This is a genomic window from Sphingomonas faeni (assembly GCF_024273235.1).
Taxonomy (GTDB): Bacteria; Pseudomonadota; Alphaproteobacteria; order Sphingomonadales; family Sphingomonadaceae; genus Sphingomonas; species Sphingomonas faeni_A.
The window spans coordinates 56095-110692 of sequence record NZ_JANBVH010000010.1 but is presented as its reverse complement, the minus strand read 5'-3'; the positions used below and the strand labels follow the sequence as shown (position 1 = coordinate 110692).

62 protein-coding genes (2 of these 62 running past the window's edge) are annotated in these 54598 nt (G+C 66.8%); 47 read left to right on the top strand and 15 right to left on the bottom strand.

The window, feature by feature from the left end; all coding sequences use genetic code 11:
* The 9 genes from NLI89_RS07625 to NLI89_RS07585 all read left to right on the top strand — a co-directional run.
* Positions 1-46, top strand: the final stretch of a protein-coding gene (locus NLI89_RS07625; RefSeq protein WP_254686478.1) for an intermembrane phospholipid transport protein YdbH family protein. It extends 3113 nt beyond the left edge of the window; only the last 46 of its 3159 coding nucleotides appear in the window; the start codon falls outside the window, past its left edge; its stop codon occupies positions 44-46.
* Positions 47-93: 47 nt separating this feature from the next.
* Entirely contained in the window at positions 94-270 is a 177-nt protein-coding gene (locus NLI89_RS07620; protein WP_128455299.1) for a YnbE family lipoprotein, read from the top strand.
* A gap of 1 nt (position 271) precedes the next feature.
* Positions 272-649 carry a YdbL family protein gene (locus NLI89_RS07615; RefSeq protein ID WP_187504810.1) on the top strand — a complete coding sequence of 126 codons (378 nt, stop codon included), beginning with the start codon at positions 272-274 and terminating at the stop codon, positions 647-649.
* A 652-nt stretch (positions 650-1301) separates the two neighbouring features.
* Positions 1302-1622, top strand: coding sequence for an AtpZ/AtpI family protein (locus NLI89_RS07610; RefSeq protein ID WP_254686477.1), 321 nt, complete (start codon positions 1302-1304; stop codon positions 1620-1622).
* A gap of 70 nt (positions 1623-1692) precedes the next feature.
* Positions 1693-2451: a F0F1 ATP synthase subunit A gene (locus tag NLI89_RS07605; RefSeq protein ID WP_060527334.1), complete on the top strand. Its 759-nt coding sequence runs from the start codon at positions 1693-1695 to the stop codon at positions 2449-2451.
* Between the two features lie 39 nt (positions 2452-2490).
* Positions 2491-2718 carry a F0F1 ATP synthase subunit C gene (locus tag NLI89_RS07600; protein WP_055873230.1) on the top strand — a complete coding sequence of 76 codons (228 nt, stop codon included), beginning with the start codon at positions 2491-2493 and terminating at the stop codon, positions 2716-2718.
* Positions 2719-2775: 57 nt separating this feature from the next.
* Entirely contained in the window at positions 2776-3270 is a 495-nt protein-coding gene (locus NLI89_RS07595) for a F0F1 ATP synthase subunit B family protein (RefSeq protein WP_254686476.1), read from the top strand.
* Between the two features lie 37 nt (positions 3271-3307).
* Positions 3308-3880 (top strand): F0F1 ATP synthase subunit B family protein, encoded by a 573-nt coding sequence (locus NLI89_RS07590; RefSeq protein ID WP_439144492.1) that lies wholly within the window; start codon positions 3308-3310, stop codon positions 3878-3880.
* Between the two features lie 199 nt (positions 3881-4079).
* On the top strand, positions 4080-4400 hold the full coding sequence (locus NLI89_RS07585; protein ID WP_254686474.1) for a DMT family transporter: 321 nt from the start codon (positions 4080-4082) through the stop codon (positions 4398-4400).
* A gap of 45 nt (positions 4401-4445) precedes the next feature.
* Here the strand turns inward: NLI89_RS07585 and NLI89_RS07575 are convergent, their stop codons facing one another.
* The gene (locus NLI89_RS07575; protein ID WP_302675660.1) at positions 4446-5921 is read right to left on the bottom strand and encodes a helix-turn-helix transcriptional regulator; all 1476 of its coding nucleotides are present in this window, start codon (positions 5919-5921) and stop codon (positions 4446-4448) included.
* Positions 5922-6092: 171 nt separating this feature from the next.
* Here NLI89_RS07575 and NLI89_RS07570 point away from each other — a divergent pair, with 171 nt between their 5' ends.
* From NLI89_RS07570 to NLI89_RS07555, 4 genes are all read left to right on the top strand, one after another.
* Positions 6093-6362: a GlsB/YeaQ/YmgE family stress response membrane protein gene (locus NLI89_RS07570; protein WP_254686473.1), complete on the top strand. Its 270-nt coding sequence runs from the start codon at positions 6093-6095 to the stop codon at positions 6360-6362.
* A 74-nt stretch (positions 6363-6436) separates the two neighbouring features.
* On the top strand, positions 6437-6748 hold the full coding sequence (locus tag NLI89_RS07565; RefSeq protein WP_254686472.1) for a hypothetical protein: 312 nt from the start codon (positions 6437-6439) through the stop codon (positions 6746-6748).
* Positions 6749-6789: 41 nt separating this feature from the next.
* The gene (locus NLI89_RS07560; protein ID WP_254686471.1) at positions 6790-7425 is read left to right on the top strand and encodes a hypothetical protein; all 636 of its coding nucleotides are present in this window, start codon (positions 6790-6792) and stop codon (positions 7423-7425) included.
* Between the two features lie 163 nt (positions 7426-7588).
* Complete coding sequence (locus tag NLI89_RS07555) at positions 7589-8923, top strand: chloride channel protein (protein ID WP_254686470.1); 1335 nt, start codon at positions 7589-7591, stop codon at positions 8921-8923.
* Between the two features lie 38 nt (positions 8924-8961).
* Here NLI89_RS07555 and trmB read toward each other — a convergent pair whose 3' ends face one another.
* Positions 8962-9642 (bottom strand): tRNA (guanine(46)-N(7))-methyltransferase TrmB, encoded by a 681-nt coding sequence (gene trmB, locus NLI89_RS07550; protein WP_254686469.1) that lies wholly within the window; start codon positions 9640-9642, stop codon positions 8962-8964.
* A 65-nt stretch (positions 9643-9707) separates the two neighbouring features.
* Here trmB and NLI89_RS07545 point away from each other — a divergent pair, with 65 nt between their 5' ends.
* The 4 genes from NLI89_RS07545 to NLI89_RS07530 all read left to right on the top strand — a co-directional run bounded on the left by NLI89_RS07545 (position 9708) and on the right by NLI89_RS07530 (position 12778).
* Positions 9708-10565 carry a formate/nitrite transporter family protein gene (locus NLI89_RS07545; protein ID WP_254686468.1) on the top strand — a complete coding sequence of 286 codons (858 nt, stop codon included), beginning with the start codon at positions 9708-9710 and terminating at the stop codon, positions 10563-10565.
* On the top strand, positions 10565-11194 hold the full coding sequence (locus NLI89_RS07540) for a phosphatase PAP2 family protein (RefSeq protein ID WP_254686467.1): 630 nt from the start codon (positions 10565-10567) through the stop codon (positions 11192-11194). Before NLI89_RS07545 ends, NLI89_RS07540 begins: the two co-directional genes overlap by 1 nt.
* 94 nt (positions 11195-11288) lie before the next feature.
* Positions 11289-11573, top strand: coding sequence for a hypothetical protein (locus tag NLI89_RS07535; RefSeq protein WP_254686466.1), 285 nt, complete (start codon positions 11289-11291; stop codon positions 11571-11573).
* A 128-nt stretch (positions 11574-11701) separates the two neighbouring features.
* Entirely contained in the window at positions 11702-12778 is a 1077-nt protein-coding gene (locus NLI89_RS07530; protein ID WP_254686465.1) for an AI-2E family transporter, read from the top strand.
* A 149-nt stretch (positions 12779-12927) separates the two neighbouring features.
* Here NLI89_RS07530 and metK read toward each other — a convergent pair whose 3' ends face one another.
* Both metK and lnt read right to left on the bottom strand, forming a co-directional pair.
* A complete protein-coding gene (gene metK, locus NLI89_RS07525) occupies positions 12928-14145 on the bottom strand; it encodes a methionine adenosyltransferase (RefSeq protein ID WP_254686464.1) in 1218 nt (405 codons plus the stop codon).
* A gap of 58 nt (positions 14146-14203) precedes the next feature.
* Positions 14204-15763: an apolipoprotein N-acyltransferase gene (lnt, locus tag NLI89_RS07520; protein ID WP_254686463.1), complete on the bottom strand. Its 1560-nt coding sequence runs from the start codon at positions 15761-15763 to the stop codon at positions 14204-14206.
* Between the two features lie 179 nt (positions 15764-15942).
* Here lnt and NLI89_RS07515 point away from each other — a divergent pair, with 179 nt between their 5' ends.
* Genes NLI89_RS07515 through NLI89_RS07505 form a run of 3 tightly spaced genes read left to right on the top strand, consistent with a single transcriptional unit; the run spans position 15943 to position 17055 of the window.
* Complete coding sequence (locus NLI89_RS07515; protein WP_254686462.1) at positions 15943-16275, top strand: hypothetical protein; 333 nt, start codon at positions 15943-15945, stop codon at positions 16273-16275.
* A gap of 48 nt (positions 16276-16323) precedes the next feature.
* Positions 16324-16743, top strand: a complete 420-nt coding sequence (locus NLI89_RS07510) for a VOC family protein (protein ID WP_254686461.1) — start codon at positions 16324-16326, stop codon at positions 16741-16743.
* 9 nt (positions 16744-16752) lie between these two features.
* Entirely contained in the window at positions 16753-17055 is a 303-nt protein-coding gene (locus NLI89_RS07505; RefSeq protein WP_056411856.1) for a polyhydroxyalkanoic acid system family protein, read from the top strand.
* Between the two features lie 2 nt (positions 17056-17057).
* Here NLI89_RS07505 and NLI89_RS07500 read toward each other — a convergent pair whose 3' ends face one another.
* The 4 genes from NLI89_RS07500 to pyk all read right to left on the bottom strand — a co-directional run bounded on the left by NLI89_RS07500 (position 17058) and on the right by pyk (position 22188).
* Positions 17058-17576 carry a biliverdin-producing heme oxygenase gene (locus NLI89_RS07500; protein WP_254686460.1) on the bottom strand — a complete coding sequence of 173 codons (519 nt, stop codon included), beginning with the start codon at positions 17574-17576 and terminating at the stop codon, positions 17058-17060.
* Positions 17573-17761, bottom strand: coding sequence for a YbdD/YjiX family protein (locus NLI89_RS07495; protein WP_254686459.1), 189 nt, complete (start codon positions 17759-17761; stop codon positions 17573-17575). The genes NLI89_RS07500 and NLI89_RS07495 overlap by 4 nt, the downstream gene beginning before the upstream one ends.
* Complete coding sequence (locus NLI89_RS07490) at positions 17758-19812, bottom strand: carbon starvation CstA family protein (RefSeq protein ID WP_254686458.1); 2055 nt, start codon at positions 19810-19812, stop codon at positions 17758-17760. The genes NLI89_RS07495 and NLI89_RS07490 overlap by 4 nt, the downstream gene beginning before the upstream one ends.
* Positions 19813-20724: 912 nt before the next feature.
* Positions 20725-22188, bottom strand: coding sequence for a pyruvate kinase (gene pyk / locus NLI89_RS07485; protein ID WP_254686457.1), 1464 nt, complete (start codon positions 22186-22188; stop codon positions 20725-20727).
* A gap of 83 nt (positions 22189-22271) precedes the next feature.
* On the opposite strand from pyk, the gene NLI89_RS07480 reads away from it, so the two are divergent.
* A complete protein-coding gene (locus NLI89_RS07480; RefSeq protein ID WP_254686456.1) occupies positions 22272-22586 on the top strand; it encodes a DUF1244 domain-containing protein in 315 nt (104 codons plus the stop codon).
* 182 nt (positions 22587-22768) lie between these two features.
* Positions 22769-23011, top strand: a complete 243-nt coding sequence (locus tag NLI89_RS07475) for a DUF2312 domain-containing protein (RefSeq protein ID WP_197942503.1) — start codon at positions 22769-22771, stop codon at positions 23009-23011.
* Between the two features lie 248 nt (positions 23012-23259).
* Here the strand turns inward: NLI89_RS07475 and NLI89_RS07470 are convergent, their stop codons facing one another.
* The gene (locus NLI89_RS07470) at positions 23260-23577 is read right to left on the bottom strand and encodes a GIY-YIG nuclease family protein (protein ID WP_254686455.1); all 318 of its coding nucleotides are present in this window, start codon (positions 23575-23577) and stop codon (positions 23260-23262) included.
* 149 nt (positions 23578-23726) lie between these two features.
* Positions 23727-25190: an ATP-binding protein gene (locus tag NLI89_RS07465; RefSeq protein WP_254686454.1), complete on the bottom strand. Its 1464-nt coding sequence runs from the start codon at positions 25188-25190 to the stop codon at positions 23727-23729.
* Between the two features lie 266 nt (positions 25191-25456).
* On the opposite strand from NLI89_RS07465, the gene NLI89_RS07460 reads away from it, so the two are divergent.
* From NLI89_RS07460 to ruvA, 5 genes are all read left to right on the top strand, one after another.
* Positions 25457-26026 carry a DUF1003 domain-containing protein gene (locus NLI89_RS07460; protein WP_254686453.1) on the top strand — a complete coding sequence of 190 codons (570 nt, stop codon included), beginning with the start codon at positions 25457-25459 and terminating at the stop codon, positions 26024-26026.
* A 30-nt stretch (positions 26027-26056) separates the two neighbouring features.
* The gene (locus tag NLI89_RS07455; RefSeq protein ID WP_254686452.1) at positions 26057-26800 is read left to right on the top strand and encodes a YebC/PmpR family DNA-binding transcriptional regulator; all 744 of its coding nucleotides are present in this window, start codon (positions 26057-26059) and stop codon (positions 26798-26800) included.
* Positions 26801-26980: 180 nt separating this feature from the next.
* Positions 26981-27487: a crossover junction endodeoxyribonuclease RuvC gene (gene ruvC, locus NLI89_RS07450; RefSeq protein ID WP_254686451.1), complete on the top strand. Its 507-nt coding sequence runs from the start codon at positions 26981-26983 to the stop codon at positions 27485-27487.
* 229 nt (positions 27488-27716) lie between these two features.
* Complete coding sequence (locus NLI89_RS07445) at positions 27717-28706, top strand: hypothetical protein (protein ID WP_254686450.1); 990 nt, start codon at positions 27717-27719, stop codon at positions 28704-28706.
* An 82-nt stretch (positions 28707-28788) separates the two neighbouring features.
* Positions 28789-29388 (top strand): Holliday junction branch migration protein RuvA, encoded by a 600-nt coding sequence (ruvA, locus tag NLI89_RS07440; RefSeq protein WP_254686449.1) that lies wholly within the window; start codon positions 28789-28791, stop codon positions 29386-29388.
* Positions 29389-29557: 169 nt separating this feature from the next.
* Here the strand turns inward: ruvA and NLI89_RS07435 are convergent, their stop codons facing one another.
* A complete protein-coding gene (locus tag NLI89_RS07435) occupies positions 29558-30469 on the bottom strand; it encodes a 2-hydroxyacid dehydrogenase (protein ID WP_254686448.1) in 912 nt (303 codons plus the stop codon).
* 53 nt (positions 30470-30522) lie between these two features.
* Here NLI89_RS07435 and ruvB point away from each other — a divergent pair, with 53 nt between their 5' ends.
* The 7 genes from ruvB to NLI89_RS07400 all read left to right on the top strand — a co-directional run bounded on the left by ruvB (position 30523) and on the right by NLI89_RS07400 (position 39913).
* On the top strand, positions 30523-31548 hold the full coding sequence (ruvB, locus tag NLI89_RS07430) for a Holliday junction branch migration DNA helicase RuvB (protein WP_120299517.1): 1026 nt from the start codon (positions 30523-30525) through the stop codon (positions 31546-31548).
* 254 nt (positions 31549-31802) lie between these two features.
* On the top strand, positions 31803-34076 hold the full coding sequence (ptsP, locus tag NLI89_RS07425) for a phosphoenolpyruvate--protein phosphotransferase (RefSeq protein WP_254686447.1): 2274 nt from the start codon (positions 31803-31805) through the stop codon (positions 34074-34076).
* A 70-nt stretch (positions 34077-34146) separates the two neighbouring features.
* Complete coding sequence (locus tag NLI89_RS07420) at positions 34147-35148, top strand: RodZ domain-containing protein (protein WP_254686446.1); 1002 nt, start codon at positions 34147-34149, stop codon at positions 35146-35148.
* Between the two features lie 96 nt (positions 35149-35244).
* Complete coding sequence (locus NLI89_RS07415; RefSeq protein ID WP_254686445.1) at positions 35245-36201, top strand: tetratricopeptide repeat protein; 957 nt, start codon at positions 35245-35247, stop codon at positions 36199-36201.
* Positions 36202-36380: 179 nt separating this feature from the next.
* Complete coding sequence (gene tilS / locus NLI89_RS07410; RefSeq protein WP_254686444.1) at positions 36381-37361, top strand: tRNA lysidine(34) synthetase TilS; 981 nt, start codon at positions 36381-36383, stop codon at positions 37359-37361.
* Positions 37362-37483: 122 nt separating this feature from the next.
* Positions 37484-39472: an ATP-dependent zinc metalloprotease FtsH gene (gene ftsH / locus NLI89_RS07405; protein ID WP_302675657.1), complete on the top strand. Its 1989-nt coding sequence runs from the start codon at positions 37484-37486 to the stop codon at positions 39470-39472.
* A 63-nt stretch (positions 39473-39535) separates the two neighbouring features.
* The gene (locus NLI89_RS07400) at positions 39536-39913 is read left to right on the top strand and encodes a hypothetical protein (RefSeq protein WP_254686443.1); all 378 of its coding nucleotides are present in this window, start codon (positions 39536-39538) and stop codon (positions 39911-39913) included.
* Positions 39914-40859: 946 nt separating this feature from the next.
* Here the strand turns inward: NLI89_RS07400 and NLI89_RS07395 are convergent.
* Positions 40860-41966 carry a DUF3667 domain-containing protein gene (locus tag NLI89_RS07395; RefSeq protein WP_254686442.1) on the bottom strand — a complete coding sequence of 369 codons (1107 nt, stop codon included), beginning with the start codon at positions 41964-41966 and terminating at the stop codon, positions 40860-40862.
* Between the two features lie 77 nt (positions 41967-42043).
* On the opposite strand from NLI89_RS07395, the gene NLI89_RS07390 reads away from it, so the two are divergent.
* The 12 genes from NLI89_RS07390 (at position 42044) to NLI89_RS07335 (ending at position 50979) form a co-directional block, all read left to right on the top strand.
* On the top strand, positions 42044-43306 hold the full coding sequence (locus tag NLI89_RS07390) for a glutamate-5-semialdehyde dehydrogenase (RefSeq protein WP_254686441.1): 1263 nt from the start codon (positions 42044-42046) through the stop codon (positions 43304-43306).
* 49 nt (positions 43307-43355) lie between these two features.
* Positions 43356-43592, top strand: coding sequence for a CopG family ribbon-helix-helix protein (locus NLI89_RS07385; RefSeq protein WP_254686440.1), 237 nt, complete (start codon positions 43356-43358; stop codon positions 43590-43592).
* A complete protein-coding gene (locus NLI89_RS07380) occupies positions 43589-43876 on the top strand; it encodes a type II toxin-antitoxin system RelE/ParE family toxin (RefSeq protein WP_254686439.1) in 288 nt (95 codons plus the stop codon). The genes NLI89_RS07385 and NLI89_RS07380 overlap by 4 nt, the downstream gene beginning before the upstream one ends.
* Complete coding sequence (locus NLI89_RS07375) at positions 43873-44487, top strand: nicotinate-nucleotide adenylyltransferase (RefSeq protein ID WP_254686438.1); 615 nt, start codon at positions 43873-43875, stop codon at positions 44485-44487. The genes NLI89_RS07380 and NLI89_RS07375 overlap by 4 nt, the downstream gene beginning before the upstream one ends.
* A 1-nt stretch (position 44488) precedes the next feature.
* Entirely contained in the window at positions 44489-44896 is a 408-nt protein-coding gene (gene rsfS, locus NLI89_RS07370) for a ribosome silencing factor (RefSeq protein WP_254686437.1), read from the top strand.
* A 19-nt stretch (positions 44897-44915) separates the two neighbouring features.
* Positions 44916-45338, top strand: a complete 423-nt coding sequence (locus NLI89_RS07365; protein WP_254686436.1) for a 23S rRNA (pseudouridine(1915)-N(3))-methyltransferase RlmH — start codon at positions 44916-44918, stop codon at positions 45336-45338.
* Positions 45339-45341: 3 nt separating this feature from the next.
* Entirely contained in the window at positions 45342-46514 is a 1173-nt protein-coding gene (locus NLI89_RS07360) for a murein hydrolase activator EnvC family protein (RefSeq protein ID WP_254686435.1), read from the top strand.
* Between the two features lie 474 nt (positions 46515-46988).
* Complete coding sequence (locus NLI89_RS07355) at positions 46989-48356, top strand: S41 family peptidase (RefSeq protein WP_439144489.1); 1368 nt, start codon at positions 46989-46991, stop codon at positions 48354-48356.
* Between the two features lie 20 nt (positions 48357-48376).
* Positions 48377-48859, top strand: a complete 483-nt coding sequence (locus NLI89_RS07350; protein ID WP_254686433.1) for a disulfide bond formation protein B — start codon at positions 48377-48379, stop codon at positions 48857-48859.
* Positions 48856-49389 (top strand): demethoxyubiquinone hydroxylase family protein, encoded by a 534-nt coding sequence (locus NLI89_RS07345; RefSeq protein ID WP_254686432.1) that lies wholly within the window; start codon positions 48856-48858, stop codon positions 49387-49389. Before NLI89_RS07350 ends, NLI89_RS07345 begins: the two co-directional genes overlap by 4 nt.
* 73 nt (positions 49390-49462) lie before the next feature.
* Positions 49463-49987, top strand: a complete 525-nt coding sequence (locus NLI89_RS07340) for a hypothetical protein (protein ID WP_254686431.1) — start codon at positions 49463-49465, stop codon at positions 49985-49987.
* Between the two features lie 290 nt (positions 49988-50277).
* Positions 50278-50979, top strand: coding sequence for a DJ-1/PfpI family protein (locus NLI89_RS07335; protein WP_254686430.1), 702 nt, complete (start codon positions 50278-50280; stop codon positions 50977-50979).
* Here NLI89_RS07335 and NLI89_RS07330 read toward each other — a convergent pair.
* Positions 50976-51608: a DedA family protein gene (locus tag NLI89_RS07330; RefSeq protein WP_254686429.1), complete on the bottom strand. Its 633-nt coding sequence runs from the start codon at positions 51606-51608 to the stop codon at positions 50976-50978. The two genes, NLI89_RS07335 and NLI89_RS07330, sit on opposite strands and share 4 nt — an antisense overlap.
* Before the next feature lie 80 nt (positions 51609-51688).
* On the opposite strand from NLI89_RS07330, the gene NLI89_RS07325 reads away from it, so the two are divergent.
* A complete protein-coding gene (locus NLI89_RS07325; RefSeq protein ID WP_254686428.1) occupies positions 51689-52486 on the top strand; it encodes an aldo/keto reductase in 798 nt (265 codons plus the stop codon).
* A 128-nt stretch (positions 52487-52614) separates the two neighbouring features.
* On the opposite strand, the gene NLI89_RS07320 is transcribed toward NLI89_RS07325, so the two are convergent.
* Complete coding sequence (locus tag NLI89_RS07320) at positions 52615-54012, bottom strand: UdgX family uracil-DNA binding protein (protein ID WP_254686427.1); 1398 nt, start codon at positions 54010-54012, stop codon at positions 52615-52617.
* A 139-nt stretch (positions 54013-54151) separates the two neighbouring features.
* Positions 54152-54598, bottom strand: the final stretch of a protein-coding gene (locus NLI89_RS07315) for a putative DNA modification/repair radical SAM protein (protein WP_254686426.1). The gene runs 798 nt beyond the window's last position; 447 of the gene's 1245 nt are visible here — the last part of the coding sequence; its start codon lies beyond the right edge, outside the window; it ends in the stop codon at positions 54152-54154.

The following is a 54598-nucleotide window of genomic DNA, read 5'->3' as shown; positions in this document are numbered from 1 at the left end:
GAAACCTCCAACCATTCAGCCCACGGAAAGCAGTATCGTGCCATGACCGAAACAGGATTGAAGAAGCTGGAGCAAAGGCCGATCTTGCAGGTGATGAGGACGATCGCTTTTCTGGTGACGACCGCCGCCGCCCTGCCGGGCTGCATCAGCGTGTCGGCCCCCGACAAGCCGATCGAGATCAACCTCAACATCAATGTGACGCAGGAAGTGGTCTATCGTCTCGATGGCGAGGCGAAGTCGCTGATCCAGCAGAATCCGGGGATATTCTAAGATGAAAAAGGTCATTGTCATGATTGCCGCCGCCGCGGTTCTCGGCGGCCTTTCGGTGGCGGCGTCCGCGCAGCGCGATCCGGCCTATGCCGCGGCGCGTGCCGGCGGCGAGGTTGGCGAGCAGCCCGACGGGTATCTGGGTCTGGTCGGCGCGGCGAGCGCGGACCTTCGCGCGCTGGTCAACAACATCAATATCCAGCGCAAGTCGGCATATACGCAAAAGGCGCAGGCGAGCGGCGCGACGGTCGAGCAGCTGGCGTTCACCAGCGGCTGCAACCTGATTGCCGCGACCAACCCCGGCGAGAAGTACAAGACGCCCAACGGGGTGTGGAAGACGCGTACGGCCGGGGCACCGGAGCGCGATTCGCGCTGCGTTTGAGCTCCCGTCATGCCGGGCTCGTTCCGGCATCCACGGTTCCGCGGACTCGATAGTCGTGACTGTGCGGAACCGTGGACCCCGGAACAAGCCCGGGGTGACGAAGACGGGAGCGTCCGCCGCCCCTCACCGTCACCCCAGCGAAAGCTGGGGTCTCGTGCGGCAAGGGTGCGCTCCATTACGGGGATACCCCAGCTTTCGCTGGGGTGACGGAATTGGGAGCGGGTGACGGCTGGGAGCGGGTGACGGCTGGGGGTGGGTAGGCTGCTTGGGATCCGTGACACCAGCCAACCGGCCGACCCACCCCCGACCCCTCCCTTCCAGGGAGGGGGGAAGAAGTCGGCTTTCGCCGGAATGACGAAGAGCGTGGCCATAGCGACGGTCCGTTCAAAAATCCTCCCCCGCAAGGGGGAGGTGGCTGGCTCTTGCCAGACGGAGGGGGCGGCAGGCGAAACGATCGCTCCGTGTCCGCCCCCTCCGTCACCTGCGGCGACACCTCCCCCTGGCGGGGGAGGATCGAACGGCCCCCATTGATGACGCCCGTGTCACACCGGTTGACTTGCACCCCCCCCTTTTCTAAACGGACCGCGCCTTGGCGGGATCGCTCGTCGCTGCTTGCTTCCTCCCCGATGCGAAATCAGGTGGAGGAACGTGCGTGGCGGAGATCGAACCCGGACAGGACCCCCAGGGTGTTGACGATCCGCGACTTTCCGCGCTCGATGAGCGATTGAGAGAGGTCAAGGCTCGGGAAACACTGAAAAAGGGGCAGAAGGGGGCGGACGCCGAGCGGGGTTACTCGCAAGGCAATCGCGTCATTTCCGCCCTGATCGGGAGTCTCGTCGGCAGTGCGCTGATCGGATGGTTGATTGACCATTGGTTCGGCACTGGCCCTTGGGGACTGATCGTGCTGCTGTTCCTTGGGATAGCGGTCGCGTTCAGGCAGATCATTCGAATTTCAGGCGAACGCCCGGAGTAACCGGGCGTTTGTCGTATCAAGACGGCAGGGATTCCACGTGGCGGCAGAACAGGGCGGCAAGATCGATCCGATGCACCAGTTCCTGATCGAGCCGGCGTTCGGCTCGCACTGGATCGTAGGGGGCTATGACCTGTCGTTCACCAACTCCGCATTGTGGATGGTGGTGACGCTGGTCGCGCTTTGGGCGTTCATGATCGGTGGCATGAAGCGCGAGCTCGTGCCCGGTCGCTGGCAGATGGCGGTCGAGGGCTTCACCGGCTTCATCTCGGGCATGCTCGAGCAGAATGTCGGCCCCGGCGGCAAGCGCTTCGTGCCCTATGTCTTCTCGCTGTTCATGTTCATCCTGTTCGCGAACATCATCGGCCTGCTGCCGTTCGGCATCGTCCCCGGCGTGCATCCGTTCACCGTGACCAGCCATATGACCGTCACCGGCGTGCTGGCGCTGATCAGCTTCGCGATCGTGCTGCTCGTCGGCTTCGGCAAGCACGGCTTCCACTTCTTCTCGCTGTTCGTGCCGAGCGGCACGCCGGCGCTGATGATCCCGCTGATCTTCGTGGTCGAGCTGATGTCGTTCCTGGTACGTCCGTTCTCGCTCGGCCTGCGACTGTTCGTGGCGATGACCGCGGGCCATATCCTGCTCAAGGTGCTGGCCGCGTTCGTGATCAACGGTCTGAACCTCGGCGGGATGTATATTGGCCTGGTGACCGCGCCGAGCATGCTGCTGATGATCGGCATCACGCTGCTCGAGCTGCTGGTCGCCGCGATCCAGGCCTATGTGTTCGCGTTGCTGACGTCGGTCTATCTGAACGACGCCGTCAATCTTCACTAAGTTTTCCATTACCTAACTGATTTTCAAAGGGAATTTACCATGGACGCACAAGCAGCAAAGATGATCGGTGCCGGCCTCGCAGCGATCGGCATGGGCCTCGCAGCCCTCGGCGTGGGCAACGTGTTCGCACAGTTCCTCGCCGGCGCTCTGCGCAACCCGGGCGCAGCCGACAGCCAGCAGGGCCGTCTGTTCATCGGTTTCGCAGCAGCCGAGCTTCTCGGTCTGCTCGCCTTCGTCACCATGATCATCCTGGTGTTCGTCGCCTAACCACTCGGTGATTTGGCCGGGCAACCGCGCCCGGCCGGATTAACGCAGGACAGACCAATGCCCCAGATTGCCCAGATAGCCGCCACCTACGCCTCGCAGATCTTCTGGCTGCTCCTCACCTTCGGCATCCTGTATTTCGGGATCGGCAAGGGAATGGTGCCAAAGATCGTGTCCAATGTGGACTCGCGCGAAGGCAAGATCGCCGGCGATCTGGCGGCGGCGGTCGCTGCCCGTGCGCAGGCCGATACGGTGCAGGCGAACTGGCAGGCCGAAATGGACGCGGCGCGTACCGCGGCGCAGGCCGAAACCGCTGCCGCTGCGAAGCGTGCGGCGACGGCGTTCGAGCAGCAGGTCCATGCGGCCGACGTCGAACTCGCCGAGCGTCTGGGTCATCACGATCTGGCGGTCGCGAACGCGAAGGCCGAGGCACTCGCGAACCTTCAGGGTGTCGCCGCCGAGGCAGCACAGCAATTGGCCGCCAAGGTCGCCGGGCTCCAGGTCAGCCTGGACGCGGCGAGCGACGCGGTACGCAGGACGACGGCGCATGGCTAATCCAGATTCGGCCGCAAAGGTCATCCACGAAGAGGGCATGGCGCCCGAGGGTGCGATCGACAACCAGGGTATCCAGGGCCACACGACCGCGCCCGGTGGCGTCGAGCATGTCGCCGATCCGACCGCGCTCGGCCTGACCTCGACCGGCTGGGTCGCGGTGGCGATGATCGTCGTGATCCTGCTGATGATCTGGAAGAAGGTTCCAGGGATGATCGGCAAGATGCTTGACACGCGCATCGCCGGCATCCGCACGCAGCTCGACGAAGCCAAGGCGCTGCGCGCCGAAGCCGAGGCGATCCGCACCGAATACGAGGCGAAGGCCAAGACCGCGCACGTCGAAGCCGAAGCGATGAAGGCCCACGCGCATCACGAAGCCGCGGCGATCATCGCCAAGGCGAAGGCTGGCGCCGAGGACCTGATGGCCCGTCGGGCAAAGATGGCCGAGGACAAGATCGCCGCCGCCGAACGCGCCGCGATCGCCGAAGTCCGCGCGCGGGCCGCGGATGCTGCGGCCAAGGCTGCCGGTATCCTGATCGCCGAGCACCACGACGCCGCCGCCGACCGCGCGATGGTCGATCGCTCGATCTCGGGCCTCGCCCGCCTGAACTAAGCGCCGCTGACGCATGATACTGTTCCCCCGCGAAGGCGGGGGTCCAGGGTTGCGGGCGTTATCCTATGAGATCCTGGACCCCCGCCTCCGCGGGGGAACGGTAAAGCGCTTGGTGCGCTAAAGCCCATCAAATCGACGGCCGTCTCTTCCCGGGTTTCCGGCGGCCGAGTCTCCAATCTGAGCCCGTTGGAGAACACTCATGTCCTGGCTCATCCTCGCGGTCGCCGTCGTCACCGAAATCTGCTGGGCGCTCAGCCTAAAATGGGCGGCCACGATCGCCACGTGGCAGGCCTCCAGCGTCCCGATCGTCCTCAGCTTCGTCAACATGGGCCTGCTCGCGCTCGCGATGCGCGGCCTCCCCGCCGGCACCGCCTACGCGATCTGGACCGGTGCGGGCGCGATCGGCGTCATCATTGGCGGCGTGATCCTGTTCGGCGACAAGGTCAGCGGCATCCAGGCCTGCTTCATGGCGCTCACCGTAGCCGGGATCGTCGGCACGAAGATCTTCGCGCAAGCCTGACGCTGAACGCGCTTCGGTCGATCTTTCGCGCGCAACTCGCCGGCTTCAGGCGCCGACCCCACGCTCATGCGCCCAAACCACCGCGGCGCTGCGGCGGTTGACGCCGATCTTGGCGTAGAGCCGCGCGACATGGTTGCGCACCGTGTTGCGCGACAGATCGAGCCGGTCCGCGATCGCCGCGTCGTCCAGATCCTGGCAGATCAGCTCGAGCACCTCGCGCTCGCGCTTGCTGAGGTCGGCCACCGGCGCGCTCGCACCTGCGTTGGTCCGCGGGTTCCGTAGCGTGGCCAGCTTGTCCATGATCGATCGGCTGAGCCAGTTGGCATCCTTCATCACCGCGTCGATCGCCTCGACCAGTTCGAGTTCGCCGCGCCTGCGGGCGGAGATGTCCTGGTACAGCCACAGCACGCACGGATCGCCGTCGATGCTGACGCGCTCGGCGGAGACCAGGCAGTCGAGCGGCTCGCCGTTCCGGTGGAGCAACTGGACGTCGAGCCCGCGAAACCCGCCCTTATCGCGGATCTCGGTCTCCAGCCCCTGCCGCTGCGCCGCGTCGTTCCACAGTTGGAGATCGTCCGCGACCCGGTCGATCACCGCGTCCTCCGCATACCCGGTCAGCGCCTTGAACGCCGCATTGACCTGGACGATGCGGTTGTCCTCGCCCCGCGTCACGACCATCGCGACCGGCGCCATCTCGAATACCGAGGCGAAGTGCCGCTCGCTCGCCTTCAGCGCATGCTCGGCACGACGCCTGGGTTCGAGGTCGGCGAAGGTGAACAGCACGCAGTCCTGGTTGGCGACCTCGATCGGCTGGCCGGCGAGGATGACCAGCGTCGTATCGCCGTTCGCCAGCGGCAGCTCGGCTTCGAGTTGCGGCACCGTCTGGCCGTTAACGACTCGGTCCTTGACGAACGCCTTGCGCTCGACCTGTGCGAGAAAGTCGAGATCGAACAGCGTCTTGCCGATGATCTGCTCGTGGCCATAGCCAGACAGGTCGAGAAAGCCCTGGTTGACGAGCACATAGCGCTGGTCGGAGACACGAATGATCAGCGCCGGCGCGGGGTTCGCGTGGAACATCGCCTCGAACCGGTCCTCGGCATCGAACCGTTCGGACACGTCGTTGATGACCAGCCCCAGGCAATCGGGTTCGCCGCCATCCTCGTCCATGACGATGTCGCGCACCTGGTGCACCCAGCGCGGCTCGTCGGCATCGACCGGCGCGACCTCGACGATCAGGTCGGGGAAACTCTCGCCCCCGAGCAGCCGCATCAGCGGATATTCGCGCCGCGGCAAGGTACGCCGGTTGCGGTAGCGCAGCCGGAACCGCGTGGCATAATCGTCCGCGGTCTCGCCCAGATCCTCGACCGCGCGAACGCCGTGCATCTTGAGCGCGGCGGGGTTGGCGCTGAGGATGATCCCGGTCGGATCCATCAGGATCACGCCCTCCAACAGCCCGGTCATGAGCTGTTCCAGATGGTGCAGGGTGGGCGCGTGCAGTGACTTGCCGGAGGTTTTCGTCATGCGCGTTCAGCGCCGGACCAAGGCCTCCGGTTCCGCAAGCGCTGGCATAAAATACCAATACCCCCGGTACTTGTGCACCAATCCCAAAATCCGTGAGGCGCGCCGGAACTGAACGGAATGCGCACCATGTCGGTTGATGCTCCAGTACCATTATCCACCAGGAGCCATATCATGAACCTCATCATCCTTCTTGTCGTCGGCGGACTCATCGGCTGGGTCGCCAGCATGATCATGCGGACCGACGCGCAGCAGGGCGTTGTCCTCAACGTCGTCGTCGGCATCGTCGGTGCATTGCTCGCCGGCTTCCTGATCACCCCGCTGATCGGTGGCGCATCGATCATGGACGGCGCGCTCAACATCCAGTCGATCCTGATCTCGCTGGTCGGCGCGGTGATCCTGCTCGCGATCGTCAACATGTTTCGCCGCGGCTCGGTTCGCTGAGCGGACGGGGAGGCGGCGCGATACTCGTGCCGCCTCCCGCATGACGACCAAGACCAGAAACGCAGGAGAGTATCATGACCGTTCGAACCCTCATGGCCTGTGGTGCGATGCTGCTCGCCTCCAGCGCCGTCGCGCAGACCGCGACGCACACTGGCGCGCACAATCCCGCCGTGAAGAGTACCACCGCCGCGCCTGTCGCCGCGCCCGCCAACGGTGCCAACTCCTTCACCCAGGATCAGGCCCGCGGACGGTTGACCAAGGCCGGCTATCGCAACGTCTCGGCGCTGACCAAGGACAAGGATGGCGTTTGGCGGGGGACGGGGATCCGCGCCGGCAAGACGGTCCGTGTCGGGCTGGATTACAAGGGCAACGTCACGGCGCGTTGAACCCGACCATTACGGCCAGCCCGATCATTAGGAGAGAGACGATGACCAAGACCCTTACCCGCCTGTACGACGACTATGCCGATGCGACCGCGGCGCTGCACGACCTGGAGCGCCTGGGCGTACCGCACGACTCGATCAGCATCGTCGCCAACAACGCCGATGGGGCGCATGGCGACGGCACCACGACTCTCGGTGACGTCAACGACCACGGCGACGTCAGCCGCGGCGTATCGACCGGCGCGGCGGTCGGCGGCGTCGGCGGGCTGCTCGCCGGGCTCGGCCTGCTGGCGATTCCCGGCCTCGGCCCCATCGTCGCCGCGGGCTGGCTCGCCTCGACCGTGGTCGGCGCCGGGATCGGTGCCGCAGGGGGTGCCGCGACCGGCACGATCGTCGGCGCACTCAAGGACGCCGGTCACAGCGATGACGAGGCGCATGTCTATTCGGAAGGCGTCCGCCGCGGCGGCACGCTGCTCAGCGCGCGCGTCGACGATGCGCTGGCGATCGATGCCGAAGCCGTGCTCGACCGCAACCGCTCGGTCGATACGAAGGCCCGTGGCGCGGCATACCGCCAGGACGGCTGGAACGGCTTCGACGAAGCGGCCCCCTTGTACACGCGGGACGAAGTGGCGACCGAACGGAACCGCTACCGGTCCACGACCGACACGACGGCCTACTGAGAACCGGCAAATATCGTGGCGGCCTGTTTCCCGACAGGCCGCCATTTTGCTGCCGTCCAAACAGAGTATGGCGGCCGCGATCGGATCCGGGAAACCGCTCCAGTCTGCCGCTAGCCAGCCGCTCTGGGGTGACGCCGGGGCCAGTGTCCTCTAGGTCGGCGCCATGGCTGGGCTTTTCGATCGTATGATGCCGGCGAAGCGCTGGACTTCGTCGCGCTATCGCGCCCTGCTGCGCGCGCGCGGGCCACGCTCGGTCCAGTTCCGGACCCGCGCCGCGATCCTGACCGGCGCGATCCTGATCGGGGTCGTCGCGACGATGTTCGCCGAAGCGGCGGACTGGGCGGCGTCGGTCTTCGCCGGCTACGCACGGACCTGGCACTGGCTGCCGCTGCTGACGACACCGCTCATTTTCATGGCGCTGGTCTGGCTGACCCGCCGATATGCGCCCTTCGCGCGAGGGTCCGGGATCCCGCAAGTGATCGCCGCGCAGGCCGACCCCAACGAAGCGACCCGCACGCTGATCTCGCCCCGGACCGTTATCGCCAAGGCGGTGTTGACGATCGGCGCCGTGCTGGGCGGCGCATCGGTCGGACGCGAAGGACCGACCGTACAGCTCGCCGCCGCGGTAATGGGCGCGACGCACCGCCTGGTTCGTGTTCCGCTAAGGGGGGGCGTGCTGATCGCCGGTGGCGCGGCAGGCGTCGCTGCGGCGTTCAATACGCCGCTTGCCGGGTTGCTGTTCGCGATCGAGGAACTGGCATCCGCCTACGAGCAGCGCGTGACGTTGCTGGTGCTCGCCGCCATCGTCATCGCCGGGATGGTCGCGCAGTCGGTGCAGGGCGACTACATCTATTTTGGCGCGATCGGCGCGCACATGCCGTTGCTGTCGGCGTTGCTGGCGGCGCCGGTCGCGGGGATCGCCGGCGGCATGGCGGGCGGCCTGTTCTCGCGCACGCTGCTGGCGATGGCGCTCGGCCGCAACCGCGTGACCAGCTGGACCCGCGCGAACCCGGTGAAGTTCGCGGGCGCATGCGGCGTCGTCGTCGCGGTGCTCGGCGTGTTCACGGGCCTGACCTGGGGCACCGGCTATTCCGCCGCGCGGGCGATGATCGTCGGCGTCGATGCGCCGCTGTGGTTCGGTCCCGCCAAGTTCGTCGCGACCGCGGCGACCGCGATCGCTGGGTTGCCCGGCGGGATCTTCGCGCCGTCGCTCGCGGTCGGTGCTGGCGTCGGCAACCTGCTCCGCGAAGTCTTTCCCGGCGAACCCGCGAGTGCGATCGTGATCCTCGGCATGGTCGCCTATTTCGCCGGAGTCGTCCGCGCGCCACTCACCGCGGTGATCATCCTGTCGGAGACGACCGCCAGCCGGGGGCTGATGCTGCCGATGTTCGCCACCGCCTTCATCGCCGACGCCGCCAGCCAGTGGGTGTGCCGTGAAAAGCTCTACCACGGCCTGTCGACGACGTTCGCGATGCCGGGCGTCTCCAAGAGCAACTAGCGCCGCTGACGCCCCGACAGGCCGGGCAATTCGACGCGTCAGACCCGCAGATAGCGGTAATACCACACCTCGTGGCCCTGCCGCCGCGCCTTGCGCTCGTATCGTGTCTCGGGCCAGTCGTCGGGGCGGGTCAGGAAGTCGTGCGGCGTCTTTGCCTGCCATTCGAAGTCGCGGCGCGCGTTCATGATCATCATCGACCAGCGACAATAAGTGGGGTCGTCGGTGCCGAGCCGGAATTCCGCGCCGGGTTTCAGCTTGGCGGCGATCGTGTCGAGTGGACCGTGATTGACCATGCGGCGCTTGGCGTGGCGCGCCTTCCGCCACGGATCGGGGTGCAGCAGATACAGCCGATCGAGGCTCGCGTCGGGCAGGCGCTCGATCACCTCCAGCGCATCGCCCATGTGTAGCCGCACGTTGGTCAGTTCGCCGTCGCGGATATGCGCGAGCGCGCCGACCACGCCGTTGAGGAATGGCTCGCAACCGATGAAGCCGACGTTCGGGCTCATGGCGGCTTGCCCAGCCAGATGCTCGCCCGCGCCGAAGCCGATCTCGACGTGCAGCGGGCGGTCATCGCCGAACAGCGTCATTGCGTCGATCGGGCCCTCTTCCGGCACGGACAGATCGGCGAGCGTTTCCTCGACGAGCGCGGCTTGGCCGAGGCGCAGCTTGTGGCCCTGGCGACGGCCATAGAGGCGGCGGATAACAGAAGGATCGTTCATCGCCGCGTGCCCTAGCGGTGCGGGGCGCCGGAGCAAAGTCCCCCGACAGCCGTTGCATGTCCGTAATGGCCCAACCACACCCCTCCGCATCGCCCGATTCTCCCGAATCAAAAGAGGACGACATCGACGCGCTGAAGGCCGCCGATGCCAAGGACCTCCACCAAGCCGTGCGCGAGGAGGGTGAGGACGAACTCGACCGACCGATCTCGTCGCTGTTCTTCTCCGGGCTCGCGGCCGGCATGGCGATCGCCAGTTCGCTGATCGCCGAGGGTGCGCTGCACGCGGCGATTCCCGATACGCCGTGGCGATCGGTTGTCGTGTCGCTCGGCTACCCGATCGGGTTTCTCGTCGTGGTCCTCGGCCGGATGCAGCTGTTCACCGAGAGCACGATCACGGCGATGTTGCCATTGGTGACCAAGCCGTCGGGCTGGGCATTGCGGCGTACCTTGCGGCTCTGGAGCGTCGTGCTGGGTGCCAACCTGATCGGGACCGCGCTGGCCGGCGGGATGATCGCGGCGGGCCTGTTGGGCGGCAGCGAGCTTCGCACCGCGATGATCGAGGTGTCGATGGGAATCACCGAACTCTCGCCGGGCGCGACGTTCGTCAACGCGATGCCGGCCGGGTTCATGATCGCGATCCTCGCCTGGTCGCTGCCGAATGCGCGCGAACAGTCGTTCCTCGTGATCTTCGCGGTCACCTATGTGGTCGCGATCGGCGCGTTCAGCCACTCGATCGTCGGATCGGTGGAGGCGTGGCTGCTGCTGTTTGCGGGTAAGGTCGGCGTCGGCGAGGCGATCGGCGGCCTGATGCTGCCGGCGATCCTCGGCAACTTGCTGGGCGGTGCGGGGTTGTTCGCGCTGTTGGCGCATGCACAAGTGCGCGGCGAGATGAGCAGCCACAAACCGGGCCGGGAGACACGTTGATGGGCGATATCGAACAGGCGGCGAAGTCCGTCGAGAAGGCGGATCGCGCCATGACGCACAAGGCGGCCGCGCACCGCGACACGCCGATCGTCAAGGCGACCGGTTTCTTGGCCGAGATCGGCGACCAGCCCCAGCTCGTCGCGACCTCGCTCGGCACGGTCGTGATCGGGCTGGTCGCGCGTCGGCCCGACATGATCCGCGGCGGCGTGCGGATGTTCGCGGCGCATGCAGCGGCCACCTTCGTCAAATCGGCGATCAAGAGTTCGATCGACCGCACGCGCCCCGAAAAGGCGATCGAGGACGGCAAGGCGCGGTTCGAGCCCGGCGACAGCGACGATCACGCGCAGACCTCGTTCCCGTCCGGCCACACCGCCGGTGCGGTCGCGGTCGCGCGGGCGGTATCGCGCGATATCGACGGGGCAGGCGCACCGGCCGCGCTGGTCACCGGCGTAGTCGCGGCGGCGCAACCGCTCAACGGCAAGCATTACCTCTCCGACCTCGTCGTCGGCGCCGCGGTCGGCTGGATCGCGGAGGCGCTCGTCAGCGCGGTATTCGACCGGGTCGCGCCGGTGATCGAAAACGCCGCGGTGGAAAAACTGCCGCTGCTCGACGCTCCCGCTACCGCCTGATTAACCCGGATTTTTTCGTTCGAAGCGGCTGCGCATGGAACCGTTACGAGCCCGTGACGGTTTGCGACCTCGTCATAACAGGGAAGTCCGTATCATGAAGAAACTCGCCATCGCCACGCTGATCGCCGCCATCGCACTCCCGCTCGCGGCGTGCGGCGGCAAGGGCGACGACAAGCTTGGCAGCCAGGTCGAGGCCGCCGGCGAGAACCGCGCCGACGCACTCGAAGCAGCCGCGGACAATCTCGAAGATCGTGCCGAAGCCGTTCGCGACAACGCCGAGCGCCAGTCGGACGCGATTGACGATGCCGACGTGAATGCACAGGCGATGCCGCAGGCGCAGAAGGACGCACTGGTCAACGGCAGCGAAAAGCTCCGCTGATCGTCTAGGCGCACACCGCGCTAGCGTCAGGACCGCCCTTCGGTACACACCGGGGGGCGGTTTTGACGTTTTGAATGGCTAGATTCTAACGGCCCGGCTCGACCGGTCGATACAAGAGGGACACGGCAATGATCGACAGGCGTCGACTGGAAACGGGGGGCTTCATCACCTTTCTGGTGGCGATCACGATTGCCTTATGCGTGGTCGTGTCGTCGTTCGCGGCGGCGCTACTGTGGAGCGCGCTGGCGGCGATCCTGTTCCAGTCGCTGTATCAGTGGCTGCTCAAGCGCTGGCCCGACCGGCGCAATTTCGCCGCGGCGCTGACGCTGCTGATCATCTTCGTCGCGGTAATCGTGCCGACGCTGTTCATCGGCAGCCTGGTGATCGACCAGTCCGCCTCGGTCTATGCCAAGCTGCAAAGCGGGCAGATCAACTTCGGCGCGTATTTCCAGCAGATCCACGACGCGCTGCCCAACCGGATCCAGGGCGCGCTCGACAAGGCCGGGCTCAACAGCTTCGAACAGGCACAGTCGCGCGTGTCGACCATCCTCGGCAACAGCGTCCGCTCGATCGCCGGGCAGGCTCTGTCGATCGGCCGCAATGCGGCTGCGTTCCTGCTGTCGTTCGGCGTCGGGCTGTACGTGACCTTCTTCCTGCTCCGCGATGGCGACAAGGTCGGGCCGGCGATCCGCCGCACGCTGCCGTTCGAGCATTCGGTGGCGGAGAAACTCGTCGACAAATTCGTCGCGGTGGTGCGTGCGACGATCAAGGGATCGGTGATCGTCGGCCTCGTCCAGGGCGCGCTCGGCGGCCTGACGTTCTGGATCGTCGGCGTACCCGCTGCCTTGCTGTGGGGCTTGCTGATGGCGCTGACGTCGCTGCTGCCGGCAGTCGGACCGGCGATCGTGTGGGTGCCGGTCGCGGTGTATTTGCTGGCGACGGGCGCGATCTGGCAGGGTGTGGTGGTGATCGTCTCGGGCGTGGTGGTGATCGGCCTCGCCGACAACATCCTGCGTCCGATCCTGGTCGGCCGCGATACGGGAATCCCGGATTACGTCGTGCTGGTGACGACGCTCGGCGGGATCGAACTCATCGGCCTGAGCGGTATCGTCGTCGGTCCGCTGGTCGCCGCGCTGTTCCTGACCGCGTGGCAGATCCTGACGGAGCAGCGGCACGCCCAGCCGATCGGAAGCCTCGAAGAGTGATCAACTCGTTCTCCTGCGAACGCAGGAGCCCAGGATACCAAGCGCAACGATCGTGACCCTGGACTCCTGCGTTCGCAGGAGAACAAACAAAAAAGCCTCCCGCGGACCGGTCCGCGGGAGGCTCCTTTACAACTTCAAACCCGTCGCTATCAGGCGACCGCAGCCTTCAGCGCATCGACCAGGTCGGTCTTCTCCCAGGTGAACGTGTCACCCTGCGGCTCGCGACCGAAATGCCCGTACGCCGCCGTCTTCTTGTAGATCGGCGCGTTGAGCTTCAGATGCTCGCGGATGCCCTTCGGCGTCAGGCGCACGAGCTGCGGCAGGACAGCCTCGAGCTTGGCTTCCTCGACGGTACCGGTGCCATGCGTGTCGACATAGACCGACAGCGGCTCGGCAATCCCGATCGCATAGCTCAGCTGGATCGTGCAGCGACGCGCAAGCCCCGCCGCAACCACGTTCTTCGCAAGATAGCGCGCGACATAGGCTGCCGAGCGATCGACCTTCGTCGGATCCTTGCCCGAGAACGCACCGCCGCCATGAGGCGCCGCGCCGCCGTACGTGTCGACGATGATCTTGCGCCCGGTAAGACCGGCGTCGCCATCGGGGCCACCGATCTCGAACTGGCCGGTCGGGTTGATGTAGATCTTCGTCTCGTCGGTGATGAAGCCGTCGGGCAGCACGTCCTTGAACACGCCCATCACGTAGTCGCGCAGCACCGCATATTTGGCGGGATCGGCGTTCTCGCCCTTCTCGCAATAACCCGGTGCATGCTGGGTCGAGACGACGAGGGCGGTCGCGCCGACCGGGACTTCGTTCTCGTACGACAGCGTGACTTGGCTCTTCGCGTCGGGCTCGAGGAACGGCGCGGCGCCCGAGTGACGGTCTTCGGCCATCCTGGCTAGGATCTTGTGGCTGTAGTACAGCGTCGCGGGCATCAGGCCGGGGGTCTCGTCGGTCGCGTAGCCGAACATGATGCCCTGGTCGCCGGCGCCCTCGTCCTTGTTGCCGCTCTCGTCCACGCCCATCGCGATGTGCGCGGACTGGCCGTGGAGATTGTTCTCGAAGCGGAACGTCGCCCAGTGGAAGCCCGACTGCGCATAGCCGATTTCCTTGACGGTCGCACGGACGGCGGCCTCGATCTCCTCGAGCACGCCCGGCGCCCACTGGTCGTTCTCGTAAATGCCCTTGCCGCGGATTTCACCGGCGAGGACGACGAGCTGCGTGGTGGTCAGCGTTTCGCAGGCGATCCGGGCCTGCGGGTCCTTGGCGAGGAACAGGTCGACGATCGTGTCGCTGATCTGGTCGGCGACCTTGTCGGGATGGCCTTCGGAGACAGATTCGGAAGTGAAGAGGAAAGACTTGCGCATGCGGGCCTCTTTGCCATGCTCCGGAGGGAGCGTCATATAAGGAAAGCTTTATATGACCCTAGCGCTGGCGACGGCGCAGGGCAACCGCGCTTGCTCGCAAGCGAACGCCTAAAGCGGTGAAGAGCATCAGAGCGGCAACGATCGCTGCCATCGCATTGCCGACGCGAGAGAACAGCGTGGGGGGCAGCGCGGAGGGCATCGGCTGCTCGATCGCACCGGCGGTCTCGTGCGGAACGGTCGCGACGAGGCGGCCATCGGCGGCGATGATCGCGGAGATACCCGTCGGCGTGGCGCGGAGGATCGGCAGCCCTTCCTCGATCGCGCGCATCCGGGCCTGGGCAAGATGCTGCGGCGGACCCCATTTGCCGAACCACGCATCGTTCGACGGATTGAACAGGATGCGGGGGCGGTGTGCACGATCCACGACCTCGCCCGAGAAAATGATCTCGTAGCAGATCTGCATCCCGATCGAACCGAAGCCCGGAAGCGTCAAGTTCGCAGGGCCCTTGCCCGAGGCGAAGTCGATATCGCCGGGTACGAGGCGGGCTAGACCGAGCGGCTTCAACAACCACGGCATCGGCAGATACTCGCCGTAAGGCACGAGGTGCGCCTTGTCGTACCGCCCCCGCAGCCGCGCCTGTGCGTCGAGCGCGAACACTGAATTGGCCGCGCTGGAGATCTCATCCTTGGCGTTGAACTCGAGCGCGGTGCCGCCGATCAGCAGGATGTCGTCGGGGCCCAGCAATCGCGCCATGCGGCGGCGAAGGTAGAGCGGGCTCGACCAGCCATAGGCGTAGAACGGATAGCCATCCTCCACGTAATCGCGGACGACGCCCTCGGGCCAGACGACCAGACGCGGGGTAGCGCCGCCCTGGCCGGACAGTTTCTCCAGCGCGGTGAGCACGCGCTCGCCGTCGGTCTCGCTGCGATCTTCCTGGCCGATGTCGGGCTGCACCACCCGGACCAGCGGCGTGCCGGGCGCTGGCGGCGGCGCATTGGTCCAGAGTGCGGACAGTGCCGCGAGGCTCAGCGCGGGAATGGCGACCGCTGGCAGAGTCCAGCGGCGGACGGCGAGCATCAGCAGCGCGCCCGCGGCGAGGATCGTCACGCCCGACAGCGCATACGTGCCAATCCATGCCGACAGCCGCGCGACGCCGATCGCGGGCAGCCAGACGACGCTCAGCGGGTCCCAGGCGTACCCGGTAAACAGCGTCGCCCGCAGCCACTCGGTCGCGATCCACGCCGCGCCGAGGACCAGCACGAAGGTCGCGTCGGGGCCGCTGGGCCGTCGTGCGATTCTCCAGGCGACGCCGGCCGCCAGCATAGTGAACAGCGCCAGATACAGCGCTAGCCCGACTGCCGCGAAATACCCCAGCACCGGCGGCATCGCGTCCTGGAAGTCGAACGCATGCTGGAACCAGTTGTTGTTGACGGTGAAATGCCCGACCCCGAACACCCACCCGCGCCACAGCGCCCCGCGCAAGGTCGGCGCATCGTGGACGAGCTTCATCCAGACGGCGAACGCGACGAGGGTGAATGGCCAGAGGTCGAGCGGGGCGAAGCCGGTGGCGGCGAGCGCGCCGAGGACGAGGCAGGCGAGGGCGGGGTAGCGGTTCACGGTCGCGCTATGGCTGTGCGCGCAGTCCAAGGCAAACCGTTGCCGTGATCTTCCAGTCCCGGCTGGCGCGACCCAGCGTCTTGGTCATGCGGTGGGCAGAAATCCTGTGTGACTGATAACTCGGGATAGACACGTTGTTGCGAAGGGATAGTCTGCGGCCTCGATACTGGGAGAAGACAATGAAAAGCCGTCGCATATCGCGTATGTCGTTCGCCGTCGTCACAGCACGCGGGCTTTGCTTCGCTGCGTTTTCGCTTGTCGCAATACTGCCGTCGACAGCCACGGCGCAAAATGCTGCTCCGCAGGCGGTTGAGGGCGCAAATAGCAAGCCCGCCGAGGGCGATGATCGAAAAATCTGTCGGAGCGAAGGCAAGTCCGGCACCCATCTCGTCAAAAAGCGATGCATGCTGAAATCCCAATGGGCCGAACTGGATCGCAAGGCCTATTTCAGCAACGAAGAGCGTCGGTTCCAGCAAAACGCTTCGCCGGTCGCGGCGGCCGCGCCGTTCTAAGGCCGGTTAGGGGTGACTGCGATTGGGGTTGAGATCTATAGCGTACCCATGACCCTACGCCCCTTCCACCTCGCCTTCCCCGTCCACGACCTGACCGCCGCCCGCACCTTCTACGGCGCCACGCTAGGCTGTCGCGAAGGCCGGTCCAGCGACCAGTGGATCGACTTCGACCTGTTCGGCCACCAGATCGTCGCCCACCTCGACCCCTCGGCAAAACCCGTCGCGGTCGAGAATGCGGTCGATGGCCACGCCGTCCCCGTGCCGCATTTCGGCGTCGTCCTGACGATGGACGACTGGACCACGCTGTCGGAACGCGTCACCGCCGCGGGCGTAAAGTTCGGGATCGCGCCCTATGTCCGCTTCAAGGGCCAGCCCGGCGAACAGGCGACGATGTTCTTTCTCGATCCCAGCGGCAACGCACTCGAGTTCAAGGCGTTCGCCAACGACGACATGCTTTTCGCGACTTAAGGACTATTCATGGCCAACCCCATCACCGTCGACGTTCCCCATCAGCTCGGCAAGGCGGCGGTCCGCGCGCGGCTGGATGGGGGGATCGACAAGATCAGCGCCAGCATTCCGGGCGGGTCGGTGACCGATCATCGCTGGGACGGCGACACGCTGCACTTCACCATCCAGGCGATGGGCCAGACGATCGCCAGCGCGGTCACGGTGTTCGAGACCAACGTCCATGCGGTCGTCGACCTGCCCGGTATCCTCGGCCTGTTCGCGAGCAAGATCCAGGACATGATCCGCAAGGAAGCGCCGAAGCTGCTGCGCTGAGATCAGGCCGGCGCGCGTCGATACAGCGCGAACGCCGCCCTGGCGCCGACGATAGCCTGCGCGACCCAGGCGTCGTCGGCAGGCTGCCGGTCGATCGCGGCCAGCAACGCGCGCCATTCGCCCGACAGATGTTTCGCGCCCAGATACGCCGAGGGCATGCCTTCGGGCACGGACCGCGACAACATGATGCCGCCGAGCCGCGACCCCTCGACCACATACATCGCGCCCCAGCCGGCCGCCTCGCTCGGCGGCAGGTCGAACGCCATGGGCGTCGGCATCTCCTCCCCCAGCGCGGCGAGATCGGCGGCAAGCGCCGCACCCCGCGATCGAACCGCGGCAAGACCGGGAATGCCGTCCAGCCACGCCTCGACCGCCGGCAACGCCCGGGCATGCGCGATCAGGAACGCGCAGTAATCGTCCGCATCGCTTAGATCATAGCGTCCGAACCCGGCATCGACCGCGTCGTGATCGCTCGCCGTCGCCGCCCGGAGTCGCGCGACGGTCGATGACGCCTCGGTCAACAGCAGCGCCCGCCGCCCTTGCTGCCGTACCGCGCCTCCTGCCGATCGCGGAAGAACGTGCGTTCGTCCATCGGCGGGTGGTCCGGGTGGCGCTCCGCCATGTGCCGGCAATAGGCGGCGTAGGACGGCACGCCGACCATCAGCAGCGCGGTCTCGCGCGCCTTCGCATAGAGCGCGCGGATCATTCCGCGGCCACCAGCTGCGGCGGGACTTCGGTGACCGTGGGCCGGTCGATCTTCAGCGCCGCCAGACAGGTGCGGATGCCGAAGAACACGATCGACAGCACCACCGCCAGGAACAGCGCGCACAGCCCCGCGTCGATCCGGTCGTTGAGTACGATCCGCTGCATCTCCGCCATCGTCTTGGCGGGTGCGAGCAACTCGCCGCGCGCCGCCGCGTCGGCGAACTTCGAGGCGTGCGCGAGGAAGCCGATCTTCGGATCGCTCGCGAACAGCTTCATCAACCCGGCGGTGATCGTGCACAGGCACAGCCATGCAGCGGGCAGGATCGTCACCCACGCGTAACGCTGGCGCTTCATCCGGAACAGCACGACCGTCGCCAGCACCAGCGCGACCGCCGCGAGCATCTGGTTCGAGATGCCGAACAACGGCCACAGCGTATTCACCCCGCCGAGCGGATCGGTGACGCCCTGGTACAGGAAGAAGCCCCAGGCGGTTACGCACAGCGCCGTCGCGATCAGCCCCGGGACGATCGCCGACGCGTTGCGGAACGACGGCACCGCGAGCCCGATCAGGTCCTGCAACATGAACCGCCCGGCGCGCGTCCCCGCATCGACCGCGGTCAGGATGAACAGCGCCTCGAACAGGATCGCGAAATGATACCAGAACGCCTTCATCGCCTGTCCGCCGATCAGGTTGCTGAAGATCTCCGCCATCGCCACCGCCAGCGTCGGCGCGCCGCCTGTCCGGCTGACGATCGTGGTCTCGCCGACGTCCTTCGCGGTTTGCGCGAGCAGCTCGGGGGTGATCGGGAAGCCCATCGCGGTCACCGCGGTCGCAGCGGAGGCGAAGTCGGTGCCGACCACCGCCGCGGGGCTGTTCATCGCGAAATACACGCCGGGATCGAGGATCGACGCGCCGACCAGCGCCATGATCGCGACGAAGCTCTCCATGAGCATCGCGCCATAGCCGATGAACTGCGCGTCGCCCTCACTGGCGATCAGCTTCGGCGTGGTGCCGCTGGCGATCAGCGCATGGAAGCCCGACACCGCGCCGCACGCGATCGTGATGAACAGGAACGGGAAGAGCCCGCCCGACCAGACCGGGCCGCTGCCGTCGATGAACGGAGTGAGCGCCGGCATCTTGAGCGGCGGCGCGACGACCGCGATGCCGATCGCCAGCGCGACGATCGCGCCGATCTTGAGGAAGGTCGACAGGTAATCGCGCGGTGCGAGCAGCAGCCACACCGGCAGGACGGAGGCGACCGCGCCGTATCCGACCATCAGCACGCAGAGCTGGACCGGGGTCAGCGTGAACAGCGGCGCGAGCGTCGGCGAGGCGGCGACGGTGCCGCCATAGACGATCGCCGCGAGCAGCCCGATGACGCCGAGCACGGAGACTTCGCCGACCTTTCCGGGGCGGATCCAGCGGGTGTAGATCCCCATCAGGAACGCCAGCGGGATCGTCGCGGCGACGGTGAACAGGCCCCATGGGCTGCCGGCGAGCGCGCGGACGACGATCAGCGCCAGCACCGCGAGAATGATGACCATGATCGCGAACGCCCCGATCAGCGCGATCACGCCGGGGACCGCGCCCATCTCCATCCGGATCAGCTCGCCGAGCGACCGCCCGTCGCGGCGCATCGAGATGAACAGGATCATGAAATCCTGCACCGCACCCGCCAGCACGACGCCGGCGAGGATCCAGAGCGTGCCGGGGAGGTAGCCCATCTGCGCGGCGAGTACCGGCCCGACGAGCGGGCCCGCACCGGCGATGGCGGCGAAATGGTGGCCGAACAGGACGTTGCGGTCGGTCGCGACATAGTCGAGGCCATCGGCGCGGCGCAGCGCCGGGGTTTGCCGCGACGGGTCGAGCTGCATGACGTGCCGCGCGATGTAGCGTGCGTAGAAGCGGTACGCGATCAGCTGGACGGAGACGGCGGCGGTGACGATCCACAGCGCGTTGACATGCTCGCCCCGCTCGAACGCGACGACCGCGAGCGCGCAGGCGCCTAACAGGGCGAGAGCGCCCCAACCGATCTTCTCGCGTAGTGTCATGTGCGCGCCCTCCCGTACGGTCCGTACCGGCGACATCGCGTATTCGGGAGGCAAGCGCTAGCCTAGATTAAGGGTCGGCTCCGGCTGTGAGCCCCGCCCCGGTGGCGAACTCCACCCCGGTGGCGAACTCCACCCCGGCGGAGGCCGGGGCCCAATTGGAAAGGTTGCCGCAATGGAGTGGGGAGCGTCGCCATTGCCGTCCCCCAATTGGGCCCCGGCCTTCGCCGGGGTGGAGCCAATGTGGGGAACGATACGATCCCGGCGACGGGGCTGGACAGCGTGCTCGGTTGGCATGCTGCAACCTCGGGGGCACCTCGCCTCAACCAGGCACTCACCTCCCTTCCGTCACCCCGGCGGAGGCCGGGGCCCATCGTGCCGCATACTCCACGGACCGAGAGCATGCGGAAGGGTGGATGCCGGAACGAGCCCGGCATGACGGGGGAGGGGTGAGGCTCTTTGATGCATCACGGGGGACGCGGGGCTGGCGCGATGCCGATTTGATCCACATCGAGGGCGTTCTCCCGCGGACGCGGGGGGGGGGCAGCTCAATACCGTTGTATACCGCCATCCTGGACCCCCGCCTTCGCGGGGGAACAGCGTGCGTGCCCGTCGATGTTACGCTCGACCTGTAGCGACGTAATAGCGAGGGACGCGAGAATTTTAGCGAGGGACGCGAGACCGGTTCGATAGCCGGATCGCCCTCCCTGACCGCGCAAGACGCGCAATACCAACCGCACCTTACTTCGCTCCCCTCCCTGGAAGGGAGGGGCTGGGGGTGGGTTGGCTGGTTTGAGCCACTACCGACGGCGTATGTGGAGGCCGACCCACCCCCGACCCCTCCCTTTCAGGGAGGGGGGAAGGATAGGTCGGCGCCTTGGCCTAGCGGCGGGCTTTCACGCCCCCGCGCCAAACTCAAACCTGCGAGTGATGGCCCTTCAGCTCATCGCCGACGATCCGCACCACGTGCAGCACGTTGGTCGACCCCGGCGTCCGGAACGGCACGCCCGCGAGCACGATCACCCGGTCGCCGGCCTTGGCGATCCCGTGCCGCAACGCCATCCGCTTCGACTTCGCGACCATGTCCTCGAACGACTCGACGTCGCGCGTATGCACCGCGTGCGTGCCCCACAGCAGCCCGAGCCGCCGCGCGGTCTCCTGGCTCGGCGTCAGCACCAGCAGCGGCACCGACGGCCGCTCGCGCGCGATCCGCCGCGCCGTCGAGCCCGACGTGGTGAAGCAGATGATCGCCACCGCCGATACCGTCGCGGCGATGTTCTTCGCCGCCTCGGCCAGCGCGTCCGCGGTCGTCGGATCGGGCTTCATCACGGTGAAGTGCATGCGGTCGCCGTGTTCCGGGTCCGCCTCGACCGACACGCCGATCGCATCCATCATCGCCACCGATTCGACCGGCCACGCCCCCGCCGCGCTCTCGGCCGATAGCATGATCGCATCCGCGCCGTCATACACCGCAGTCGCGACGTCGGACACTTCCGCGCGGGTCGGCGACGGCGAGGTGATCATCGATTCGAGCATCTGCGTGGCGACCACGACCGGGCGACCCATCCGGCGCGAGACCTCGACGATGCGCTTCTGCAACGGCGGCACTGCCTGAGGCGGCATTTCCACGCCAAGATCGCCGCGCGCGACCATCACGCCATCACACGCCTCGACGATCTCCTCCAGCCGCTCGATCGCCGCGGGCTTCTCGATCTTCGCCATCAGCGCCGCCTTGCCGCCGATCAGTTTCCGCGCTTCCCACAGATCCTCGGGGCGCTGGACGAACGACAAGGCGATCCAGTCGACGCCTTGGTCGACCGCGAAATCCAGATCGCTGCGATCCTTCTCGGTCAGCGCGGCCATCGGCAGCACGACGTCGGGGACGTTCAGCCCCTTGCTGTTCGACAGCGCACCGCCGACCTCGACCCGAGTCGTGATCTCGCGCGGGCTGTGCGACACCACCCGCAGCACCAGCTTGCCGTCGTCGAGCAGCAGGCGTGCGCCCGGCTCGATCGCCGCGAAGATCTCGTCATGCGGGAGCTCGACGCGCGTTGCGTCGCCCGGCGTCGGGTCGCGGTCGAGCAGGAAGGTCGAGCCGGTTTCGAGCACCGTGCGACCGCCCTCGAACTTGCCGACGCGCAGTTTCGGTCCCTGGAGATCGGCGAGGATGGTCGAGGGGCGACCATATTCCTTCTCCAGCGCGCGAATCGCCTGGATCACGGCGATCTTCGACTGCTGGTCGCCGTGGCTCATGTTGATTCGGAACGCGTCTGCGCCGGTGCGGAACAGCGTCGCGATCATCTCGGGGGTGCTGCTGGCGGGGCCGAGCGTCGCGAGGATACGGACTTTCCGCGAACGGGGTGCGATGGCCATGGTCATGCGTTGCGTTTTCCTGGGGGGAGGTCTTTGCCGCCACGGGCCTTAAACCCTATCTCCGCGGGATCAACCACGGAGCATAGTGAATGACCCCCGATCGCCTCGAAACACTCGACGATGCCGTAGCGGCGCAAGCCTTTCGCCGCCTGGTCCGCCATCTCCGTCACCGCGAGGATGCGCAGAACGTCGACCTGATGGGGCTCGCCGGTTTTTGTCGCAATTGCCTGTCCGACTGGGTCGAGGAGGCTGGCGGCCTGTCGAAGGACGAGGCGCGCGAGACGGTGTACGGGATGCCCTATGCCGAGTGGAAGGCGCACCATCAGGGCGACGCTAGCCCCGAGCAGCTCGAACGGATGAAGGCGAGCGTGGCGAAGAACGCGCCCAAAAACGAGGCCGTCTGATTCAGGCGATTGAGCCGAACACGGTAAACGCCTAGACGCTGGCCCGCACCCAATTCGGCATGATTCAGGACGTCTCCGGACGGCGATCACCGATGCGGGCTTGTATCTTGATTGGCTTTTGGGCCGGCGCGTTGGCGTCGGCGAGTGGGGAATTTTCGATGTCTGACGAACGGCAACACGGCATGGGCGGCGGCGCGGTCGCAGCGGACGAACTGCGCCTGCTGATCGAGCGCGCCGAGCGTCTCGAAGAAGAGAAGAAGGGTATCTCGGACGACATCAAGGACGTGATGGCCGAAGCCAAGGGCCGCGGCTACGACCCCAAGGCGATCCGGAAAATCCTGTCGATCCGGAAGAAGAAGAAGGAAGAATATCAGGAGGAGGAGGCGATCCTCGAAGTGTATCTCCAGGCGCTGGGGATGATCTGAGGTAAGTCGTCATCCTGAGTTTGCCGTCATCCTGAGGTAAGCCGTCATCCTGAGTTTTTGCCGTCATCCCAGCGAAAGCTGGGATCTCCCGCGGCGAGGAGCGTTTCCAAGCCACGCAGCGCCGGTTGTGTGACGAGCGGCGTTCCTCCTCGCCGCAGGAGATCCCAGCTTTCGCTGGGATGACGGGAGGGGGGCAGTGGCTGTTAGAGAGTCGATAACGGCGGCGAGGCCGGCGGGATGACCTCGCCTCAATGCAACTGGTCGTAAAGGTCCAGCCACCCCGGATTGATCGTCGCGATCAGATCGTCTTTCCACGACCGCTTCCAAGCCTTCAGCATCTTCTCGCGAGCGATCGCATCCTGGATCGTCTCGTGCTGCTCGGCGAACACAAGCGTCTTGAGCCCATAGCGCCGACAATATGCCGATCCCGCATCGATCCGATGCTGATGCACGCGTGAAGCCAGGTACGCAGTCACGCCGATGTACAACATGCCAAACGGCTTGTTCGCCATCATGTAGACCCAACCGCCTAGCGCCATGTCGAGCCGCCCCCCAGAACCCGTCATCCCAGACCCGCCCGTCATCCCAGCGAAAGCTGGGATCTCCCGCGGCGAGGAGGAACGTGCTCAGCCCAACATCCCGTACCGCGTGGAACGGGCGCGCTCCTAGCCGCGGAATATCCCAGCTTTCGCTGGGATGACGGAGGAGTCAAATCTTACGCAGCCTCCGCCGGCAACGTCGTCCAGCCGAGGCCGGGGATCGTGATCGAGCGTTTGCCGGCTAGGTCGGTGCGGCAGACGATCAATTCTCGGCTTTCGATGTAGCCGATCAGCCGCTTCACGCGGCCAAGCGAACTTGTGCCGTACGTGGCCGCGATCCTCGCATCCGACGGACACGGTTCGCCCTCACGCGCAGCCCGCGCGACCAGCAGGAATGCGCCAAGCATGTCGTCCGGCAACCCGCTCGCGACGTCCAGCGCGGCAGTCCAAGCCTCGTCGGTCAGGTCGAAGATCCCCGCACGGGCGCAGCTCAAACGCCGCACGAAGCCCGGCAGATCGAGCGGCGGTTTAGCCAGCCCCCCCATCCGGCAGCGCACCTGGAAATCCTGGAACAGCACCGATGGCGGTCGCAACGTCGACTCCGGATCCTCGACGATCGCGCGGAAGACGTCGGCGTAGACCGCCTCGACCTCGTCGTCGGTCTTCTCTGGGGGCGGCGGCGCGGCGGTGCGCGGTTCGGGCGGGCGGGCGATTCCGTCGAGCAGTTCCTCCGCGGGGACGCGACGCGGGCGCGAATCGAACATGAGGCCGAGCTCGGGGGCGTCGACCACCGGCTCGGACAGCAGATCCTGCAAGTCCATCGGCGCGGCGCTGGGGAGGGGGGTGAGCTTCGGGCTGCCGCTACGCGCGGAGGTTGCGACGTCACCGATCTTCACCGTGATCGGCCGCCGCGATACTGCGGGCCCGAGCGCCATGAACGTCCCACGCTGAAGATCGCGAATCGCCTCGGCCTGGCGTCGTTCCATGCCCAGCAGGTCGGCCGCGCGCGCCATGTCGATGTCGAGGAAGGTGCGGCCCATCAGGAAGTTCGACGCCTCCGCCGCGACGTTCTTCGCCAGCTTCGCCAGCCGCTGCGTCGCGATCACGCCGGCGAGCCCGCGTTTGCGACCGCGACACATCAGGTTGGTCATCGCCGCCAGCGACGCGCGGCGCACCTCTTCAGACACTTCGCCGCCGGTCACTGGCGCGAACATCTGCGCTTCGTCGACCACCACCAGCACCGGATACCAATGCTCGCGCGGCGCATCGAACAGCGCGGAGAGGAACGATGCGGCGCAGCGCATCTGGCCCTCGACCTCCAGCCCCTCCAGGCTGAGTACCGCGGACGTCCGGTGTTCGCGCAACCGCGTCGCGATCCGTGCGATCTCGCGCTCGCTATAGTCGCCCGCCTCGATCACGACGTGGCCGTGGGGGCCGGCGAGCGTCACGAAATCGCCCTCCGGATCGATCACGATCTGCTGGACGTGCCCCGCCGATCGCTCGAGCAGGCGGCGCAGCAGATGCGATTTCCCCGAGCCCGAATTGCCCTGCACCAACAGGCGGGTGGCGAGTAGTTCCTCCAGGTCGACGCCGACGGCAGTACCATTGCCGTCGGTGCCCATATTCACGCTAACCGTCATGCCGCGCGTTTGGCAGGTGCGGGCGTGTGGGAGCAAGGAGTCTTTGCGAGGGGCGCGGACATTCGACGCCTCGCGACGATCCTCCCCCGCCAGGGGGAGGTGGCAGGCGCTTGCCTGACGGAGGGGGAGGAAAGGGTAACGTCTGCTCCGTATCCTCCCCCTCCGACGCTTCGCGCCACCTCCCCCTGGCGGGGGAGGATCAGGAAGGTTCGCGCACAGAACTTTGCGCACTGGCATAATCCGTAATCCCGGCTAGGGCGCGGATCATGGCCACGAATCAGTCCCCGCTCGCCGATCTCTCGCAACGCCTCCTCGGCAAGGCGCCGGGCGAGCTTGACGAGGAGGAGCGCCGTGTCCTCGCGGGGATCGAGTCGGGGACCACCGTCAGTCGCGACGCCGCCGACGTCTCGGACGAGCGCGCGACGTTCGGCGAGCGGCTGTCCGACCGGGTCGCGAAGATCGGCGGGTCGTGGGCGTTCATCATCGCCTTCACGCTGGTGCTGATCGGCTGGATGCTGCTGAATTCGGACATCCTCGCGCATTTCGGGCGGGCGTTCGATCCGTATCCCTACATCTTCCTCAACCTGCTGCTGTCGACCGTGGCCGCGATCCAGGCGCCCGTCATCATGATGAGCCAGAACCGGCAATCGGCGAAGGATCGCCTCGCCGCCAGCCTCGACTACGAGACCAATTTGCGCGCCGAACTCGACATCCTGCGCGTGCATCACAAGATCGATCATCTGGTGCTGGCGAGGCTGGATGCGATCGAAGCGAAGATCGACGCCCTTGCGGGCAGGGGGATAGACGGTCTGGCGAAAAGCGCCCCCGGAGCCTAAGAGCGGCGCATCAGGCTATTAGAGGCACCGATGGCAGGCCATTCCAAATACAAGAATATCATGTACCGCAAGGGCGCGCAGGACAAGAAGCGCTCTTCGGCATTCAGCAAGCTCAGCCGGGAAATCACCGTCGCGGCCAAGATGGGGCTGCCCGATGTCGACATGAACCCGCGCCTGCGCGCGGCGGTGAACGCGGCCAAGGCGGCGTCGCTGCCCAAGGAGAACATCCAGCGCTCGATCGACAAGGCTAGCCGCGGCGATGCCGAGAATTACGAAGAGATCCGCTATGAGGGCTTCGGTCCCGGCGGCGTGTCGCTGATCATCGAGGCGCTGACCGACAACCGCAATCGCACCGCGACCAACGTACGCGTTGCGGTCGGCAAGAACGGCGGCAACCTCGGCGCGGGCGGTTCGGTCAGCCACGCGTTCGACCGGGTCGGGCTGATCTCGTATCCGGCGAGCGCGGGCGATGCCGACACCGTGTTCGAAGCGGCGCTCGAAGCGGGTGCCGAGGACGTCACGTCGAGCGAGGACGGCCATGAGGTCTGGACCGCGCAGGGCGACCTGCACGAGGTGGCCAAGGCGTTGGAAGCCAAGCTCGGCGAGGCCGAGGGCGCAAAGCTCGCCTGGCGCCCGCAGGTGATGGTCGCGGTCGGTGCGGACGATGCGGCGACTTTGTTCAAGCTGATCGATGCGCTCGACGAGGACGACGACGTGCAGACCGTCTGGGGCAATTACGAAATCTCGGACGAGATCATGGAGTCGCTGGGTTGAGATGAAGACTGGTTCACGCGAAGGCGCAAAGGCGCGAAGAGATTCGCGTGGGCCAGTGGTCCGCGAAGGCGGAATGTCTGTTTGGTGGCCACGATCACTGATGAGGGTGCCGCTGACGCGACACGGCTGTCGAGTATGCGACACCTTCGCGCCTTTGCGCCTTCGCGTGAACCAATCTGCGTGATCATCCTGGGACTAGACCCCGGCCTTGGCACCACGGGCTGGGGCGTCATCCGCGCCGATGGTAACCGGCTGAGCCATATCGCCAACGGCCAGATCAAGACCGACCCGTCGATGGCGCTCCCCCGCCGCCTGACCGCGCTGTACAATGCGCTGATCGACGTCATCCGCACCGAACGCCCCGACGGCGCAGCGGTCGAGGAAGTGCTCGGCAACACCAACGCGCAATCGACGCTGAAGCTAGGGCAAGCCCGCGGCGTCGTGCTGCTGGCGGCGGCGGGGGCGGGGCTGCATATCGGCGAGTATCACCCGTCGACCGTCAAGAAGGGCGTGGTCGGCACCGGCGGCGCCGACAAGAAGCAGATCCAGGCGATGATGGCGGTGCTGCTGCCCGGCGCCAAGCTCGCGGGGCCAGATGCCGCCGATGCGCTGGCCGTCGCGATCACCCACGCGCATCACGTCGCAAGCGCCGCGGCGCTGTCGCGGCGCACGGGTATCGGCGCCTGACGCGCTCGCCCCCGCAATAGTATCCGGAAGTATCCCAAGCGCCCGCCGATGCTACGGCGGGGCCCGCAAACAAGCATCCTCCGATACGTACTCTGACAAAACCTGGTTCATTTTGAATTAGACTGTTGGAAAATTACCAAACAATTCACCTCGATCAAGTTTCGATAGCCAAGCCTCCATCGCTGTGGCAGCGCCACCGTGCAATTTAGTTTAGATTGAAGGCGCGGCAATGCGGGTGGACCACGTGCGGGGCGGCACGAACGGCAATAATGTTTCTCCCTCGGCATTTGCGATGCCCGAGGGCATGGCGATGCGCTATGATATGCCCGATCCGGCATTGTCCGACTATTTGACCGGGTACGCGATCTACGCGTCGAGCCACCGCACGCCGATGCTCAACTGGTATCTGCCCGCGCCCGCGATGATCTCGGTGCTCGTCGATGCCGGCCCGCTGACCGTGTCGATCGGCAATCATCGGTTCGGTCCGCTCGACCGTGCGAGCTTCTACGGACCGACCAGCCGTGCCTTCCGAACCGAGACGCATGGCGGGATCGCGGTCGGCATCGGCCTGAGCGCGGTCGGCTGGTCGCGGCTGACCGCGCGGTCGGCGGGCGATTTCCACAACCGCGTGGTGCCGCTGAGTGGCGCCCTCGGGCCGGAGCTTTCCGCCCGCCTGATCGAAGGGCTCGATGCGCTCGACGACGATATGATGATCAAGCCGCTGCTCGACGAAGTGTTCGGCGGGCTGTTCGATCAGCCGCATCCGCGCGAGGACCTGATCCGGGCGTTCACCGCGTTGACGGTGACCGACGGCGTGATCGAGATGAAGGACGTCGCCGACCGGCTGGATATCCCGACGCACGAATTGCGCCGGATGGCGACGCGTCACTTCGGCATGCCGCCAAAGCTGTTGCTGCGGCGCGCGCGGTTCCTGCGCTCGTTCATCCGCCTGATCACGGCCGACGGGCTGAACGACTATTCGATGATCGACAGCAGCTATTTCGACGCGTCGCATTTCCTGCGCGATGCCGGCACGTTTCTCGGCACGACCCCGCGCCGCTTCATCGCCTCCGACACGGTGTTCCTGCGGGCGAGCCTGCGCGCGCGGGCGGCGGTGATCGGCGCGCCGACCCAGGCGCTCCACGGTGTCGCGAAACCCGTCCCGACCGTGCCGAACAGATCCTCCGCCGATCCCGATCGGCTCCAGCCGAGCGCGTGAGGAGCGGCGGCGGGCGAGGATCAGCGGCCGTCGCGGTTTTGCCGGGATGACGCCGCGCACCCTTTGTTCTACCGGCTGAACCATGATCGTGCATCTCAAAGGGCGCCTGGATTCCACGGGCATCGACTACGCGGTGATCGACGTCGGCGGAGTCGGCTATCAGGTCGGCGCGTCGGCGCGGACGCTCTCGGCACTCGGGCCGATCGGCGAGGCGTGCACGGTGTTCACCGAGTTGCTCGTCGGCGAGGATTTCCAGCGGCTGGTCGGGTTCTCCAGCGCGGACGAGCGCGACTGGTTCCGGTTGCTGACCGGCGTGCAGGGGGTTGGCGCGCGCGTCGCGCTCGCGATCCTGTCGGCGCTGGAGCCGGTCGACCTGTCGCGTGCGATCGCCAGCGGCGACAAGGCGATGGTCGCGCGCGCCAATGGCGTCGGGCCGAAGCTCGCCCAACGTATCGTCATGGAACTGAAGGACAAGATCGGCGGCATCGCGCTCGGGCTCGGGCCGGCGGTGGTGAATGCCGCACCGGGGGCGTCTGCGGATGCGGTTTCGGCGCTGCTGAACCTCGGGTTCCGGCCGAACGAGGCGAGTGTCGCGGTGGCGGCGGCGGACGAGGAACTGGGGGCAGGGGCCTCGCTCGATGCGCTGGTGCGACTGGCGTTGCGCAAGGCGTCGAAGGCTTAGGGTTCCGGCGATTGCTGTTCTCCTGCGAACGCAGGAGTCCAGGGCCACAATCGTTGTGCCCCGTTACCCTGGGCTCCTGCGTACGCAGGAGAACGATACCGACAGCCACTGACTTTTGTTAGGATGACGGAGTGTGGTTGGGACACTGCCTAACAAAAAATTGGCCGCATCACTCGAGCGGCGTGAGCAGCGCTTTCCCTGCAAAATGCGCGTCGAGGTTCGCAACGACCAGCGCCGCCATCGCGGCCCGGCCATCGACCGTCGCGCTGCCCTGATGCGGTGACAGGACGACCTGATCCATCGTCTTGAGCGCTTCGGGAACGGCAGGTTCGTCGGCAAAGACGTCGAGCCCCGCACCGGCGATCGTTCCCGCCTGAAGCGCTGCCACCAGAGCCGGTTCGTCGATCAGGCTGCCACGCGCGATGTTGACCAGGATGCCGTCCTCGCCGAGCGCTGCGAGAACAGCGGCGTCCACGATTTGCGACGTCGCGTCGCCACCGGGGGCTGAGACGATCAGCACGTCGCACGCTGCCGCGAGCGAGGCTATGTCGGCATGGAACACGCCCGCGAAATCCGGCTTCGTGGAGCGCGCGGTATAATGGAGTTCGCGCGCGAACGGCGCGGCGCGCTTGGCGATGGCCTTGCCGATCCGGCCAAGCCCGAAGATGCCGATCCGTCGCCCGCTGGCGCGTCGAGAGAGGTCGACCTGCCACCCGCCGTCGCGCACTGCACGGTCGTTCGCGACAATCCGTCGCTGCACGGCCAGCATCAGTCCGATCGCGAGGTCTGCGACATCGTCGGTCAGTACGTCGGGCGTCGTCGTCACCGCTATGCCGCGCGCCTTGGTCGCGGCGAGGTCGATACCGTCATACCCGACGCCGTGGATCGCGATGATCTCCAGCGCGGGAAGGCGGTCGAGCAGCGCTTCATCGATCACGCTACTCCCGCCGCCGACGATCGCCCGCGTCGTCGCCAGCGGATCCGTGCGGTGCAGCGTGAAGCGCTCGGCGAGTGCGGCCTCCAGCGCAGGCGATACTCCGGAGAGCAGATACAGGTCGGGCTGCACGGTTTCGTTCGTCATCCCGCACCCATAGCCGCCTTGCCCCCTTCACCGCGAGCGCGCTATCGCGGCGTGTGACCGATACAGACCGCATCCTGACCGCCGCCAAGCGTCCCGAAGACGTCGACGCCGCGCTGCGCCCGAAGACGCTCGACGAATTCGTCGGGCAGAAGGCCGCGCGCGAGAATCTGCGCATCTTCATCCAGGCGGCGAAATCGCGCGGCGATGCGCTGGATCACGTGTTGTTCTTCGGCCCGCCGGGGCTCGGCAAGACGACGCTCGCGCAGATCGTCGCGCGCGAGATGGGGGTGGGGTTCCGTGCCACCTCGGGGCCGGTGATCGCCAAGTCGGGCGATCTCGCCGCGCTGCTGACCAATCTCGAGGATGGCGACGTGCTGTTCATCGACGAGATCCACCGGTTGCAGCCTGCGGTCGAGGAGGTGCTGTATCCCGCGATGGAGGACCGTGCGCTCGACCTGATGATCGGCGAGGGGCCGTCCGCGCGCTCCGTCCGCATCGACCTGCCGCGGTTCACGCTGATCGGCGCCACCACGCGGCAGGGGTTGCTGACGACGCCGCTGCGCGATCGCTTCGGCATCCCGGTGCGCCTGCAATTCTATACGGTCGAGGAACTGGAGCGGGTGGTGACGCGCGCTGCAGGGCTGCTCGGGCTGGGGATCGCCAAGGACGGCGCGATGGAGATCGCGCGCCGGGCCCGCGGGACGCCGCGTATCGCCGGGCGGTTGCTGCGAAGGGTGCGCGATTTCGCCAATGTCGCCGGGCATGAGACGGTCGATGCGCGGGCGGCGGATGCGGCGCTCAACCGGCTGGAGGTCGATTCGCTCGGGCTCGACGCGATGGACCGGCGGTATCTGATGATGATCGCGGATATCTATCGCGGGGGGCCTGTGGGGGTGGAGACGCTGGCGGCGGGGTTGAGCGAGCCGCGTGATACGATCGAGGAGGTGATCGAGCCGTATCTGATCCAACTCGGCCTGATTGCACGGACGGCACGGGGGCGGTTCCTGAACGCGGGGGGGTGGAAACATCTCGGCCTGAACCCACCGGCCGGAAGCCAGGACGGTCTGTTCGACACCTGACTTCTTCTAAATCTTCCCCCCTCCCTGGAAGGGAGGGGCAGGGGGTGGGTCGGCTTCCGCATATTCCAGACGCAGGTGGCTCGAGCAGGCCGACCCACCCCCAACCCCTCCCTTCCAGGGAGGGGGGAAGTGAGGGGGTGTTCGAAGCGCTGGGGACTCATTTGGAGAATCCCCACTCAAAGATCGATCGAACTTCACCCCAACACTGCTTTTGTTGCGTGGCACCCAAGCGTTTCATCTGATAGCCAACCCGAATGCCCCTTTCGGCCGCCGCCTCCGCCCGCGAAATCCTCACCAGCCTTCACGACGTGATGGCGTCGCGCACGTCCGCGCAAGCCAAGCTGAACGCCGTCGTCGGCATCATCGCCACCGCGATCGACAGCGAGGTCTGCTCGATCTACCTGTTGCGCGAAGGGGTGCTCGAACTGTTCGCGACGCGCGGGCTGGATCAGGCGGCCGTCCACGTCACCAAGCTCGCGCTCGGCGAAGGCCTAGTCGGCACGATCGCGGAAGACGTCGAGGTGCTCAACCTCGACGAAGCCGCCAGCCACCCCGATTTCGCCTACAAGCCCGAGACCGGCGAGGACCGCTTCCACAGCTTCGCGGGCGTCCCCATCATCCGTCGCGAGCGATCCGTGGGGGTCCTGGCCGTCCAGCACACCGATCGTCGCAAATATGCGGACGTCGAGATCGAGGCGTTGCAGACGGTGGCGATGGTGCTGTCCGAACTGATCGCCAATGCCGGCCTGATCGACACCACCGGCGGCGGCGCGGACCGGCCGCAGTCGACCGCGGCGATGCGCATCCCCGGCCAGAAGCTGGTCGACGGGATGGGCGCGGGCTTCGCGGTTTATCACCAGCCGCGGATCACCATCGAGCACACCGTCGCCGAGGACACCGACGCCGAGCGGCACCGCGTCTATGCGGCGTTCGACAAGATGCGCGAAGGCATCGACCGGATGACTCGCGAGGCTGAATTCGGTGTCGGCGGCGAGCATGTCGAAGTGCTCCAGACCTACAAGATGTTTGCCTATGACGAGGGCTGGGCGCGGCGCATCAACGAGGCGATCGATTCCGGGCTGACCGCCGAGGCGGCGATCGAGCGCGTCCAGCAACGTACCCGCCAGCGCATGCGCCAGATCGACGATCCGCTGCTCGCCGACCGGATGCACGATCTTGAGGATCTGTCGAACCGGCTGCTCCGTATCGTCTCGGGCCAGATGGGCACCGCGGCGCAACTCGGCCTGCGCCAGGACACGATCCTGATCGCGCGTAATCTCGGGCCTGCCGAACTGCTCGAATACGACAAGCGCCGGCTGAAGGGCGTGATCCTCGAGGAAGGATCGCTCACCGCGCACGTCACGATCGTCGCGCGCGCGATGGGCGTGCCGGTGCTCGGCCGCGTCCGCGATATCCGCCGGCTGGTCGCGGAGGGCGACATGCTGTTGCTCGATAGCGCCGAGAGCAACGTCTTCGCCCGCCCCTCCGCGGCGATGGAGGAAGCGTTCGATGCGCGGCTCGCGATGCGCCAGAAGCGCAAGGCGGCGTTCGCGGCTTTGCGCGACGTGCCGCCGATCACCAAGGACGGCCACCGGCTGACCTTGATGGTGAACGCTGGCCTGCGTGACGACGTCGCCGCGCTCGACGTCACCGGCGCGGACGGGATCGGCCTGTTCCGCACCGAGTTCCAGTTCCTCGTTTCGGCCACTTTGCCGCAGCGCGAGCGCCAGCAGCGGCTCTACCGCGAAGTGCTCGACGCGGCGGGCGAGCGCCCGGTGATCTTCCGCACCGTCGATATCGGTGGCGACAAGGCGCTGCCGTATCTCAACAAGGAAGATTCGGACGAGGAGAACCCGGCCATGGGCTGGCGCGCGCTGCGCCTTGGCCTGGAGCGCGACGGGTTGATGAAGGTGCAGGCGCGTGCGTTGCTGGAGGCCGCCGCCGGCCGCACGCTCAACGTGATGTTCCCGATGGTCAGCGAGCCGTGGGAATTCGACGAGGCGCGCGCGCTGTTCGAGGCGCAGCGGACCTGGCTCGAAGGACGCGGGCGGAAGATGCCGCTGGCGATCCGCTATGGCGCGATGCTCGAGGTGCCGGCGCTTGCGGAAATGCTCGACGTGCTGCTGCCGCGTATCGAGTTCCTGTCGATCGGCACCAACGATCTGACCCAGTTCCTGTTCGCGGCCGATCGCGCCAATCCCAAGCTCGCCGAGCGGTACGACTGGCTCAGCCCGTCGATCCTCCGCTTCATCGCGCGGCTGGTGTCGCCGACCCGCGACGCCAAGGTCGATCTGGCGGTGTGCGGCGAGATGGGCGGACGGCCGCTGGAGGCGATGGCGCTGATCGGCCTCGGGATCGAGCGGTTGTCGATCACCCCCGCCGCGGTCGGCCCGATCAAGGCGATGACGCGCTCGCTCGATCGCGCCGCGCTCACCCGATACATGACAGGACTGCTGGCGGATCCACCCCGCGACATGCGCGGCGCGCTGACCGCATGGGCGACCGAAAACGGTGTCGAAATCGTCTGAAGGCCCGAAACCGGCGGTTCCGGGCCGCGTGCGCGTTGACACGGCTAGGGGCCTCTGAAAGACGGGGGACATGACGGGCAACGCTACGCAGCCCGCTTCGGAGACAAGAATGGACGAGGTCGAAACCGGCCAGAACGCTACGCCCGCTGTACCAGAGCGTGCTGGCGACATTCTTCGCAACAGCCGCGAGTCGCAGGGATTGAGCGTCGCGGATATCGCGGCACGTACGCGCGTGCCGCTGCGCCATCTCGAGGCGATCGAGGCATCCGACTATTCCGCGCTGCCGTCCTCCACCTACGCGGTCGGCTTCAGCCGCGCCTATGCGCGTGCGGTCGGCGTCGACGAGGTGCGGATCGCGCAGCTGGTGCGCGAAGACGTCGCCAAGCTCGGTCGCCGCACGCCCGAATACGAACCCTATGAGATGACCGATCCGTCGCGCGTACCCTCGCGTGGGATCGCGATCGTCGCGCTGGGGATCGCGATCGCGGTGCTGGTGCTGGTCGGCCTCTGGTACGGCACCGACATGTTCCGCGGATCGAGCGAGTCCTCGACCGCGACGCCGGTTGCGCAAACCGCGCCGAACCCTGTCGCGCAGACCGCGCAACCCGTGCCCGCTCCTGCGACGCCCGCGAACGGCCAGGTCACGCTGACCGCCTCGGACGAGGTGTGGATGCGCGTCTACGATGCCGACAACAAGACGCTGTACCTCGGCACCATGAAGCCGGGCGAGAAGTTCGACGTGCCCAAGGACGCGAAGGACCCGATGATCAACATCGGTCGGGCGGACAAGCTGGCGGTGACGCTCAACGGTGCCGCCGCGCCGGCGCTCGGCACCGGCGAGCGCCCGATCAAGGACGTTCGCATCGGGGCACCGGCGATCGCCGCGCGTCTTGCCGGTACGCCCGAGCCGCAGCCCATGCCGACCGCGTCGGCCACGCCGTCCGGAACCAGCGAGCAGGCGCGCGCCAGTCGTCCGCGTACGCCGCGTCGTCAGATGACCGAAACGCAGCGTGCCAATCTGGACGCTGCCGCCAACCCGCCGCCCGCCGCTACGGCAACGCCGACCCCGTGAAAGCCCGCGGGCATCGCCAGCGCCTTAAGGCTGGCGACAGGATGGGTAGTGCAGCTATACCCGGACGATTAACCAATCCACCGGGGGGTGTGGCCCATGCGTAAGTCTATTCTGATCGGCGTCTGCCTCGCGGCCCTGATGCCGACCGCGATCTCCACTGGCGCCCAGGCGCAAAACGTCGAGGGCCGCGTCGGCAAGCTCGAAAGTGAAATGCGCGCGGTCCAGCGGAAGGTCTTCCCCGGTGGTGCGGGCCAGATGCTCCAGCCCGAAGTGCGCGCGCCGCAGAACGAGCAGGGCCCGGGGCCTGGCTCGCCCGCGACCAGTGCGCTCGCCGACGTGAACCAGCGCGTCACGTCGCTGGAGCAGCAGATGACGTCGCTGACGGAGCAGATCGAGCAGAACCAGAACCGCACGCGCCAGTTGCAGGATGCGTTCGACAATTACCGCCGCTCGAACGACGCGCGGATGAAGACGCTCGAAACCGGCCCCGCGCCGATCGCCGGCACTGGTGGCCCGACCGAGCCCGATGATCCCTCGAACGGCGGTCCTTCGAACGCCGGCTCTTCGAACGATGGCCCCTCGCGCCCGACGACGCGCCCCGAGACGGCGTCCCGGCCGACCACTGCACCGACCAAGGTCTCGGTCGAGAAGCCTTCTACCGGCGATCCGGCGGAGGACGAATACATGTATGGCTATCGTCTGTGGGCGGCCAAGCAGTATCCGCAGGCCCAGGCACAGCTGAAGAAGGTCGTCGCCGACTATCCGAAGAGCAAGCGCGCCAGCTATGCGCAGAACCTGCTCGGCCGCGCGTATCTCGACGAGGGCAAGCCGAGCCTCGCGTCGATGGCGTTCTACGACAATTACAAGAAGATGCCCGACGGCGAGCGCGCACCGGACAGCCTGTTGTACCTCGGCCAGGCGCTGACCAAGCTCAACAAGCCGGCCGATGCCTGCAAGGTGTATGACGAGCTGAACGACGTCTATGGGGCGAAGATGGCCTCGGCGATGAAGGGCCAGGTTGCCGCCGGGCGCAGCGCGGCGAAGTGCAAGTAAGCAGGTTCACCGATGACTACCGGCCGCTTTGATGTCCTCCCCTGGAAGGGGAGGTGGCAGCCCATCGGGCTGACGGAGGGGTATTGCGCTATCGAGAGCGGATCACCCCTCCGTCTGGCAAGCGCCAGCCACCTCCCCTTGCAGGGGAGGATCAGCATCCTCGTCACGGCCAACCGCGCATGACCGAAGAAGGCCGCCGCTTCGCCGCCGACTTCGTGCGCCTGGCAAGCGACATCACCAACCCGCTGTTCGCCGTCTCGGGCGGCCCCGACAGCATGGCGATGCTTACCCTCGCGCACGAAGCGCTCCCCCCCGGGTTCACGGTCGCGAGCATCGACCACCGCCTCCGCCCGGAAGCGGTGGAGGAATCCGCGATGGTCGCCGCGCATTGCGCAACGCTCGGCATCCGCCACGCCACGCTCGCCCCCAGCGAACCGATCACCGGCGCCAGTATCCAGGCACAGGCCCGCACCACGCGCTACGCCCTGCTCACCGATCACGCCCGCGCGATCGGGGCAGGGGCGCTCGTCACCGGCCACCACGCCGACGACCAGGCCGAGACCTTCCTGATGCGCGCCGCCCGCGGCTCCGGCCTCGCGGGGCTTGCCGGCGTCCGCGCGCGCACCGAAATCCACGGCGTCGCGGTCATTCGTCCGCTACTCGACTGGCGCCGCGCCGAACTCCGCGCGATCGTCCGCCGTGCCGAAGTGCCGTTCTTCGACGATCCCTCGAACCACGACGACCGCCACGATCGCACCCGCTTCCGCCGGTTGCTCGGCGAGAATGAATGGCTCGGCACGCCCAACCTCGCGCGCGCGGCCGCGGCACTCGCCGAAACCGATACCGACGTCCGTGCGATGGTCGAGTGGATCTGGACCGAACGCGCCAAGGTCGGTGGCGGCGAGGTGAAGCTGGCGGTGGACAAGCTCCCCCGCGAGATCCTCCGCCGCCTCGCCCGCCGCGCGATCGGCACGGTCCGCACCGAGGCGGGCATCGTCGCCCCCGAATGGACCGAGGCCGCGAACATCGAGAAGCTGCTCGACTCGCTGATGGCCGGCAAGCGCACCACGCAGGCCGGGATCATCGCCAGCGTGCGCGGCGACGTCTGGCGCTTCCGCGAGGCACCGCCGCGCCGGGCCCCCGCGTTGGGCCCTGCCTGAACGTCGGGTCCCGCCTGAACCACGTGACGATCCGTTCACACTGATCAACGCAACGCGCGCGTTGTTCCATTGCCATTAACCTGCGCACGCTTATCTTGTGCGGTGAAAGGTATCGTGCACCCATGAGCGACAACGACAACCGCGGTCAGAAGCCCCAGGGCCCCGGAAACGGCGGCCCGGAGAACAACGGCGGCAATCCCTGGATGAAAAGCCTGTTGATCTGGGTCGGCATCCTGCTCGCGCTGGCGCTGTTCGTGACCATGTTCGACGGCCGCACCGCAGCGTCGAGCGGCAACACGATCGCGTATTCGGCGTTCCTCGACAAGGTCGACGAGGGCACCGTCAAGGACGTCAACATCTCGCGCGATATCATCTCGGGGACATTGTCCTCGGGCGAGAAGTTCAAGTCGTACCCGATCCAGGATTCGACGCTCGTGCCCCGCCTGCGCGAGAAGGGCGTCTCGATCAGCGCGAAGCCCGAAGAGGGCCCGTCGATGCTGGCGCTGCTCCTGTATCAGTCGCTGCCGTTCCTGCTGTTCCTCGGCATCGCGTTCTTCGTCCTGAAGCAGATGCAGAAGAATTCGGGCTCCGGCGCGATGGGCTTCGGCAAGAGCCGCGCGAAGATGCTGACGCAGAAGGAAGGCAAGGTCACCTTCCAGGACGTCGCCGGCATCGACGAGGCACGCGAAGAGCTGGAGGAGATCGTCGAGTTCCTCAAGGACCCGACCAAGTTCGCGCGTCTGGGCGGCAAGATCCCCAAGGGCGCCTTGCTGGTCGGTTCGCCCGGTACCGGCAAGACGTTGCTTGCCCGCGCGATCGCGGGTGAGGCCGGCGTGCCGTTCTTCACGATCTCGGGGTCGGACTTCGTCGAGATGTTCGTCGGCGTCGGTGCGAGCCGCGTCCGCGACATGTTCGAGCAGGCCAAGAAGTCCGCACCGTGCATCGTCTTCATCGACGAGATCGACGCGGTCGGTCGCCATCGCGGCGCCGGCCTCGGCAACGGTAATGACGAGCGCGAGCAGACGCTGAACCAGCTGCTGGTCGAGATGGACGGTTTCGAGGCGAACGAAGGCATCATCATCATCGCCGCGACCAATCGTCCCGACGTGCTCGATCCGGCGCTGCTGCGTCCGGGCCGCTTCGATCGCCAGGTCGTCGTGCCGCGGCCGGATATCGAAGGTCGCATCAAGATCCTCGAAGTGCACATGAAGAAGGTGCCACTTGCCCCCGACGTCGATGCGCGCGTCATCGCACGCGGTACGCCGGGCTTCTCGGGCGCCGATCTCGCCAACCTCGTCAACGAGGCGGCGCTACATGCGGCGCGCAAGGGCAAGCGCCTGGTGGCGATGGCCGAGTTCGAGGAAGCCAAGGACAAGGTCATGATGGGCGCAGAGCGTCGCAGCATGGTCATGACCGACGACGAGAAGCGGATGACCGCGTATCACGAAGCCGGCCATGCCGTCGTCGCGATGCACGAGGCTGCGTCGGATCCGATCCACAAGGCGACGATCATTCCGCGCGGTCGTGCGCTGGGCATGGTCATGCGCCTGCCCGAGCGGGATTCGTACAGCTATCACCGCGACAAGATGTACGCGAACCTCGCGGTGTCGATGGGCGGCCGTGTCGCCGAGGAAGTCATCTTCGGCTACGACAAGGTCTCGAGCGGCGCATCGGGCGACATCCAGTACGCCACGGGTCTGGCTCGCGACATGGTCACGCGCTGGGGCATGTCCGACAAGGTCGGCCCGCTCGAATATGGCGAGCCCGAGGGCGAGTCGTTCCTGGGTTACTCGTCGAGCCGTCCGTCGCGCATGTCCAACCAGACCGCGCAGCTGATCGACGACGAGATCAAGCGGATCGTCGAAGGCGGTCTCGACCGCGCCAAGCAGGTGCTGAGCGATCATGTCGACCAGCTTCACACCGTGGCCGGCGCGCTGCTCGAGTTCGAGACGCTGACCGGCGACGAGATCAAGAAGCTGATCGCTGGCGAGGATCTCGATCGTCCGGATCCGGGTGCGAAGGCGTCGACCGTCCCGCGTGCGGGCACGTCGATCCCGAAGACGCGGCGTCCGAACGGTCCGTTCGGTACGCCGACCCCGCTGGGGGCGTGATCCGGTTCACCCGGCAGTAACCTAAGTATCTCTATGGGCGGTCTTTTCCCGGAAAGGCCGCCCATGTCGTATGTTCGCTCCAAGGCGCTGATCGCCGCGCTGACGATCGCTGGTCTGGCGATGCCGGCGAGTGCCGCGATGACGGTCGGCACCTTCCTCGCCCGCGCCAATGCGCTGCGCGACCAGGGCCCGATGGCGCTGATGTCGCCCGACCTGCCTGCGCTGAAGGCAGAGGCGAAAGCCGCGACCAACCAGCTGAAAGCCGAACGCGCCGCCCGCGCCGCCGCCGGCAAGCCTCCGATCGCCTGCGTTCCCGAGGGTGAGTCGGTCGGCATCATGGACATGCTCGACGGTCTGAACGAACTCCCCGCCAGCTACCGGAAACGCCCTCTCAAGGACGGCTACGCCCGGGTCTTGGCCAACCTGTACCCCTGCCGCTGAGCAGGCACGTGTAATCGGGGCTGAGGAGGCCAAGGTCACCACCACGCGGTACCACGCGGTCCGCCGCACTAGCCTTCTCCGTCCTCCGACCCAGGTCTGCCTCCCGGCCCAAGTTCGTCGTCTGGCCAGTTCGTTCTCTGGCCCGAGTTCGTTCTCTGGCCCAAGTTCGTCTTCGGCCGAAGCCCGTATCCTGACACAGGTTCGTCACCCAATCCCGATCCAAACCCGGCCCCCAAGTCCGTCACCCCAGCGAAAGCTGGGGTATCCCCGTTGGCTGGCGACGCCGCCGACACCACGAGATCCCAGCTTTCGCTGGGATGACGGTGAGGGGGAGAGGGCCAGTTTTCGCGGAAAGGGGGCCGGTTTTCGCGGGAATGACGAATTCGGTCACCCGGCCCCCAAGCCCGTCGCCCCAGCGAAAGCTGGGGTATCCCCGTTGGCTGGCGACGCGGCCGACACCATGAGATCCCAGCTTTCGCTGGGATGACGGGGGGAGGGGGCCAGTTTTCGCGGAAATGGGGCCGGTTTTTGCGGGCATGGCGAATTCGGTCACCCGGCCCCCAAGCCCGTCGCCCCAGCTAAAGCTGGGGTATCCCCGTTGGCTGGTGACTTGGCCGACACGATGAGATCCCAGCTTTCGCTGGGATGACGGTGAGGGGGAGAGGGCCAGTTTTCGCGGAAAGAGGGCCGGTTTTTGCGGGAATGGCGAATTCGGTCACCCGGCCCCCAAGCCCGTCGCCCCTGCGAAAGCTGGGGTATCCCCGTTGGCTGGCGGCGCGGCCGACACGATGAGATCCCAGCTTTCTCTGGGATGACGGCCATTGGGGAGGTCCCGATTTTTCGTTCGGATAATGGTCCGGCTAAGGAATGCGCTTGAATAGCGGATCCGTTCTCAAATGACGGGACGACAGGCCTGCCCCCGCCCACGCTCCCGACCCAGCCCGACCTAATCCGTCAACCCGTGCAGCAACAGCAGCACGATAAACGCCAGCAGCACCGTGAACGCGAACGTCAGCAGCGCCACCGTGCGCCACGCCGCCGATCGCTTCCGCAGCGAATACGCCCCGCGAAGCTGCGCGAACATATGCACCGGCGGGATCGCCACCGCGGCCAGCCTTAGCGTCGCGTCGGGCACGCCGACCAGATGCCCGAGGATCAGCGTGATCGTCAGCAGCATCATGAACGCAAGCGAATAGGTCACGAAGATCGCGTGGTCGTACAGATGATGCTTGCGCCGCCACAGGAAGAGCAGCGCCAGGAACGGCACCGACAGCGGGATCAGGCCCCAGCTGTATTTATACGCGCTGGTCTGCAGCTTGTAGATCATCAGGCCGGGATTTTCATTGGCCTTGGCGATGCCGTGGTCGAGCCGCTCCCAGCCGGTCTTGAAGTCCCCCAGGTCGACGACCGGTCCGTGACTGCCGCCGCGCTTCATGTCGGTCGCGACGCCGAGCGCGCGGATCGTCGTGCGCAGCGCCGCCGCGCGTTGGTCGAGTTCGGCGATCGGTGGCCCGGAATACGCTCTATCGCTCGTCGCGGCGGCTTTTTGCGCGTCGATGATGGCGAGCGCGGCGCGCGCCTTGCTGGCCTCACGGGCATAATCGGACGTCGCACCCGGCCGTTCGTCGTTCACGATCGTATCCGCGAGCTCGCCGCCGACCGCGCCGATCGTCGCGAACATCAGGAAGACGGTGAACAGGAACAGCGCGAGCGGCGACACGAACCGGACCCGCTCGCCATTGACGTAGCGCCGCGTGAGCGTGCCGGGATGCAGGATCAAGAGCGGCAACGTCCGCCAGATCTTGCCTTCGAAGTGAAATACGCCGTGCGCGATCTCGTGCCCGATCCCGCCGAGCGAACGGTGGACGTGCGCGGACTGGCCGCAGGCATGGCAGTGTTCGCCGAGCAACCGCGTCCCGCAATTGAGACAGAGCGCGTCGTCCGGACCATGGCCGGCATGCGCACCATAAGCGTCCCCCGCCTTCGGTTCGACCGCGCGTCCGATCAGGGCGCCCGTGGCGATATCCGCCGCTGCTTCGATATCTCCGGTCATGGGTCCCCCTGTAATATCGGTAGCGTAACGAGTTCGCGGCGTTGGCGCGAGGGGCTTCGCATGCTACCGCGCGGGCCATGGCCGACGCAGAAAATCCGACCGAATTGATCGCCGAAATGGGCCGCCGCGCGCGCTCTGCCGCGCTGGTGCTGGCGTCGATGCCGTCTACGCGGAAGGCCGCGGCGCTGGCGTCCGCGGCGGAGTCGATCCGGGCGGCATCGGCGGGAATCGTTGCGGCGAACGCGGAGGACATGGCGCGTGCAGCGGACGCCGGTCTGTCGGGCGCGCTGCTGGATCGGTTGCGGCTCGACGAGGCGCGTGTCGCGGCGATGGCGGACGGGGTCGCGGCGGTGGCGGCGCTCGCCGATCCGGTCGGGCAGGTGATCGACGCCAGCGAGCGTCCGAACGGCTTGAAGCTCTCGCGTGTCCGCGTGCCGATCGGCGTCATCGGCATCATCTACGAGAGCCGCCCGAACGTCACCGCGGACGCCGCGGCGCTGTGCGTGATGGCGGGCAACGCAGCGATCCTGCGCGGCGGGTCCGAAGCGGTGAGGAGCAACCGCGCGATCCATGCGGCGCTGGTCGAGGGCCTGATGGCGGGCGGGGTGCCTGTCGATGCGGTGCAACTCGTGCCGACCACCGATCGCGCGGCCGTCGGCGCGATGCTGAAGGCGGACGGGGTGATCGACCTGATCATCCCCCGCGGCGGCAAGAGCCTCGTCGCCCGCGTCCAGGCCGAAGCGCGCGTTCCCGTCCTCGCGCATCTCGACGGCATCAACCACGTTTATGTCGATGCCTCCGCGGACCCGGCAATGGCCGAGGCGGTGGTGGCCGATGCCAAGATGCGCCGCACCGGCGTCTGCGGTTCGATGGAAACGCTGCTGATCGACCGGGATTACGCCGACGCACCGGCCCTGATCCGAGGTCTCGCAGCAACGGGTTGCGAGGTGCGCGGCGACGGAAGTGCGCGCGCGCTCGTTCCGGAGATCGCCGCTACCGACGCGGCCGACTGGGACACCGAATATCTCGACGCGATCGCCTCGGTCGCGATCGTCGACGGCTTGGACGCGGCGGTCGCGCACATCGCCCGCCACGGCTCGCACCACACCGACGCGATCGTCGCCGAGGATGCTGGCGTCGCCGAACGCTTCCTGACGTCGGTCGACAGCGCGATCGTCCTCTGGAACGCCTCCACCCAGTTCGCCGACGGCGGCGAGTTCGGCCTCGGCGCGGAGATCGGCATCGCCACCGGCCGCCTCCACGCCCGCGGCCCGGTCGCGCTCGAAGGCCTCACCACCTACAAATGGATCGGCCGCGGCACCGGCCAGGTGCGCGGTTGATTGTGAGAGGTGGAAAGCGCATGTTCGCGACATGACGAACGCATCGACCTTGATGATCGCGATCGAGCCAGGCGTTGCCGAGAAACTCGCGACACTGGCGCAACGCCGCGGCGTAGACGCTAGTACCATCGCCGCCGAAGCGATCGCGCGTCGCGTCGACGAAGAACTCGAGTTTCTGGACTTCATTCAAGCGGGCGAGGATTCGATCGCGCGAGGCGATTATCTCACCCAGGAGGAAATGGAAGCCTGGTTTGCGCAACGGCACAAGACCGCCGACGCTGCATGAGGGGCGTAAGATGGTCGCGCGACGCGCAGGCCGATCTTGCGAAGATCGACGACGAATTTGACAAGATCGATCCGAATACCGCGAGCCGGGTTGGCACCTCGGCGATAAACGCAGCCAGATTTCTGGTGGACTACCCGGGCGCGGGGCCAGCGGTGCCAAATACCCGACTGCGTAAATGGCGCGTCGCAGGCACGCCGTACATCTTGCTCTATCGATTGGCGGACGATGATCTGTTCATCGTCCGCGTCATTCACGTCGCGCGTGACCGACAGCAGTTCCTATGATCCATGTCGGCATCCTCGGCGGGTCGTTCAATCCTGCGCATCGCGGCCACCGCGGCATCACGCTATCCGCGGTCGATGCGCTCGCGCTGGACGAGGCGTGGTGGCTGGTGTCCCCCGGCAATCCACTCAAGGACGCCGCGAATGACATGGCGCCGCTCCCCGCACGCCTCGCGTCCGCCCGCGTGATGGCCCGTCGCGCGCCGATCCGGGCTACCGATATCGAGGCACGGCTCCATACCCGCTACACGCTCGACACGATCCGCAAGCTCAAGCGGCGCTACCCCAAAATCCGCTTCATCTGGTTGATGGGCGCTGACAATCTCGCCGACTTCCACCGCTGGAAGAACTGGCGCCAGATCGCCCGCGAGGTTCCGATTGCGGTAATCGCGCGGCCGGGATATGACGGGCGCGCCCTCGCGGCCCCCGCGATGGGTTGGCTGCGGCGCTTCCAACGGCGCACAGACCATGCGAAGAGCTGGACGACGTGGAGATTGCCGGCCCTTGTGCTGTTGCGCTTCCGACCCGACCCGACCTCCGCAACCGGCCTGCGTGCCGAAAATCCCGACTGGGCTCAGCATATTGCTGATCCGGTAATCTTACCCAGGAGCTGACTTGGCCACTTCCCCTACTGCCCCTCGCGCGACCGACCCCGAAGAGGTTGAGGCGCTGCATCGCCTGATCCTCGCGTCGCTCGACGACGACCAGGCGGTCGAGACGATCTCGATCCCGCTCGCGGGCAAGACCAGCATCGCCGATTACATGGTGATCGCCAGCGGTCGTTCGACCCGCCAGGTCGCCTCGATGGCGCAGAAGCTGGCCGAGCGGATCAAGGCCGAGTTCAAGCGCCCGGTGAAGATCGAAGGCCTGCCGACCGCCGACTGGGTGTTGATCGACGCGACCGACGTCATCGTCCACCTGTTCCGCCCCGAAGTCCGCAGCTTCTACAATCTGGAGCGCATGTGGGCATTCGGCGACGCACCGACGCCGCCGCCGGTGCCGACCTTTACCGCCGAAGACTAGACTTCGAGGCGCGGCGGCGGTGCTGCTCCACATCGTCGCCCGTGGTCGGATCGGGCGCTCGTCCGAGGCTGAGCTGGTCGATCGCTATCTGAAGCGGATCGTCTGGCCGACGAAGGTGTCCGAGCTGCCCGACGTCGGCGGCAAGATCCCGCTGGTCGGCGAGCAGACCAAGCGCATCCTGCTCGACGAGAAGGGCGAGACGCTGTCGTCGACGCAGTTCGCGCATAAATTGGAGCGATGGCGCGACGATGGCGTGCGGGAGGCGCGGTTCATGATCGGCGCGGCCGACGGCTTCGACGACGCGGCGCGCGACGAAGCCGACCTGCTCTTCTCGTTCGGCCGCGCGACCTGGCCGCATCTGCTCGCGCGCGCGATGCTCGCCGAACAGCTCTTCCGCGCGACCAGCATCCTTGCCAACCACCCCTATCACCGCGAAGGGTGATGCATGAGGGCAGGGGGCGTCTTGGCGATCGCGGCGCTGTTCGCGGCGGCGGGCGTTACCGCACAGACTGACGCGCCCGAACTGGCGACCGAGCAGCAACGCCTGGTCGCGGCGAAACGCGACGCCGCGATCGCCGCCGCGCGCGCCGCCAAGCTCGCCGCGGCTGCTGCTCAAGAACGCAATGCCGCCGACAAGGCGCGCCGCGAAGAACAGGCGCTCGCCGCCCGTGTGACCGCCGCGGAAGCCAACCTTGCTACCGCGAGCGCACGTGTGACGCTGGTCGAGCGCCTGCTCACCGATCAACGCGCCAGGCTCGGCCGCGCACAGGCCCCAGTCGCGCGGCTGCTTGCGGCGCTGGAGTCGCTCGCCCGTCGCCCGACCATCGTTGCGGTCGCGCAGCCGGGATCGGTCGACGATCTCGTCCATGTTCGGGCGGTACTAGGCAGCGCGCTCCCCGTCGTCCGTCAGCGTACCGAGGCGGTCCGCACCGAGCTCGCCGAGACGCGGCGGTTGCAGGCGAGCGCGACACTCGCCGCCAAGGCGCTTTCCGACGGCCGCGCGCGTCTGGAAAACGACCGCGTCGCGCTGGCCACCCTCGAGGCGCGTCATCGCCAGCGCAGCCAGGCCCTGGGCCGCGGTGCGCTAAGCGAGTCCGACCGCGCGCTGGCGCTCGGTGAACGCGCGCGCGATCTGGTCGACGGGATGGCCGCCACGACCAACGCCAAGGCGACCGCCGCCGCCCTGATCGCGCTTGCCGGCCCGGTCCCGCGCCCGATCGCGCCCGGCACCACGCCACCGCCACCCCCGCGCGGCGTGTACCGCAGCCCGGTAGCGGGCAGGCTCGTCATCGGCTTCGACGAGGTTTCGGACTCCGGCGTCCGGTCGCGCGGCCTGACCTTCGCCACCACCCCGCGCGCGCGCGTCGTCGCCCCCGCCGCGGGGACGATCCGCTACGCGCGTCGTTTCCGCGAGTATGGCGTCATCGTCATCATCGACCACGCCGATGGCTGGACCAGCCTCGTCACCGGCCTCGCCGCAACGTCGGCAAAGCCCGGCGACCGCATCGCGATGGGCGCGCCGCTCGGCATCGCGCCCGGCGAAGACCCGCGCATCACCGTCGAACTCCGGCGCCGGGGGCGGCCGGTCGATGCGGCGTCACTGATAGGGCCGCGCTGATCGGCTGAGCCGGTCAACGCCTGACTTTGTGGTCGAAATCGCCAAATCCACCCCGTCACCCCGGACTGGTTCCGGGGCCCACCGTTCCGCGAACCCAATTCTATCGAGCGTGCGGAACCGTGGATGCCGGAACGAGCCCGGCATGACGTAGCATGGTGGAAGAGACTTGCCGCCGAAACCTGATGGACGCCGCGTTTCGATCCCGCAAGGGGGAGGTGGCTGGCGCTTGCCGGACGGAGGGGGAGGAAGGGGTAACCGCTGTTCCGTGTCCTCCCCCTCCGTCACCTTCGGTGCCACCTCCCCCTGGCGGGGGAGGATCGATGGGGCCCCCGGTCAGCCCCCGTTAACCCTCATCAGTCTTCACTCCGCGCGCGCGTTGCCGCCACCACGTCATTACGCTACGCCGTCACCACTGTACGACACGTCACTTCTCAGGTTGCAGGACCATCGATGCCCCGTCCTATTCGTGCTCCTATGCTTACCGCCACGGCGATCGTCGGCGCGCTGACGCTGATCCCGCTCGCCACCTCGGCGATGGCGGCGGTCGACACCGATACCTATCGCGAGTTCGACCAGTTCCTCGACGTCTTCAACCGCGTGAAGGCGGAATATGTCGACAAGGTCGATGACAAGACGCTGATCAAGGGCGCGATCCAGGGCATGCTCGCCAGCCTCGATCCGCACAGCTCGTATGTCGACGCGCTCGACTACGAAAACCTCCGGATCATGACCGAGGGCAATTACGGCGGTCTCGGCCTGACAGTCCAAATGGAAGACGGCGCGATCAAGGTCGTCTCCCCGCAGGAGGATTCCCCCGCCGCCCGCGCCGGCGTCAAATCCGGCGACTATATAACGCATATCGACGGCAAGCTGATCTACGGCGATTCGCTCGACGAGGCGGTCGGCAAGATGCGCGGCAAGCCCGGCAGCAAGATCACGCTCGGGCTCGTTCGCCCCGGCCGCGACAAGCCGCTCGACGTGACGATGATGCGCGAGATCATCGTCCAGAAGCCGGTGAAGTGGGAAGTCCGCGGCGACGTCGGCTATATCAACATCAATACCTTCAGCGAAAACACCGGTGCCGACACCCGCGCGGCGATCATGGCGATCGACAAGTCGCTCGGGCACCGTCCCTTGGGCTATGTCGTCGACCTTCGCGAAAATGGCGGTGGGCTCCTGACCCAGGCGATCGAGGTCAGCGACGCGTTCCTCGATCACGGCGAGATCGTCTCGCAGCGCGGTCGCGAGAAGACCGATATCGAGCGCTATTACGCGAAGCCCGGCGACGACGCGCACGGCCTGCCGGTCGTCGTTCTCACCGATCCCGGCACCGCGTCCGCCTCCGAGATCGTCGCCGGCGCGCTCCAGGATCACCACCGCGCACTGATCATGGGCGAGCGCAGCTTCGGCAAGGGCTCGGTCCAGACGGTGTTGCAGCTCGGCCCCGAGACCGCGCTCCGCCTCACCACCGCGCGCTATTTCACGCCGTCCGGCCGGTCGGTGCAGGAGGGCGGGATCGAGCCCGACATCAAGGTGCCGCAGCTCACCGATCCCGACTACAAGTCGCGCCCGGTGTTCCGCGAGGCGGATCTGCGCAAGCATCTGATCAACGAGGTGAAGGCCGACAACGCGGTACTCGAGGAGGATACCAAGACCGATCCCCGCTTCTCGCAGACGCCCGACCAGCTGAAGAAACAGGGTATCGACGACTTCCAGCTCTATTATGCGCTGAAGACCGTTGCGCGCCTCGGCGGTCCGGTCCAGGTCGCCGCCGCGACCAAGCCGCGCCCGATCAAGCCCGATCCTACCGCCCCCGACGCAACCAAGGCGCCCACCAATTGAGCGTGCGTCGTGGGCTTGGCATGACCAAGAACGAAGAGATCGCGCGCGCGATCGCGCTGTTGCTGCCGGCATTCCTGCTGCTCGGCGCGCTCGGCTCGCAATATCTCGGCGGGCTGTATCCGTGCGAGATGTGCCATTGGCAGCGCTGGCCGCATTATTCCGCGTTGCTGATTGCCGGCGCGACGTTCTTCGTGCCCGGGCGGTCGTTGCGCGCATCGCTGGTCATCATCGCCGGGCTGTTGATCGGGCTCAGCGGCCTGATCGGCGTCGCGCATGCCGGCGTCGAATATCATTGGTGGAACGGCTTCACCGCCTGCACCACGACCGTCTCGATGGCTGGCACGACCGCGGCGGAGCGTCTCGCCGCGATCATGAATGCGCCGATGGTGCGTTGTGATTCGGCGCAGTGGAAACTGTTCGGCATTTCGCTCGCCGGCTTCAACGCCATCTTTTCTCTGGGAGGTGCGATCACCATATTCGCTCTCATGAGGAAGACGAGATGAGTTGGAAGCCAGGAGACGTCAAGCGAGCGACGGACTCGATGATCCGCGTCGACCAGGCCGGCGAATACGGCGCGATCCGTATCTACGCGGGCCAGTTGGCCGTGCTCGGCGACCGTCACCCGGCGTCGCGCTCGATCCACCACATGGCGCAACAGGAAGAGCGGCACCGCGCGTTCTTCGACCGGATGATCGTCGAGCGGCGCGTGCGCCCCACCGTGTTGCAGCCGATCTGGAAGGTCGCCGGCTTCGCGCTCGGCGCGGTGACCGCGGCGATCAGCCCGCGTGCGGCGATGGCGTGCACTGCGGCGGTCGAGACCGAGATCGACAAACATTACGAGGAACAGCTCGTTCAGCTTGGCGCCAGCGATCCCGAGCTATCGGCAGCGATCCTCGATTTCCAGGCCGAGGAACTCGAACACAAGGCGACCGCGATTGCGGCGGGTGCCGAGGAGACGCCGGGCTACCCGGTATTGAGCGCGGTGATCCGGCTCGGCTGCAAGGTCGCGATCGCGACCGCCAAGCGGATCTAGGCGGACGGAAACGGATCAATGGATACGGCCAAGCGATTATAACAAGCCGAACGAACGCGTGGGAGTGATGCGTATGAAGATGCTTTTTGCGGCGGCCTTGCTCGTCGCCGGCCCCGCCGTCGCACAGACCGCGCAGCCGACCTCTAGTGCCAATACGTCCAATGCCAATACGGGGCCGACCCTTGCGCAGTCGCCCGCCAAGGCCCCCGCGCTGCCCGGCGCGACCGCCAAGCCAAAACCGGTCGTCGCCCCCCCGCAGGTCTCGCGCAACGCGCCGATCAACGGCGTCCTGACGCTGTTCGGCAACGAACGCTGCCCTACCAACCAGAATGGCGAAGAGATCGTCGTCTGCGTCCGCCGCAGCGCCCAGGAGCAGTACCGCGTCCCGAAAGAACTCCGCGAGTTCGTCGTGACACCAGAGAATGCTAGTTGGGCGACCAAGGCCCAGGGCACGCTCGACGCAGGCTCGGGCGTCAACACGATCGGCAGCTGCTCCGCCGTCGGTGCCGGCGGCGCCACCGGATGCTTCGGCCAGCGCGTGCGAGAGTCCCGCCTGGAAAACAAGACCCGCGCCGCCGAAGTCCCTGTCCTCCCATAAAGCCTTCGCGAGACAGCGCCTTTCTTCCCCCCTCCCTGAAAGGGAGGGGCAGGGGGTGGGTCGGTTTCCGCAAGTTCGAACCCCAGTGGCCCAAATTGGCCCACCCACCCCCAACCCCTCCCTTCCAGGGAGGGGAGCACGTTCCGATCCTCTGGCCACCGGCTCGCACACTTCGCTCGCGCGCGCGCCTTGGCCGATGCTGTATTGGCGTGATTTTCACCACGCCTTAGGCTGATCGGGAACGATGTCGCTATTCGCGGCCCTGAGAACCTCCCGCTAGGAATACCGGCATGACCCAATCCCTACGGATCGCCTTCCTGCTGTTCCCGAACGTGACGCAGCTCGACCTGACCGGCCCCGCGCAGGTGCTGTCGCGGCTCGGTAACGCCCGGCTCGATCTCGTGTGGAAGACGCGCGACCCGGTCCCGACGGACGCCGGTTTCTCGATCCTGCCGACCGCGACCTTCGCCGAAATGCCGCATGCCGACATCCTCTGCGTGCCCGGCGGTTTCGGCATCAACGCCGTGATCGCCGACGACGAGGCGATGGCGTGGGTTCAGGCGATCGGCGCAACCGCGACGTGGGTGACGAGCGTCTGTACCGGCTCGCTGATCCTCGGCGCGGCGGGATTGCTCGACGGCTACCGCGCCGGCTGCCATTGGGCGCAGCGCGACATGCTGACTTTGTTCAACGCGATCCCGGTCGACGCGCGCGTCGTGGTCGATCGCAACCGCGTCACGGGGGGCGGCGTTACCGCGGGGATCGACTTCGCGCTGACGCTGACCGCGATGATCCGCGGCGAAGCGCACGCCCGGGCGGTTCAGCTCGGTCTGGAATATGATCCGGCACCACCGTTCGACAGCGGCTCACCCGCGGGCGCGGGTCCGGAGATCGTCGCGGCGTATCAGCGCCGCGTGCACGCGCTAGTCCCTACCCGCGACGACGAGCTGCGCGCGCTGGCGAAGCGCCGCGGCTTTGCCCAAGACGCTTAAGGGTGACGCTTCAGCCCGCGCACCCGGTGCCAGATGTAGAAGGCGACCAGCGCGATCAGGACGATGCCGATCAACAGGTCGGCGCTGTGGAACGCGGCCTTGACGCGCGGATCGCTGTCCCATTTGTCGCCGAGCTTCATGCCGACCCAGGCCAGCCCGAAGCACCACGGCCACGATCCGATGAAGGTGTAGAGGTGGAACGGCACCAGCTTCATCCGCGCGACGCCGGCGGGGAAGGCGATGAACGAGCGGATCACCGGCAGCAGCCGGCCGATCAGCACCGCGGCCGAGCCCCAGCGCGCGAAGAACCGGTCGGCCGCGTCGAGCTCGCCCGGCCCGATCAGGACGAAGCGGCCCCAACGCTCGGCCATCGGTCGGCCGCCGCGCTTGCCGACCTCATAGGCGACGATCGAGCCAAGGTTGCACCCGATCGCGCCGGCGGTGGCGGCGAGATACAGGTCGAATCGCCCGGTCGAGACGAGGTAGCCGGCGAACGGCATGATGATCTCGGACGGCAGCGGGATGCACGCGCTCTCGATCGCCATGAGCAAGGCGATGCCGACATAGCCACCGGACGAGATGACGCCGATCGTGAAGGTGGCGAGGACCGCCAGGATCTTTTCGAACATGGCTCGGTCGATTGCGCGAACCGGGCGCCGAAGGGAAGCCCTAAAGCGGAACTGGTCCGCGCTTCGTTCGCTGGTGCGGCATGACAGATCTCACACTCAACGACGGCCGCGCCATGCCCCAGCTCGGCATGGGCACGTGGCAGATTCCCGACAGCCAGGCCGCGACGATCGTCCACTCCGGGCTCGATATCGGCTTCCGCCTGGTCGACACCGCCGCGATCTACGAGAACGAACGCGGCGTCGGCGATGGCTACAAGGGCTCGGACGCGTTCCTGACGACCAAGCTCTGGAACGACCGGCAGGGCGATGCCGACGCGGCGATGGACGAGAGTCTTGCGCTGCTCGGCGTCGAGTCCGTCGACCTGTATCTGATGCACTGGCCGGTGCCGAAGCAGGACAAGTATGTCGAAGCGTGGAAGGCGATGATCGCGCTGCGCGATGCCGGAAAGGCGAAGTCGATCGGCGTGTCGAACTTCCTGCCGGAGCATATCGACGCGATCGTCGCTGCGACCGGCGTGACGCCTGCGGTCAACCAGATAGAGCTTCACCCGAACTTCCAGCAGCGCGAGCAGCGGAAGTATCACGAGGCGCACGGGATCGTGACGCAGAGCTGGAGCCCGCTGGGGCAGGGCAAGACGCTGTTGCAGGATGAGGCTATCGTCCGGATCGCGGACAAGCATGGGCGCAGCGCCGCGCAGGTGATCCTCGCATGGCATCTGGCGAACGGCTTCTCGGTGATCCCGAAGGCCTCCGACGCCGAGCATCTCGCCGACAATTTCGCGGCGCTGGACCTGACGCTGGACGACGAAGACATGGCCGCGATCGAAGCGCTCGACGATCCGGCGGGTCGCCTCGGCCCCGAACCGAACGCGATGTAATCCTCCCCGGCATGGGGAGGGGGACCGCGACGCATAGCGGTGGGGTGGAGGGGGGCTCCACGAACGGTACGCCCGCGGTGAGCCCCCTCCACCAGCTGCGCTGGTCCCCCTCCCCGTACCGGGGAGGATCAACCGATACGTCCACCCACGACGCGCAGATCCTCCACGAACCGCGCATATTCCTCCGCCGCCTGAGCCGGATCGGGCAGGCGGAGCAGATAGCTCGGATGCACCGTGATCCAGGCTTCGCCGCCATCCGGCAGCTGCAACGCCCGCCCGCGCTCACGACCGATCGTCATCACTTTCCCGAACAACGACCGCGCTGCCGTCGCGCCCAGGGCCACCGTCACCTTCGGCTTGATCAGCATCTGCTCCTGCTCGATCCACCACCGGCATGCGTCGATCTCGCCCGCGCCCGGCTTGGCATGGATACGCCGCTTGCCGCGCTGCTCGAACTTGAAGTGCTTCACCGCATTGGTGACGTAGGCGCGAGAGCGGTCGACGCCGGCTTCGGCCATCGCCTTGTCGAACATCTGGCCCGCGGGCCCGACGAACGGTCGCCCGGCAAGATCCTCCTGGTCGCCGGGCTGCTCGCCGACGAACATCAGCGGCGCATCGACCGGGCCCTCGCCGAACACGGTCTGCGTCGCCGGCTTGTAGAGCGGGCACCGCGTGCACCCAGCCGCCTCGTCGCGCAAAGCCTCCCATGCGATCAGGCTGTTGCCGCCGACCGTGTCGCGCGCCTTGGCAATCATCCCGCTCTCCCTCGCCTGCGCCGCCGCCAGCAGGCCCGGCACCAGCGCGGTTTCGGGCATGTTCTTCCAGTATTTCTTCGGCATCTCCTTCAGCATCGCGCCGATTTTCACGCGCGCCGGATTGAAGATGCTGGCGTAATAGGTCTTCCAGACCTCCTCGGTCGGATCGCCGTCGGGGGCGTCGGCCTTGCTGGCGCCGGGGCCTTCGCTCAGCGCCTTGCCGTCCCAGTGAATCGAGACCTCGGGCGTCAGGATCGACCAGCGCATACTGGCAAACCGGTTGACGAAGAACGCGGCGTTGGCGCGGACGATGTGATGGTCGGGCTCGAACCACGCGACGAACCGCGTGCCGCCCTCTTCCCCACCCCCATCTTCGACCTCGCGAAAGCGGAGGAACGCGCGCATCTTGTGGATATCGCGGCGGACGTCCTTGGCGATCCGGTCGAGCCGGCGGACGAGCGGGTCGGCGCGGTCCTCGATCAGTTTCGGTTCGCGGCGGAGGCGGAAGAGCAAGGTGTAGAGCAGCGCGAACCGCTCGGGATCGCTGCCGAGGATCGCGCTGCGGGCGAGATCGAGGAACGCGCGGGGGACGGAGAATGCGCCGGGTGTTGGGACGGGCGCGGGCTCGGCAACGGTCGCGAACAGGTCCACCGGTTCGTCGCCGACCTGCCAGACCATTTCGTCGGGCGGCACGTCTTCGGCGATCAGTCCACGCGCCGCGTCACGCCAGCCGTCGAAATCGTCGGGTTCGGAAAGCGTTACAACGCGCATAATCCTCCCCGGCACGGGGAGGGGGACCGCGACGCGTAGCGGCGGGGTGAAGGGGGCTCACCACCAACGATACGCTCGTGGAAGCCCCCCTCCACCAGCTGCGCTGGTCCCCCTCCCCGTACCGGGGAGGAATAGGCCGTCACGCGAACATTTCCATCTGCTTTGGTTTCGGCGCGACGATCGGCCGCAATTCCGCACGATCCGCCAGCACCACCGGTCGCCAGTCCTCGGCAATGATGAACGGCCGCAACTTGGCAACCGACACCGTCAACCGCGCCACGTCCGCCAGATGCAACCGCCGCCAACGCCGGCTCGTCAAAATGCCATTGACCGCCTTCACCCCAAGCCCCGGCACCCGCAACAGCATCTCGCGCGGCGCCCGGTTCACATCCACCGGAAAGCTCCCGCGAAACTTCAACGCCCAGGCCAGCTTAGGATCGATATCGAGCGGCAGCATGCCCGTGGCGTCGTCGGCAGCCGCCACCACCTCATGCGGTTGGAACTCGTAGAAGCGCATCAGCCAGTCCGACTGGTACAACCGGTGCTCGCGCATCAGCGGTGGGCGTTGCACCGGCAGCACCGCGCT

Coding starts and splice junctions, on each gene's coding strand:
- ruvA (WP_254686449.1), top strand. CDS start 28,789: ATGATCGTGCATCTCAAAGGGCGCCTGGATTCCACGGGCATCGACTAC.
- NLI89_RS07325 (WP_254686428.1), top strand. CDS start 51,689: ATGACAGATCTCACACTCAACGACGGCCGCGCCATGCCCCAGCTCGGC.
- NLI89_RS07380 (WP_254686439.1), top strand. CDS start 43,589: ATGAGGGGCGTAAGATGGTCGCGCGACGCGCAGGCCGATCTTGCGAAG.
- NLI89_RS07470 (WP_254686455.1), bottom strand. CDS start 23,577: ATGACGGGTTCTGGGGGGCGGCTCGACATGGCGCTAGGCGGTTGGGTC.
- NLI89_RS07505 (WP_056411856.1), top strand. CDS start 16,753: ATGGCCAACCCCATCACCGTCGACGTTCCCCATCAGCTCGGCAAGGCG.
- NLI89_RS07445 (WP_254686450.1), top strand. CDS start 27,717: ATGCGGGTGGACCACGTGCGGGGCGGCACGAACGGCAATAATGTTTCT.
- ptsP (WP_254686447.1), top strand. CDS start 31,803: ATGCCCCTTTCGGCCGCCGCCTCCGCCCGCGAAATCCTCACCAGCCTT.
- NLI89_RS07540 (WP_254686467.1), top strand. CDS start 10,565: ATGGGCGATATCGAACAGGCGGCGAAGTCCGTCGAGAAGGCGGATCGC.
- NLI89_RS07475 (WP_197942503.1), top strand. CDS start 22,769: ATGGGCGGCGGCGCGGTCGCAGCGGACGAACTGCGCCTGCTGATCGAG.
- NLI89_RS07420 (WP_254686446.1), top strand. CDS start 34,147: ATGACGGGCAACGCTACGCAGCCCGCTTCGGAGACAAGAATGGACGAG.
- pyk (WP_254686457.1), bottom strand. CDS start 22,188: ATGACCATGGCCATCGCACCCCGTTCGCGGAAAGTCCGTATCCTCGCG.
- NLI89_RS07340 (WP_254686431.1), top strand. CDS start 49,463: ATGAAGATGCTTTTTGCGGCGGCCTTGCTCGTCGCCGGCCCCGCCGTC.
- NLI89_RS07530 (WP_254686465.1), top strand. CDS start 11,702: ATGATCGACAGGCGTCGACTGGAAACGGGGGGCTTCATCACCTTTCTG.
- NLI89_RS07390 (WP_254686441.1), top strand. CDS start 42,044: ATGGCCGACGCAGAAAATCCGACCGAATTGATCGCCGAAATGGGCCGC.
- NLI89_RS07435 (WP_254686448.1), bottom strand. CDS start 30,469: ATGACGAACGAAACCGTGCAGCCCGACCTGTATCTGCTCTCCGGAGTA.
- NLI89_RS07320 (WP_254686427.1), bottom strand. CDS start 54,012: ATGCGCGTTGTAACGCTTTCCGAACCCGACGATTTCGACGGCTGGCGT.
- NLI89_RS07575 (WP_302675660.1), bottom strand. CDS start 5,921: ATGACGAAAACCTCCGGCAAGTCACTGCACGCGCCCACCCTGCACCAT.
- NLI89_RS07360 (WP_254686435.1), top strand. CDS start 45,342: ATGAGGGCAGGGGGCGTCTTGGCGATCGCGGCGCTGTTCGCGGCGGCG.
- NLI89_RS07400 (WP_254686443.1), top strand. CDS start 39,536: ATGTCGTATGTTCGCTCCAAGGCGCTGATCGCCGCGCTGACGATCGCT.
- NLI89_RS07460 (WP_254686453.1), top strand. CDS start 25,457: ATGGCCACGAATCAGTCCCCGCTCGCCGATCTCTCGCAACGCCTCCTC.
- trmB (WP_254686469.1), bottom strand. CDS start 9,642: ATGAACGATCCTTCTGTTATCCGCCGCCTCTATGGCCGTCGCCAGGGC.
- NLI89_RS07355 (WP_439144489.1), top strand. CDS start 46,989: ATGCTTACCGCCACGGCGATCGTCGGCGCGCTGACGCTGATCCCGCTC.
- NLI89_RS07375 (WP_254686438.1), top strand. CDS start 43,873: ATGATCCATGTCGGCATCCTCGGCGGGTCGTTCAATCCTGCGCATCGC.
- NLI89_RS07545 (WP_254686468.1), top strand. CDS start 9,708: ATGGCCCAACCACACCCCTCCGCATCGCCCGATTCTCCCGAATCAAAA.
- NLI89_RS07395 (WP_254686442.1), bottom strand. CDS start 41,966: ATGACCGGAGATATCGAAGCAGCGGCGGATATCGCCACGGGCGCCCTG.
- NLI89_RS07570 (WP_254686473.1), top strand. CDS start 6,093: ATGAACCTCATCATCCTTCTTGTCGTCGGCGGACTCATCGGCTGGGTC.
- NLI89_RS07620 (WP_128455299.1), top strand. CDS start 94: ATGAGGACGATCGCTTTTCTGGTGACGACCGCCGCCGCCCTGCCGGGC.
- NLI89_RS07585 (WP_254686474.1), top strand. CDS start 4,080: ATGTCCTGGCTCATCCTCGCGGTCGCCGTCGTCACCGAAATCTGCTGG.
- NLI89_RS07555 (WP_254686470.1), top strand. CDS start 7,589: ATGGCTGGGCTTTTCGATCGTATGATGCCGGCGAAGCGCTGGACTTCG.
- ftsH (WP_302675657.1), top strand. CDS start 37,484: ATGAGCGACAACGACAACCGCGGTCAGAAGCCCCAGGGCCCCGGAAAC.
- NLI89_RS07560 (WP_254686471.1), top strand. CDS start 6,790: ATGACCAAGACCCTTACCCGCCTGTACGACGACTATGCCGATGCGACC.
- NLI89_RS07330 (WP_254686429.1), bottom strand. CDS start 51,608: ATGTTCGAAAAGATCCTGGCGGTCCTCGCCACCTTCACGATCGGCGTC.
- tilS (WP_254686444.1), top strand. CDS start 36,381: ATGACCGAAGAAGGCCGCCGCTTCGCCGCCGACTTCGTGCGCCTGGCA.
- NLI89_RS07490 (WP_254686458.1), bottom strand. CDS start 19,812: ATGACACTACGCGAGAAGATCGGTTGGGGCGCTCTCGCCCTGTTAGGC.
- NLI89_RS07455 (WP_254686452.1), top strand. CDS start 26,057: ATGGCAGGCCATTCCAAATACAAGAATATCATGTACCGCAAGGGCGCG.
- NLI89_RS07335 (WP_254686430.1), top strand. CDS start 50,278: ATGACCCAATCCCTACGGATCGCCTTCCTGCTGTTCCCGAACGTGACG.
- NLI89_RS07515 (WP_254686462.1), top strand. CDS start 15,943: ATGAAAAGCCGTCGCATATCGCGTATGTCGTTCGCCGTCGTCACAGCA.
- NLI89_RS07480 (WP_254686456.1), top strand. CDS start 22,272: ATGACCCCCGATCGCCTCGAAACACTCGACGATGCCGTAGCGGCGCAA.
- NLI89_RS07510 (WP_254686461.1), top strand. CDS start 16,324: ATGACCCTACGCCCCTTCCACCTCGCCTTCCCCGTCCACGACCTGACC.
- NLI89_RS07605 (WP_060527334.1), top strand. CDS start 1,693: ATGCACCAGTTCCTGATCGAGCCGGCGTTCGGCTCGCACTGGATCGTA.
- NLI89_RS07535 (WP_254686466.1), top strand. CDS start 11,289: ATGAAGAAACTCGCCATCGCCACGCTGATCGCCGCCATCGCACTCCCG.
- NLI89_RS07600 (WP_055873230.1), top strand. CDS start 2,491: ATGGACGCACAAGCAGCAAAGATGATCGGTGCCGGCCTCGCAGCGATC.
- NLI89_RS07595 (WP_254686476.1), top strand. CDS start 2,776: ATGCCCCAGATTGCCCAGATAGCCGCCACCTACGCCTCGCAGATCTTC.
- NLI89_RS07465 (WP_254686454.1), bottom strand. CDS start 25,190: ATGACGGTTAGCGTGAATATGGGCACCGACGGCAATGGTACTGCCGTC.
- NLI89_RS07590 (WP_439144492.1), top strand. CDS start 3,308: ATGGCGCCCGAGGGTGCGATCGACAACCAGGGTATCCAGGGCCACACG.
- NLI89_RS07495 (WP_254686459.1), bottom strand. CDS start 17,761: ATGATCCGCGCGCTCTATGCGAAGGCGCGCGAGACCGCGCTGCTGATG.
- NLI89_RS07345 (WP_254686432.1), top strand. CDS start 48,856: ATGAGTTGGAAGCCAGGAGACGTCAAGCGAGCGACGGACTCGATGATC.
- NLI89_RS07565 (WP_254686472.1), top strand. CDS start 6,437: ATGACCGTTCGAACCCTCATGGCCTGTGGTGCGATGCTGCTCGCCTCC.
- NLI89_RS07615 (WP_187504810.1), top strand. CDS start 272: ATGAAAAAGGTCATTGTCATGATTGCCGCCGCCGCGGTTCTCGGCGGC.
- NLI89_RS07350 (WP_254686433.1), top strand. CDS start 48,377: ATGACCAAGAACGAAGAGATCGCGCGCGCGATCGCGCTGTTGCTGCCG.
- NLI89_RS07415 (WP_254686445.1), top strand. CDS start 35,245: ATGCGTAAGTCTATTCTGATCGGCGTCTGCCTCGCGGCCCTGATGCCG.
- metK (WP_254686464.1), bottom strand. CDS start 14,145: ATGCGCAAGTCTTTCCTCTTCACTTCCGAATCTGTCTCCGAAGGCCAT.